Raw genomic sequence first — 57,671 nt, 5'->3', positions numbered from 1 at the left:
GTATCGTAAAGTCCCATGGCGTAGCCTCATTTGAGTGAGGGGCGCGCGCCGGCGCGCATCGCCCGCTTAAGTTATTGTAGGGCTTGGTACTGGGCTGAAACCGTGCAAGCAGCAGGTTGAGTCAGCAATGCTCATACCCGGACCATGCAGTGTAGGGAGAACAAGGTGGACCCACTGGAAACTGAAGAGCAGCCGGGCTATGTCGAACGGCGCGTGAGAAGACATCGCGGCGGAGAAAGCGCCGTCGCAAACGATAACGTCGGACAGGAATGGCCCGTCGCGCTGGTCTATAACGGCATCTCGCACGCGGTGATGATGTGTACGCCGCGCGATCTCGAAGCGTTCGCCGTGGGCTTCTCGTTGACCGAAGGCATTGTCGAGCGTGGCAGCGATATTCACGACATCGAAGTCTATTACCGCGACGACGGTCACGCGCTGCCGCATGCCGAAGTGCATCTGCAAGTCGTGCAGCAGGCATTCGCGTCGCTGAAGGACAAGCGCCGCGCGCTCGCGGGGCGCACGGGCTGCGGCGTGTGCGGCATCGAGAGCATCGACTTGCTGGATCTTCAGCCGGAGCGCGTGCCGGATACCGGCTTTCTGGCGCGCGTCGCGCCCGATGCCATCGAGCGCGCGGCTCGCGAACTGCCGGCGCATCAGCGCTTGACGAAGCTCACCGGCGGACTGCATGCCGCCGCCTGGTGCGATGAGACCGGCGCCGTGCGGTATGCGTTCGAAGACGTCGGCCGTCATAACGCGCTGGACAAGCTCATCGGAGAACTCGTGCTGCGACGCGAGAACACGACGCAGGGCTTCGTGTTTCTGTCGAGCCGCGCGAGCTATGAACTCGTGCGCAAGTCGGCGCGCGTCGGCGTGCCGATGGTCGCGACTATCTCCGCGCCGACGTCGCTCGCTATTGCCATCGCGAAGCAGGCGGGGTTGCGGCTCGTGAGTTTTGCGCGGGAGGCGGGGTTCGTGGAGTATGAGGTGGAGTGAGACGTGGAGTGAAGGCGGCGCTCACTGACCGCCGCACGACACGTCGCCTTCCTTGCAGTGCAACTGCGCGGCGAGATGCGCGGTTTGCTCTCGCGTCAGCTTTTCGACGCACATCGCGTTTTCCATCGAATTGATGCTGCCGCCGCGCGTGCCCATGGTGTCGAACGTGCATTGCGCATCGCGCCATGCGAGCCACGCGCGCTGCGCCTTGCGTAATTGCTCCGCGCCGTCTTTGCTCACCTTCGTCAGCAGCGTGCGGTACGTGTCGTTGAGCTTTTGATCGGCGGCTTTGAATTCGCGGCCCACGCACTCGTCCATCGCCATTTGCGTACTCGCGTTGTTCATGCACGCCGACGAGTCCGCCCACGCGGGCACGGGCGCACAGACAAGGGTTGCGAGAAGAAACGGTACGAGTCGCATGAAACGTGTCTCCGCGTGAACGGCATTGGCTGCGTGCCGCTTCTTCAGCGGCACGGCATTACTGAAACCGGCTGAAATCCGCCTTCCGCTTCTCCAGAAACGCCGCAAACGCCTCGCGCGCCTCCGGCCCTTCGAGCATCCGCGAAAAATGCGCCGCCTCTTCTTCCATGCGCGCGGCCACTTCGTTGCGTTGCTCGTTCTTCATCAGCGCCTTCGTCGTTTTGAGCGATGACGCCGGCAGCGCCGCCAACCGTCTCGCTCGCTCGAAAGCAAACGCATCGAGTTCCGCGGCATCGATCGCGCCGTTGACGAAGCCCATGCTGATCGCTTCGTTCACGTCGAACGCCTCGCCGAGCAGCAGCTTTTCCGCCGCCCGCTGATAACCCGCGATGCGCGGCAAGAGCAGACTCGACGCCGCCTCCGGACACAGCCCGAGCTGCACGAACGGCAGCGAGAACTTGGCGTTCTTCGCGGCGTAGACGATATCGCAGTGCAAAAGCATCGTCGTGCCGATGCCGACCGCCACGCCCGATACCGCCGCGACCACCGGCTTAGGCATGCCGCTCAGGCGTCGCAGGAACTGGAACACGGGCGCATCGAGATTCTTCGGCGGATCGTTCAGGAAGTCTTCCAGATCGTTGCCCGCGCTGAACGCGCCGCCGTTGCCGCGCAGCAGCACCGCGCGCACCGTCGGGTCGTTTTCCGCTTCGTACAGGCCGTCGGCCATTTCCTGATACATGGCCGCCGTGATGGCGTTCTTCTTCTCGGCGCGATTCAAGACGATGCTCAACACGCCTTGCGCACGTTCGATGACGATATCCATGCGGCGTCTCCTCTTGTTGTTGGCCCGCGAGCGAAGCCGCCCGCGGGCCGCCCGATTACATCCGCTCTAAAATGCCCGCTGCGCCCATGCCGGTGCCGACGCACATCGTCACCATGCCGTACTTCAGATTGCGGCGGCGCAGGCCGTGGATCACCGTCGCGGAACGGATCGCGCCCGTCGCGCCGAGCGGATGCCCGAGCGCGATCGCGCCGCCGAGCGGGTTCAGCTTCGACGTGTCGAGGCCGAGGTCGTTGATCACCGCGAGCGATTGCGCCGCGAACGCTTCGTTCAGTTCGATCCAGTCGAGGTCGTCCTGCGTCAGACCCGCGTTCTTCAGCGCAGCCGGAATCGCCTCCTTCGGCCCGATGCCCATGATTTCCGGCGGCACGCCGCGCACCGCGAAGCTCACGAAGCGCGCGAGCGGCGTCAGATTGAACTGCTTCAGTATTTTTTCCGACACCACGATCAGCGCGCCCGCGCCGTCCGACGTCTGCGAGCTATTGCCCGCCGTCACCGATCCGTTGTTGGCGAACACGGGGCGCAGTTTCGCGAGCGTGTCGAGCGACGTGTCCGCGCGCGGGCCTTCGTCGAACGCGATCTCGCGCGCATTCACGCGCACTTCGCCGGATGCGAGGTCCGGGAAACGTTCGTCGAGCGTGTAGGCTGTGATCTCATCGGCGAATTCGCCCGACTGCTGCGCGGCCAGCGCCTTGCGATGCGACTCCACCGCGAACGCGTCCTGCGCCTCGCGGCTCACCTTCCAGCGTTCCGCGACGCGCTCGGCCGTCAGACCCATGCCGTACGCGATGCCGATGTCCTCGCTGCGCTCGAAGATATGCGGCGACAGCGACGGCTTGTTGCCCATCATCGGCACCATGCTCATCGACTCGCAGCCGCCCGCGAGAATCGCATCGGCCTCGCCGACGCGAATGCGGTCCGCCGCCATCGCGAGCGCGGTGAGACCCGACGCGCAGAAGCGGTTCACGGTGACGCCGCCGACCGTCTGCGGCAGCCCGGCGAGCAGCGCGCCCATGCGCGCGACGTTCAGGCCCTGCTCGGCTTCGGGAATCGCGCAGCCGACGATGGCGTCTTCGATCACGCCGGTATCCAGCCCCGGCACCTGCGCGACCGCAGATTTGATCGCGTGGACGAGCAGCTCATCCGGGCGCGTGTTCCTGAACACGCCGCGCGGCGCCTTGCCGATCGGCGTGCGGCTCGCGGCAACGATATATGCTTCCTGCAATTGTTTGCTCATAACCAGCTCCGATAGTCCGCGCGCTCAGTTGCGAACCGGCTTGCCGGTCTGCAACATGCCCATGATCCGTTCCTGCGTCTTCTGCGTGCCGAGCAGTTCGATGAACGCGCGGCGCTCCAGCCCAAGCAGCCATTCCTCGTCGACGAGACTGCCGCCTTCCACGTCGCCGCCGCACACCACTTCCGCGATACGGCTCGCAATCAGGAAGTCGTGATCACTGATGAAGCGGCCGTCGCGCATGTTGACCAGCGACGCCTTGATGGTCGACAGCGCCGAGCGGCCCGCGACCGGAATCTGCTTCGCGCGCAGCGGCGCGCGGTAGCCGGAATCCGCAAGCGCGCGCGCTTCCTTCTTCGCGATGTCGAGCAGCTCGTGCACGTTGAAGACGATGGTGTCCGACGGCTTCAGATAGCCCATCGCGCGTGCTTCGAGCGCCGAGCCGGAGACCTTCGCCATCGCCGCGTTTTCGAACGGCTTCTGCAGGAACTTGAGCAGATCGCTCGTCGCATTGACGGCGCTCGCGGCTTCGGCCGCGCGCAACGCGGCTTCCTTCAGCCCGCCGCCCGCCGGCACGAGACCCACGCCCACTTCCACGAGTCCGATATAGCTTTCGACATGCGCGACGCGCTTGGCCGAATGCAGCATCAGTTCGCAGCCGCCGCCGAGCGCAATGCCGGACACGGCGCAGACCACCGGCACGTTCGCGTACTTCACGCGCATCATGCTGTCCTGAAACTTCTTGACGAACGGCTCGATGCCCTTCGCGCCGCCCATCATGAACGCGGGCATGGCCTCTTCGAGATTCGCGCCCGCCGAGAACGGACCGCCCGGCGCGCCGAGCGTAAGCGAAGTGGGCTGCCAGATCACCACGCCGCGATACTCCTTCTCCGCGAGTTCGATGGCTTGCGTGAGGCCGTCGAGCACGCCGGGACCGATGGTGTTCATCTTCGTCTTGAACGAGACGATGACCACATCGCCATTAGCGCCGTCGTCGCGATCGAGCCAGGCGCGCACGCTGTCGGTTTCGAAGAGCGTCTTGCCGAAGGTCTTCGGGTCGGCGCCGCTTTCACCGACGAGCGGCGCGCGGAACACTTGCTTCTGGTAGACCGGCAGCGTCGAACGCGCGACGAAACGGCGAGCCTGCGGCGACCACGAGCCTTCGTTCGTGTGCACGCCGCCCTTCTCGGCGACGGCGCCGTCGAGCACCCAGGCGGGCAGCGGCGCTTTGGAGAGCGCCTTGCCCGCGTCGATGTCTTCCTGCACCCATTGCGCGACTTGCTGCCAGCCCGCCGCCTGCCAGCTTTCGAACGGGCCCTGGTTCCAGCCGAAGCCCCAGCGGATCGCGAGATCGACATCGCGCGCGTTATCCGCGATGGATTCCAGATGCACCGCGATGTAATGGAACACGTCGCGGAAAATCGCCCAGAGGAATTGCGCCTGCTTGTTGTCGGTTTCGCGCAGGAGCTTGAGGCGCTCGGCGGGCGGGCGCTTCAGAATGCGGCCGACGAGTTCGTCCGCCTTCGCGCCCGCCTCGACGTATTGCGCCGTCTGCGGGTCGAGCACCTTGATCGCCTTGCCTTCCTTGCGATAGAAGCCCGCGCCCGTTTTCTGCCCGAGCGCGCCGTTCTTCACCAGTTCGGCAAGCACGGGCGGCGTCGCGTAGACCGGGAAGAACGGATCGTCCGGCAAGTTGTCCTGCATCGTCTTGATGACGTGCGCCATCGTGTCGAGACCGACGACATCCGCCGTGCGGAACGTCGCGGACTTCGCGCGGCCGAGGCGAGCGCCGGTCAGGTCGTCGACTTCGTCGAAACGCAGGCCGAACTTCTGGCTCTCGGCGATCACCGCGAGAATCGAGAACACGCCCACGCGATTCGCGATGAAGTTCGGCGTGTCCTTCGCGCGCACGACGCCCTTGCCGATGGCGCTCGTCAGGAAGGTTTCGAGCTGGTCGAGAATCTCCGGCTTCGTCGATTCCGTCGGAATCAGTTCGACCAGATGCATGTAACGCGGCGGGTTGAAGAAGTGCACGCCGCAGAAACGCGCCTTGAGTTCATCGGAGAAACCGTGCGACAACTCGGTGATCGACAAGCCCGAGGTATTGCTCGCGAAGATGGCGTGCGGCGCGATGTGCGGCGAGACCTTCTTGTACAGGTCGTGCTTCCAGTCCATGCGCTCGGCGATGGCTTCGATCACGAGATCGCATTCCGCAAGGCGGGCGATGTCGTCTTCGTAGTTCGCGGGCTCGATGTACTGCGCGTCGTCCTTCATGCCGAGCGGCGCGGGCGAGAGCTTCTTCAGATTCTCGATGGCCTTGAGCGCGATGCCGTTCTTCGGGCCTTCCTTCGCGGGAAGGTCGAAGAGCAGCACGGGCACGCGCGCGTTGATGAGGTGCGCGGCGATCTGCGCGCCCATCACGCCTGCGCCGAGCACGGCGACTTTGCGGATGTTCAGGGTGCTCACGGGAAAGCCTCCGTATGAGTGGTGCTTGTCTGCCCGCAGCGCAGTCGAAGTCGATTGCGCCGCGAGCCGTTTGATCGGGATGTCGCGGTTCGAAGAGCCGAACCGTCGCGTTGCGCTCGTGTTCAGAACAAGGCTTCGTCGTAGTCCATCATCGGCTTCGCGCCCGCGCGCGCGGCGCGGATGGTCGAAGCCGTTTCCGGCAGGAGCTTCGCGAAGTAGAAGCGCGCGGTCGCGAGCTTCGCCTTGTAGAACGCATCGCCTGATGCGGCGTTGTCGAGCGCCACGCGCGCCATGCGCGCCCAGAAGTACGAGAACACCAGATGCCCGACCGTGCGCAGATACGGCACGGCTGCGGCGCCGACTTCGTCCGGGTTCTGCATCGCCTTCATGCCGATTTCCATCGTGAGCTTCTGCACCTTCTCGCCGATATCCGCGAGCGGGTTGATGAACTCCTGCATCTCCGGCTTCACGCCTTCTTCTTCGACGAAATCCGTCACGAGCTTGCCGAAGCGCTTCAGCTTCGCGCCCATGTCGCCGAGAATCTTGCGGCCGAGCAGGTCGAGCGCCTGTATGGAGTTCGTGCCTTCGTAGATCATGTTGATGCGCGCGTCACGCACGTACTGCTCCATGCCCCACTCGGAGATGAAGCCGTGGCCGCCGTAAATCTGCATGGCGAGGTTCGTGCCTTCGAACGCGTTGTCGGTCAGGAACGCCTTGATGACCGGCGTGAGCAGCGCGACGAAATCGGCGGCTTCGCGGCGCGCGGCTTCGTCTTCGTGCGAGAGTTCCTTGTCGATGTTGAGCGCGGCCCAGTACGTGAACGCGCGGCCCGCCTCGGCGTACGCCTTCTGCGTGAGCAGCATGCGGCGCACATCCGGATGCACGATGATCGGATCAGCGGGCTTCTCGGGCGCTTTCGGGCCGGTGAGCGAGCGCATTTGCAGGCGCTCTTTCGCGTAGACGAGCGAGTTCTGATACGCGACTTCCGTGAGTCCCAGGCCCTGCATGCCGACGCCCAGACGCGCCGCGTTCATCATCACGAACATGGCGTTCAAGCCCTTGTTCGCTTCGCCGACGAGCCAGCCCTTCGCGCCGTCCAGATTCATCACGCAGGTGGCGTTGCCGTGAATGCCCATCTTGTGCTCGATCGAGCCGCACTTGATGCCGTTGCGTTCGCCCGGCGCGCCGCTCGCGTCCGGGATGAACTTCGGCACGATGAAGAGCGAAATGCCCTTCGTGCCGGCCGGTGCGCCGGGCAGCCGCGCGAGCACCAGATGGACGATGTTCTCGGCCATGTCGTGTTCGCCGCTCGAAATGAAAATCTTCGTGCCGGTCAGCGCGTACGAACCGTCGGCATTCGGCTCGGCCTTCGTGCGCAGAATGCCGAGGTCGGTGCCGCAATGCGGCTCGGTCAGGCACATGGTGCCGGTCCATTCGCCGGAGACGAGCTTCGCGAGATACGTCGCTTTCTGCTCCGGCGTGCCGTGCGCGTGGAGGCATTCGTACGCGCCGTGCGAGAGGCCCGGATACATGGTCCACGCCTGATTCGCCGAGTTGAGCATTTCGTAGAGCGCGTTATTGACGAACGCGGGCAGCCCCTGGCCGCCATATTCGGGATCGCAGCCGAGGGCGGGCCAGCCCGCCTCAACGTACTGTCGGTACGCCTCCTTGAAGCCCGACGGTGTCCTAACGACGCCGTCGCCCTCGTAGGTGCAACCTTCGCGGTCGCCGCTCTGGTTGAGCGGAAACACGACTTCGGAGCAGAACTTGCCGGCCTCTTCGAGCACCTGGTTGATGGTGTCCGCGTCCAGGTCGGCATGCTTCGGCATGCGCTTCAGTTCGGCTTCGACGTTCAGCAGTTCGTGCAGCACGAACTGCATGTCGCGCAAGGGGGCGGCGTACTGTCCCATGAGTCTCTCCAGTTTCTAGAAGCTTGCGTCGTGCGCCGCCGAACCCTTGGGACGATTCGATCGGCGCCGCTAACGGCTGTCCGTTTGATGCGAAGTTAGATTCGTCGCCGCGCTCGTGGCTGCGTGGGCGGCCGGCTCGCTGGTTTCGCGGCCGCCGCCATCGGCAGACGAGTGCGACGTCTGATATGAAACGATCGTCTTTTCCAGCGCGTCCCGCGTCAGTTGCACCGCTTCCGGCAGATGCAGGAAACGCGCGTCGTGATGCAGGCCGAGCGTGAAGCTGTACAACTCGAAGAGCATCAGCTTCGGGTCCGTCTCCGGCTTCAGATGCCCTTCTTCCTTCGACTGGCGAATGGCCCGCAACAGCGCCTCGCGCCACGTCGTCACACTGTGGACGAGCTGCTCGCGCACCGCGCTCGCCGCGCGATCGTCGTATTCCACCGCGCCGCTGATATAGATGCAGCCGGTGGTGACCTCCTCGATGCGCTTTTCCATCCAGCGGCTCATCATCGCGCGCAGTCGCGGCAAGCCGCGCGGTTCACGCAAGCTCGGGAAAAACACTTCGTCTTCGAACCGGCGGTGGTACTCGCGCACCACTTCCACCTGCAGATCCTCGCGCGAACCGAAGTGCGCGAACACTCCGCTCTTGCTCATCTGCATCCGCTCGGCCAAAAGACCGATGGTGAGTCCCTCCAGTCCGTCCCTGCTCGCCAGATCCAACGCTGCGTCGAGAATCGCGGCCCGCGTCTGTTCGCCTTTTCGCATGATCCCACCGTCCTCTCGTGACCCCATTGAAAACGAACGGCCGTTCTATTATTGTGGCCGATCGCTGCTGAAACAAGCAAAATTTTAGAAAGCGGTTTCTAACTGCCGCATCAATCAATAGGATAAGTCCTATTTTTGCCCGCCCTATTGTCCTTTTTTGTGTGCGGACTGCCTCTAAGTGACTGCCCGACTTCCCATTTGCTGGGAGCATGTTGCCGGTTGGCAGCTACATTGTCGAATCAGCAGTAATTGGGCCGTCAATCGTACTGCCCGATGGTGATGAGTTTCATCGTCATGCGGTAGGTGTTGTACGCGAGCCAGCTCAGCATTCGCTCGCCCACCGGGCGCGAAGCGTAGTGTTTTTCGTCGATGCGGCTGCCTTCGTCGAACGCCTGGAGGATGGCGTCGTGCAGGCCCGCGATCTCCGCGTGGTTGACGAGCACCATGTTGGCTTCGTTGTTCAGCACGAGCGAGAGCGCGTCGAGATTGGACGAGCCGATGGTCGCCCAGTCGGCGTCCACGACCGCGACCTTCCCGTGCAGGATCGTCTTCTCGTATTCGGCGATGCGCACGCCATTCTTCAGCAGATTGCCGTAGAGGAACGGCGTGGCGTAGTCGAGCGCGACGAACTCCTTGCGACCGATCACGAGGGACACGCGCACCCCGCGCCGCGCCGCGAGCACGAGCGCGCGCCGCAGCTTGCGGCCCGGCATGAAGTACGGATTGGCAAGCAGAACTTCGCGCTCCGCATGGGCGATCGCGCGCAGATACGCCTTCTCGATGGCCCGGCGATTCAGCAGATTGTCGCGCGCCACGAACGCGACGCACGGTTGATCGACCGCATGGATTTCGCCGAGTTGCGCGCGGCGCCGGGCGCGCAGCGCGCGCCGCGCGTTGCGGCGGTTGTGCTCCGGCTGCGGTTCGCAGGCGGGCGCACGCGGCTCGCGCGGCTTGACGCCGAGGCGGATGCGTTCCCACTGAAGGTCGAACGCGTTGCGCACGTCGGTGACCACCGGCCCTTGCGCTTCCATCGCGAAATCCCAGCGCGGCTCCGGCAAACGCGTGCCGTTCTGGTCGTAGTCATCCACGATATTGATGCCGCCGCAAAACGCGTACGTGTTGTCGATCAGCGCGAGCTTGCGGTGCGTGCGCGAAAAGCCGAGCGGCCCGAACAGCAGATGCGGATTGTAGATTCGATGCTCGACCCCGCCCGCCTTCCACTGCTCGAACATCGGCAGCTTGCCGTCGGTGCCGATGCCGTCCGTGATCACGCGCACCGTGACGCCGCGGGCGGCGGCCCGCAAGAGCGCGTCGGAGACGGCGCGGCCGGCGTCGTCGTTCGCGAAGATGTAGGTTTCGAGCGAGACCGTGTTCTGCGCGCCGTCGATCCGCTCGATCAGCGCGGGAAAGAACTGCGCGCCGCTTTTGAAGATGCGAACGTGGTTGCCTGCGGTGAAGCAGAAACGCGGCGGACGTCGCCCGGAGAAGAGCGCCTGGCGCAGTCGCTTGAAGCTGCGCCGCGGCCGCACACCGATCATCGGCTATGCGCCGCGAGGCGCTCGGGCAATTGAAGAATGGCTTCGCGGTTGGACCACGAGAAGCAGCGGTCGGCGGCTTCGCGCAAGGGCAGCCACAAATGCGACGTGTGTTCGCGCGGCGCGAGCGTCACTTCCAGACAATGCGGCACGCAGAGACTGAACTGGTGTTCGGTGTTGCGCGTGATGCCTTCGGCGTAACGGTGCCGCCACTGCGGATAGATGTCGTACTGAATGCTGTGATGCCAGTTCAGCAGCGCATTCTGCGGCACGAGCGGACTGCCGACGATGATCCCCGTTTCCTCCTGCACTTCGCGCGCAGCGGTTTCTTCGAGCGGCTCGTCGATGCGGTCTTTCGAGCCCGTCACCGATTGCCAGAAGCCCGGATGATCCGCCCGCTCGATGATGAGCACGTCGAGCTCGGGCGTATGAATCACGACCAGCACGGATTCGGGGATTTTCGGTGGCTTCTGCATGACCATGTGAACGTGCGCGTTGTCTCTTATCCGGCAAAGACTGTAGCGCAAAAAACGAAAAAGGCGCACTCGGCGCCTTTTCGTCACAACATTAACAACGCTTATTGCGTCTTTTGTTCGGGTTGCCGCAGACGGATGTGCAACTCGCGCAACTGGCGCTCGTCCACTTCGCTCGGCGCTTGCGTGAGCAGGTCCTGCGCGCGCTGCGTTTTCGGGAACGCGATCACGTCGCGGATCGAATCGGCGCCGGACATCAGCGTCACGATGCGGTCTAGACCGAACGCGATACCGCCGTGCGGCGGCGCGCCGTATTGCAGCGCGTCGAGCAGGAAGCCGAACTTCAGACGCGCTTCTTCCGCGCCGATTTTCAGCGCGCGGAACACCTTGCTCTGTACGTCTTCCTGGAAGATACGCACCGAACCGCCGCCGATTTCCCAGCCGTTCAGCACCATGTCGTACGCCTTCGCGAGGCAGCGGCCCGGATCGGTTTCGAGGTATTCGAGGTGCTCGTCCTTCGGGCTCGTGAACGGATGGTGCGCGGCCACGTAGCGGTTTTCTTCCTCGTCGTATTCGAACATCGGGAAGTCGATCACCCACAGCGGCTTCCAGCCGGATTCGAGCAGGCCGTTCGCCTTGCCGAATTCCGAATGGCCGATCTTCAGGCGCAGCGCACCCAGGCTGTCGTTCACGACCTTCGTGCGATCCGCCGCGAAGAAGATGATGTCGCCGTCTTCCGCGCCCGTGCGCTCCATGATGGCGGCGAGCGCCGCGTCATGCAGATTCTTGACGATCGGGCTTTGCAGACCGTCGCGGCCCTTGGTCTTGTCGTTGACCTTGATCCACGCGAGGCCCTTCGCGCCGTAAATGCGCACGAATTCCGTGTAACCGTCGATATCGCCGCGCGACAGCTCGCCGCCCTTCGGCACGCGCAACGCAGCGACGCGGCCGTCCTTCGAATTGGCCGGCATGCTGAACACCTTGAAGTCGACGTCCCTGACCGCGTCGGTCAGATCGGCGAATTCGAGCTTCACGCGCAGGTCGGGCTTGTCCGAGCCGAAACGGCGCATCGCTTCCGAATACAGCATGACCGGAAATTTCTCCGGCAGCGCGACGTCCATCGTCTCCTTGAAGACGTGGCGGATCATGTTTTCGAACAGATCGCGGATTTCCTGCTCGTTCAGGAACGACGTTTCGCAGTCGATCTGCGTGAATTCCGGCTGACGGTCCGCGCGCAGGTCTTCGTCGCGGAAGCACTTGGTGATCTGGTAGTAGCGGTCGAAGTTCGCGACCATCAGCAATTGCTTGAACAATTGCGGCGATTGCGGCAGCGCGAAAAATTGTCCCGCGTTCACGCGCGACGGCACGAGATAGTCGCGGGCGCCTTCCGGCGTGCTCTTGGTCAGCATCGGCGTTTCGATGTCGATGAAGCCTTGCGCGTCCAGATACTTGCGCACTTCGATCGCCACGCGATAGCGCAGGCGCAGGTTCTTCTGCATCTGCGGACGGCGCAGGTCCAGCACGCGATGCGTGAGACGCGTGGTCTCCGACAGGTTGTCGTCGTCGAGCTGGAACGGCGGCGTCACCGACGCGTTCAGCACGTTCAGTTCATGACACAGCACTTCGATCTTGCCGCTCGTCAGATTCGCGTTGACCGTGCCTTCCGGACGGTTGCGCACGACGCCCTTCACCTGCACGCAGAACTCGTTGCGCACGCCTTCGGCCACCTTGAACATCTCGGCGCGATCCGGATCGCACACGACCTGGACGAGCCCTTCGCGATCGCGCAAGTCGATGAAGATAACGCCCCCGTGGTCGCGGCGGCGATGCACCCAGCCGCACAGCGAGACGGTTTGGCCCAGCAGGGCTTCGGTCACCAGACCGCAGTATTCAGATCGCATCGACATGATGTTGTGTCTTTCGTTGTTCGTTGATGAACGGCTCGCGTGCGGATCGCGCTCTTCGTCGGCTCGATTCGCGGCACGCGCGCCGGCATTACATCGGCGGCTCGGTGGGGCGGCGGGCGGGCGCGACCGACAGCGGCGCGCTCGGCGCGGGGGCGACCACGCCCATCGAGACGATGTACTTCAGTGCGGCGTCGACGGTCATATCCAGTTCGACGACCTCGCTTTTCGGCATCATCAGGAAGAAGCCGGACGTGGGGTTCGGCGTGGTCGGCACGTAGACGCTCACGTGATCTTCCTTCAGATGATTGAGCACGTCGCCGCCGGGAATGCCGGTCAAAAACCCGATGGTGTACGAGCCCTTGCGCGGATATTCGACCAGCAGCGCCTTGCGAAATGCATTGCCGCTCGACGAAAGCAGCGTGTCCGAAACCTGCTTCACGCTCGTGTAGAGCGGGCCGACGACCGGAATGTGGCGAAGAATGGCGTCCCACCAGCCGACGAGTTTCTGCCCGACGAAGTTCTGCGTAAAGAGGCCGACGACGAAGATGAACGCGAGCGTGAGCAGCGCGCCGAGTCCCGGCAGATGGAACCCGAAGACACGCTCCGGCTGCCACGCGGCCGGCAAAAGGAGCAGCGTCTGATCCATGGTCCCGATCACGAGGCCGAGCACCCACAGCGTGATGGCGAGCGGCACCAGCACCAGGAGGCCGGTGAGGAACACGGTTTTCAGCGTAGTCTTTTTCGTGGTCACGTTGTTGTCGCTAGGGTGACGGGCGTCGGGTTGGCCGCGATCCGCGCGCGCTCAGGGCGCGCGCTCTGACAGGCGGTACGGGACGGAATGCGCAGCCGGCGCGAAGCTCGCGCCGTGCGTGACGTGTGCGCTTTTACGCTGCGCCCGAAGGCGTCGCGGGCGCTGCGGGCGTCGAACCGCTTGCAGCGGGCGCTGCGCTCGCAGGCGGCGATGCATCCGACGTTGACGCACTGCCCGCTTTCGCGCTGTCGCCGGAATTCGAATTGCCCGCGCTGTCGCCGGACTTCGGCGCGGCAGAACCGTTGCTGCCGCCGCGGAAATCGGTGACATACCAGCCGGAGCCCTTCAACTGGAACCCTGCCGCGGTCACTTGCTTGGAAAACGCGTCCTTTCCGCAGGCGGGACATTGCGTGAGCGGTGCGTCGCTCAACTTCTGAAGCACGTCTTTTTCGTGGCCGCAGGATGCGCAGCGGTATGCGTAAATCGGCATGGCACTCTTCCTACAATGATCTGTCGACGCTTGCAAAGCCTTGAATTATAGCCGCAAACCCGCTTCGGGCCGCCATTTTCGGCTGGCCCGGCGCCATGCGGCTTCCTCGCCAGATAGGGGCGAAGACGAATAATTCAAGCGCGCCGCCACGTCAGCCAGCGTTCACGGCCGGCAAAGACCGGTATCGAGCCGCTGACTTCATGATCGTCGATCAATTCGAAGTGGGGAGCGAGAAGCGCGTCGAGTTCATTGCGCTCGATGCCGAACGGCGGTCCCTTCGGCGTCGCGCCGATGAAAAAGAAGCCCGCGAGCAGCGCGCCGGGGCGCGCGAGCGCCGCCATGCGCTTTGCGTAATCGGTCCAGCGGTCTTTCGGCAGCGCGCACAGGAAGGCGCGCTCGTAGATCCAGTCGGGCGCGAACGCAGGCTGATACGCGAAGAAATCGGCCTCTTCGACGACGTCCGCGTGCGCGCCCAACTGAGCGCGCGCCGCCGCGACCGCGCTCGGCGAGAAATCGATGGCGCGCACGGTCATGCCTCGCTCGGCGAGATACGCGGCCTCGTAAGCGTTGCCGCAGCCGGGAATCAGCACGCGCGTGGCTTCAGGCGCGGCCAACGCGGACACGAACGTGCGGAACGCATCGGGCACGCCAGCCTGATCCCACGGCATGAAGCGGCGATCGAACCGTTCGTCCCAGAAACCGGGAGAATTCGGGTCGCGGTTCTCGAAGGACGGAACGTCCGCGCTGCTCGAATTGCTCATCGAATCTCCTCGCGCCGGCTCGCCGTAATCAAGGATGGCCCATCCAGAATTGCGCGATGACCACGCCCGCGCCGGCAATGACGCCCAGCCCGACGACGAGCAGCGTCGTCAGCAGCCGGTTCGTGCGCTTTTGCTCCGCGAGCAATTGGCGCATGGTTTCGTCGTTATTCCCGCGCGGCGCGTCGTGCCGTTCCGCGAGCAGGTGATGAATCAGCCGCGGCAGTTGCGGAATGGTCTTGCTCCACTGCGGCGCTTCCATTTGCAGACGTTCGTACCAACCGCGCCAGCCGATCTGCTCGTTCATCCAGCGTTCGAGGTACGGCTTCGCGGTCTTCCACAAGTCGAGTTCCGGATCGAGCGATCGACCCAGCCCTTCCACGTTCAGCATCGTCTTTTGCAGCAGCACGAGTTGCGGCTGAATCTCGACGTTGAAGCGGCGCGAGGTCGAAAACAGCCGCATCAGGACCTGTCCGAGCGAAATGTCCTTGAGCGCGCGGTCGAAATACGGCTCGCACACGGCGCGAATCGCGCTCTCCAGTTCCTCGACGCGCGTGCTCGGCGGCACCCAGCCGGATTCGAGATGCAGCGTCGCCACGCGGTGGTAATCGCGCTTGAAGAACGCGAGGAAGTTCTGCGCAAGATAGTTCTTATCGAAGTCCGAGAGCGCCCCGACGATCCCGAAGTCGAGCGCGATATAGCGGCCGAAGGTCGCCGGATCGAGGCTCACCTGAATGTTGCCGGGGTGCATGTCCGCGTGAAAGAAGCCGTCGCGGAACACCTGCGTGAAGAAAATTTCGACGCCTTCGCGCGCGAGCTTCGGAATATCGACACCGGCCGCCCGCAGCGTTTCGACTTGCGAGATCGGCACGCCGACCATGCGCTCCATCACGAGCACCGTGGGCGCGGACAGGTCCCAGTACATCTCCGGTACGAGCAGCAGATCAAGGCCCTGGAAATTGCGGCGCAACTGGCTGCCGTTGGCGGCCTCGCGCATGAGGTCGAGTTCGTCGTGCAGATATTTGTCGAATTCAGCGACGACTTCACGCGGCTTCAGCCGCCTGCCGTCCGGCCACAGACGCTCGGCCCAGATCGCGATATCGCGCAGAAGCGCGAGGTCCGAATCGATCACGGGCAACATGCCCGGCCGCAGCACCTTCACGGCGACGGGTTTGCCCGCGTGCTCGCCGTGGCGGATCTTCGCGAAATGCACCTGCGCGATGGACGCGCTCGCCACGGGCACGCGCTCGAAGTCGTCGAAGAGTGCGTCGATCGGCGCGCCGAGGGCTTTCTCGATGATCGAAACCGCGACGTTCGAATCGAACGGCGGCACGCGATCCTGCAGCTTCGCGAGTTCGTTGGCGATATCGACCGGCAACAGATCGCGCCGTGTCGACAACACTTGACCGAACTTGACGAAGATTGGTCCGAGGCTTTCCAGCGCGAGGCGCAAGCGGATGCCGCGCTCGACATCGAAGCGGCGGCCGAACGTCGTCACGCGCATGAGGTAGCGCACGCGGCGGTCGTTGATGCCGCTCATGACCAGTTCGTCCAGGCCGAAGCGGACAATCGTGAAGAAAATCTTGAGGAAACGCAGAAAACGCATAGTCGGTGTTCGCTTCAGCTCGTTATTTGCGCGAGTCGCGCCCGGACGCGCCGCCGGTCCGCGCTGAAGCGCCGCGCGCCGACTCTCGTTGTTCGATCCGCTCGATGCGCTTTTCCACGCGCGCGAGCGCATCGCGCGCCTGCGACAACTCGGCGTTGAACGCATCCAGCGCGCTCTTGCGCACCAGTTGCGGGCGCTCATCCAGCAAATACTCGGCCACGGAGTCGAGAAGATTGCGACCCGTGCGCTGCGCCTGTGTCTGCATCGTCCGCGCAATCATGCCGATGCGATGCGCGGGCGCATCGCCGATCACGCGCGACAAGTCTTCCTCCGGGTCCCAGCGCAGGTGCTCCGCGAGTTTGGCGAGCGTCTGCGCGAACTCGGCATCGCCTTCTATGCGCACGTGCTTCATCACCGCCGCCTGACCGCCTTGCAGGAACGCGGGAAGCGCATCGAACGGAACGGCAATGCTGACGTCGAAATGGCCGGCTTGTGCCTCGCTCGTCGCGACGAAAAGCCCGTCCGCCTGCGCGACGAGCGCGATCACGAACGGCGCGCACGAAAGCCGGACAGACTTGCCGGCGTACGGCTGGAGGCGCTCGCGCGCCCACGGCTCGCGGGCGAGAAGATGATTCACGACAGCGGCGAACGCACCGGACGCGGTCTTGACGGCAGGATCTACAACGGAGCGGGAAGGTTCGTGTGCGTTCGTCATCGGCTCTGAGATGAAAAAACCCGCGCAAGCGGTCGCTCGCGCGGGTTCTATTCTACGGTCTAGGCAAACTCCGCGAACGCGGAGCCGCTTCTCGACGCGCGCCCCGCTGCCGACGTGCGGCGCCATGCCGCCGCGCCGGCGTGCGGGGACGCGCTCAACTGACCTGCTGAATGCCGGCCAGCAGCCAGCCTTCGTTGCCGGACTTCTGCTTCGACAGATTCCAGATTTCGACGAACGGCTCGGCCGCCGCCCCTTCCGATTCGCGGATCAGGCCGTGGAAGCGCACGCTCGCCAGATACTCGGACGCGCGATCTTCCACGCCGAGCACGTCCGCGTTGAGCTGAACCACGTCCGTGCGATTCGGCGCGCCGCCGCGTGCATCGATGTCGAGCTTCACTTCGGCGAACATCTCCGGCGTGGTGAACTCGCGGATGTCGTTGACGTTGCCGCGGTCCCACGCGTCCTGCAGGCGCACGAAGTACACCTTCGCGTTACGCAGGAACGCTTCGGTGTCGAAGCCTGCCGGAACGTTGACCGGCGCGGCCTGCGTCGCGGGCGAATCGATATAGTCCGCGCCGAAGCCCGCAGGCTGCGACATGCGCGGCGGCTCCTGATTCAGGCCGCTGCGCGCCGACGCGCCATAGGGCGACGCGCCCGCGCCGGCATACGCCGGCGTCGATGCGCCCTGCCGTTTGCGCATGAAGAAGCGGAACAGCATGACGGCCGCGAGCACGATCAGCGCGATCATGATCATGTTGGCCATGGCGCCGGCGAACGCGCCGCCGAGCCCGAAATGCGACAGCAGCGCGGCGATGCCGAGACCGGCGGCCAAGCCGGCGATCGGCCCGAGCCAGCGGTTACGCGCCGGTTGCGCGGCGGGCGGCGCGGCGGGCGCGGGCTGCGCGCGCTGCGGTTGCGCGGACTGGCTCGGCTGCATGGACTGCGACGGCGGCGTTGCCTGATGCTGCTGCGTGGCCGTGGCCGACTGGCGGCCCATGCTCCGGCCACTGCCCATGCGGCGCGCCTCGGCGTCGTCCGCGAAGATTGCGCCAGCCGTAATAACGCCAGCGAGCGCCAAGATTCCGGCCTTCCTGAACATCGAGCTCAGAAAACCCCGGGATTGGGGTGTGCGCGAATCGGACATATCGAATCCTTTAGAGAGTGGAACATCAAAATTTTGTCCCGACGTGTAACGCTACCACGCCACCTGACAAATTGTAATATTCGACTCGATCCAGTCCTGCTTGTTCCATCATCGTCTTCAATGTTTCCTGGTCCGGGTGCATGCGGATGGACTCGGCCAGATAGCGATAGCTGTCCGCGTCCTTTGCCACCTTCTCGCCGAGCCAGGGCAGAATCTTGAAGCTGTAAATGTCGTACGGCTTCTTGAGCGGTTCCCACACTTTCGAGAATTCCAGCACGAGCAGACGGCCGCCCGGCTTCAGCACGCGGTACATCTCGGCCAGCGCGCGCTCCTTGTGCGTCATGTTGCGCAGCCCGAAAGCCACCGTCACCACGTCGAAATAGTTGTCGGGAAACGGAATTTTCTCTGCGTCGCACAGGAGCGTCGGCGTGATGACGCCCTTGTCCAGCAGACGATCGCGCCCCACGCGCAGCATCGATTCGTTGATGTCCGTGTGCCAGACTTCGCCCGTTGCGCCGGCCTGCTTGGCGAACGCCATCGCGAGATCGCCGGTGCCGCCCGCGATGTCCAGCACCTTGTAGCCCGCGCGCACCTTCGCCTGCCCAATCGTGAAATGCTTCCAGATGCGATGCAGCCCGCCGGACATCAGGTCGTTCATCAGGTCGTAATTGCTCGCGACGGAGTGGAACACGCCCGCCACCTTGCTCGCCTTCTCCTGCTCGTCGACCGTTTCGTATCCGAAGTGGGTCTTGCTCATTGCGCTCTTTCCTCGCATGTTGTTCGTATCTGCCTGCGCAATCGTCGCGCCGGCCCGCGGCGTTATGCCGCGCATGGTTCGTTCAGTGACAGTGCCCGCCCGCAGGCTTCGCGGGCATCGGCGCATCGCGGTCGATGCCGGCGGCCTGCAGCTTCGTCAGATAGTCGCGCCAGCGTTCGTCCTGTTTCGTCGCGAGATCGTAAAGGATGTCCCACGAATAAATGCCGGTATTGTGCCCGTCCGAAAAATTCAACTGGAGCGCGTAATGTCCGACCGGCTCGATTCCGGTGACGGCGACCTCGCGCTTGCCCGTCTGCAGCGTTTCCTGCCCCGGCCCGTGGCCTTGCACTTCGGCGGATGGCGAATAGACGCGCAACAGTTCGAACGGCACGCGATACGACTCCTTCTCGCCGTATTGCAACTCCAGCACGCGGGATTTCGAATGCAGAACGACGCCGGTGGGAATCGGCGTCGTCGATGTCAGTCCGCTCATGGTGAGCCTTATCTCTTAAGTTAGTGTTGGCCGAACGCCTGATTCAGCTCGCGGCGAACGGCTTCGCGCAGAAGCGTCGCCTGCGCGCGGCGCTTGGCGAGTTGCGCCTCGGACACCGTGCGCTGGCGCGGCGCCCAGACGGGCAACGGAAAACGGGAATCGTTGGAAAAACGTGGAATGACGTGCCAATGCAGATGCGGCACCTGATTGCCGAGGCTCGCCAGATTGATTTTCTCGGGCACGAGCACGCGACGCATCGCGCGTTCGACGCCGTTGACGGCGGTCATCACGCGCGCGCGGTCGGCGTCGGCCAAATCGGACATTTCGGCGACATGCGCGCCCCAGATCACGCGACAGAAACCGGGCCAGTCCGGCTCGTCGGCGAGGACGACGCGCAACGCGTCGTCCGACCACAGCACTTCGCCGCCGTCTTCGCGGCAAAACACACAGTCCATCTCAAACCTCTAGCGAATCAAACCTCGATTTCGCTATTACACCAGCACGCGCTCGATACCGCCATTGTTCGCGCGTTCGACGTACTGCTCCATCCAGTTTTCGCCGAGCACCTTGCGAGCCATTTCGACGACGATATAGTCCGCCTCGACGTTGGCGTCCTCGTTGTAGCGCGAGAGGCCTTGCAGGCACGACGGGCAGCTCGTGAGAATCTTCACGTCGGTGCCTTCGGTCTGCGCGCCGTCGCCCGCCGAGAGCACGGAGCCGGGCGCGGCGCCCGCCGTTCCTGCCGATGCGTTCATCGGATTGATCGCGTTCGAGCCGGCAACCGACGTCAGCGGAATGCCGCGCAGATTGGCCGCGCCCTTGCGCACTTCCTCTTCCTTGCGGAAGCGCACCTGCGTCGCGATGTCCGGGCGCGTGACCGCGAACGTGCCGGACTCGCCGCAGCAGCGATCGTTCTTCTGAATCTTGTAGCCGTCGTTCTGCGAACCCATCAGATCGTTGACGAGCTTCACCGGATCCACCGTCTTGATCGGCGAGTGGCAAGGATCGTGATACATGTAGCGCGTGCCCTTCACGCCATCCAGCCGAATGTTCTTCTCCAGCAAGAACTCGTGAATGTCGATGATGCGGCAGCCGGGGAAGATCTTCTCGAATTCATAGCCCGCGAGCTGGTCGTAGCAGGTGCCGCACGACACCACGACGGTCTTGATATCGAGATAGTTCAGCGTATTCGCCACGCGATGGAACAACACGCGGTTGTCCGTGACGATCTTCTCCGCCTTGTCGAACTGGCCCGCGCCGCGCTGCGGGTAGCCGCAGCACAGATAGCCCGGCGGCAGCACCGTCTGCACGCCCGCTTCCCATAGCATCGCCTGCGTGGCGAGACCGACCTGCGAGAACAGACGCTCAGAACCGCAGCCGGGGAAATAGAACACCGCTTCGGAATCGACGGTCGTCGTCTTCGGATTGCGGATGATCGGGACGATCTTGTTGTCCTCGATGTCGAGCAGCGCGCGCGCCGTCTTCTTCGGCAGATTGCCCGGCATCTTCTTGTTGACGAAGTGGATCACTTGCTGCACGACGGGCGGCTTGCCGGTCGTCGAAGGCGGATGCGCGGTCTGCTTCTTGACGATCTTCTTCAGCACGTCGGTGCCGAGGCGCTGCGCCTTGTAGCCGACGCCCATCATCGCGGTGCGCGCGATGTTGATGGTCTGCGGATTCGTCGCGTTGAGGAAGAACATGCCCGCCGCGTTGCCCGCGTTGAACTTCTTCTTGCCCATCTTGCGCAAGAGGTTGCGCATGTTCATCGACACGTCGCCGAAGTCGATCTTCACCGGGCACGGCGTCGCGCACTTGTGGCAGACGGTGCAGTGATCGGCGACGTCGTTGAATTCGTCCCAATGCTTGATCGACACGCCACGGCGCGTCTGCTCTTCGTACAGGAACGCTTCGACGAGCAGCGAAGTCGCGAGAATCTTGTTGCGCGGGCTGTAGAGCAGGTTCGCGCGCGGCACGTGCGTCGCGCAGACCGGCTTGCACTTGCCGCAGCGCAGGCAGTCCTTGATCGAATCGGAGATCGCGCCGATATCCGACTGCTGCATGATGAGCGATTCATAGCCCATCAGTCCGAACGACGGCGTGTACGCGTTGCGCAAGTCCGCGCCTTCGAGCAGCTTGCCCGCGTTGAAGCGCCCTTGCGGGTCCACGCGCTTCTTGTACGCGCGGAAATCGCCGATTTCCTCGTCCGTCAGGAATTCGAGCTTCGTAATGCCGATGCCGTGCTCGCCGGAGATCACGCCATCCAGCGAACGCGCGAGCTTCATGATGCGCGCGACCGCGTGATGCGCGTCCTGCAGCATCTCGTAGTTGTCGGAGTTGACCGGAATGTTCGTGTGGACGTTGCCGTCGCCCGCATGCATGTGCAGCGCGACGAACACGCGGCCGCGCAGCACGTGCTTGTGGATGGCCTGCGCTTCGTCGAGGATCGGCTTGAATTCGCCGCCGTTGAAGATCTGGCGCAGTTCCGCGCGAATCTCCTGCTTCCACGAAATGCGCAGCGTGCGATCCTGCGCGAGATGGAACACGGTGGCGTCCGGCTGCACGTCCACGCGATCCGCGAACTTCTCGGCGAACGCCTCGTAGCCGAGCGTCACCAGATAGTGCTGCGCCTCGCGCAGCGGCAAGTCCAGCTTCTCGCCGACGAACGTCCAGCGTTCGCGCACGCGCTTGAGCAGATCGAGCGCCTGCTGCACGCGGTCTTCGAGCAGTTCGGCGCTCGGGATTTCGTTCGCGTCGTCGCTCTTGCCGAGCGGCAGCTTGCCATTGCGGAAGAACGCTTCGAGCGCATCCAGCAATTGCAGCTTGTTCTTGATCGACAGTTCGATGTTGATGCGCTCGATGCCGTCCGTGTACTCGCCCATGCGGTTGAGCGGAATCACGACGTCTTCGTTGATCTTGAACGCGTTCGTGTGCTTGGCGATCGCGGCCGTGCGCGAGCGGTCGAGCCAGAAACGCTTGCGCGCCTCCGCGTTCACCGCGACGAAGCCCTCGCCGCTCTTGCCGTTCGCCATGCGCACGACTTCGGACGTGGCCTGCGCGACGGCATCGGCGTCATTGCCGACGATATCGCCGATCAGCACCATCTTCGGAAACGCGTTGCGCTTGCTCTTGGTCGCATAGCCGACCGCGCGCAGATAACGCTCGTCGAGGTGTTCGAGGCCCGCGAGAATCGCGCCGCCCTGCTTCGACGTTTCGAAGAGATAGTCCTTGATCTCGACGATGCTCGGAATGGCGTCGCGCGCCTGCCCGAAGAATTCGAGGCAGACGGTGCGCGTGTGCGCGGGCATCTTGTGCAGAATCCAGCGCGCGGATGTGATGAGTCCGTCGCAGCCTTCCTTCTGCACGCCCGGCAGCCCGGACAGGAACTTGTCGGTCACGTCCTTGCCGAGCCCTTCCTTGCGGAACGTGCGGCCGGCAATGTCGAGGTTTTCGCTGCGGATCAGCTTTTCGCCGGGCGCGCGATTGCCGTCGAACCAGTCGAGCCGAAAGCGCGCCACTTCGACGTCGTGAATCTTCCCGCAGTTGTGATCCAGACGCGTGACTTCGAGCCAGTTGCCTTCCGGATCGACCATGCGCCACCAGGCGAGGTTGTCCAGCGCCGTGCCCCACAGCACCGCTTTCTTGCCGCCCGCGTTCATCGCGACATTGCCGCCGACGCACGACGCATCGAGCGATGTCGGATCGACCGCGAACACGAAGCCTGCCTGCTCGGCCGCTTCGGTGACGCGCCGCGTGACGACGCCCGCGCCGGAGAAAATCGTCGCGACTTTATGATCGACGCCCGGCAGGTCGGTCATCTCGACCGGCCCGAGCTGTTCGAGCTTTTCCGTGTTGATGACCGCCGAGAACGGCGTGAGCGGAATGGCGCCGCCGGTGTAGCCGGTGCCGCCGCCGCGCGGAATCACGGTCAGGCCGAGTTCGAAGCACGCCTTGATGAGACCCGCGATCTCGGCTTCCGTATCCGGCGTCAGCACGACGAACGGATACTCGACGCGCCAGTCGGTCGCGTCCGTGACGTGCGAAACGCGCGCGAGGCCGTCGAAGCGAATGTTGTCCTTCTGCGTCTGCTTGCCGAGCACGCGCGACGCGCGGCGGCGCAGATCGGCCATGCGGCCGAATTCGGAGGCGAAGTCGTCCACGGCGCGGCGCGCGGCGGCAATCAGCAGCTGCACACGTTCAGCGCGTTCGCGGCTGCCCGCTTCTTCGCTGTGCTCGGACAAGTCCGCGCTGCGGCGCTTCTCGATTTCGGTCAGGCGATGGTTCAGCGCCTCGACCAGCATCGCGCGACGCTTCGGGTTGTCGAGCAGGTCGTCTTGCAGATACGGATTGCGGCGCACGGCCCAGATGTCGCCCAGCACTTCGTACAGCATGCGCGCGGAGCGGCCGGTGCGGCGCTCGGCGCGCAGTTCGTCCAGCGCGGCCCAGGCTTCGTCGCCCAGGAGCCGCATGACGATTTCGCGGTCCGAAAACGACGTGTAGTTATAGGGAATTTCGCGAAGACGCGGCTCGATATCGAGCGCCAAGGCGGCATGGGCGCCGTTCGGATCGAAGGCTTGAGGTGCGTTCATGTTCGACGGTTCGGTGGTTCGACGAGTGCGCTTGGCAAAGCGCGGACGCCGACGGTGCGCGTGGGGGCGCAGATTTTCGAATGAGACTTTTGTTTGCGAAGGCGGGCGATTCGCCCGAAAGCGCCGGCTTGCGCGGATGCCGCGAGCCTCACGGCGCCGCCTTCGATGTGCCCGAGATCAACGCCACGATCGCGCATGGCGCGCATGCCGCTCGGCCGCTGCGTGATGCGCGCGGGGAACATGCGCCAGAAATTCGATCCGAAGCTGCAAGTGCATCTGCCGGTCCTGATTGCTGATTTGCAAAAAGAAATTCTAACCCATCGCGAAAATCGCCGTTGGCGGCCGCTAGCACGACGAAGGGGCTTTTGCGCGCCCATTTTCGCCGCGGTTTGGCGTTTTTGCGCGCTTTTAGGCGTCCGGCCGGTCGGTCAAAGCCGCAGGGAGCCGGAAACCTAGTCCTTTGCGGCTATCATTGATGTTTTCGCCCTGAAAAAGCGCAGCCGGCCTGCCTGACGAGTCCTCCGCATGAACCATCCTGATTACCTGAAGAAAGTGCTGACGGCGCGCGTCTACGACGTCGCACGCGAAAGCGAGCTGGAACCCGCGCGCAACCTGTCGGCGCGCCTGCGCAACTCCGTGTACTTGAAGCGCGAAGACAATCAGCCGGTCTTCTCGTTCAAGATTCGCGGCGCGTACAACAAGATGGCGAACCTGCCGGCGGATGTGCTCTCGCGCGGCGTCATCACGGCGTCGGCGGGCAATCATGCGCAGGGCGTGGCGCTCTCGGCGGCGCGGCTCGGCTGCCGCGCGGTGATCGCGGTGCCGACCACGACGCCGCAAGTCAAGATCGACGCCATTCGCACGCACGGCGGGCCGACGGTCGAGATCGTGCTGGCGGGCGAATCGTACAGCGACGCCTACGCGCGCGCCGTCGAGCTTCAGGAAGAGCGCGGCCTCACCTTCGTGCATCCGTTCGACGATCCGGACGTCATCGCCGGGCAAGGCACCGTCGCGATGGAAATTCTGCGCCAGCATCAGGGCCCGATTCACGCGATCTTCGTGCCGATCGGCGGCGGCGGACTGGCGGCGGGCGTCGCGGCGTACGTGAAAGCGGTGCGGCCGGAGATCAAGGTAATCGGCGTGCAGACCGAGGATTCGTGCGCAATGGCGCGCTCGATCGCGGCGGGCGAGCGCGTGACGCTCGGCGAAGTCGGCCTGTTCTCGGACGGCACGGCGGTAAAGCTCGTCGGCGAGGAAACGTTCCGGCTGTGCCGCGAACTGCTCGACGAAGTGCTCACCGTCGATACCGACGCGCTCTGCGCCGCCATCAAGGACGTGTTTCAGGACACGCGCAGCGTGCTCGAACCGGCGGGCTCGCTCGCCGTCGCGGGCGCGAAGCTGTATGCGGAACGCGAGGGCGTCGAAGGCAAGACGCTCGTGGCCGTCACGTCCGGCGCGAACATGAACTTCGACCGCATGCGATTCGTCGCGGAACGCGCGGAAGTGGGCGAGGCGCGCGAGGCGGTGTTCGCGGTGACGATTCCCGAGGAGCGCGGCAGCTTCCGGCGCTTCTGCGAACTCGTCGGCACCCGCAGCGTCACTGAATTCAACTACCGCATCGCGGATGCGCGCGCCGCGCATATTTTCGTCGGCGTGCAGATCAAGTCGCGCAAGGAGACGGCGCAGATGATGTCGTCGTTCATCGAACACGGCTTCGCCACCGTCGACCTGTCGCACGACGAGCTTTCCAAGCAGCACATTCGCTACATGGTGGGCGGCCATTCGCCGCTCGCGCAGGACGAGCGCCTGTTGCGCTTCGAATTCCCCGAACGGCCGGGCGCGCTGATGAAGTTCCTGTCGTCGATGGCGCCGAACTGGAACATCAGCCTCTTCCACTATCGCAATCAGGGCGCGGACTACAGCTCGATTTTGGTCGGCATTCAGGTGCCGCAGTCGGATAACGCCGAGTTCGAGCGTTTCCTCGCGACGCTCGGCTATCCGTGGTGGGACGAGCAGGCGAATCCGGTCTACAAGCTGTTCCTCGCTTAAAGCCCGGGCAGCCGATGGCCTTCACGCTCGAAGACAAGCTCGTCGTCGCGATTTCGTCGCGCGCGCTTTTCGACTTCGAAGAGGAAAACCGCGTCTACGAAACCGGCGATCTTGCCCGCTACGAGGCGCTGCAACGCTCGCGGCTCGACACGCCCGCGAAGCCGGGCGTCGCGTTCGGGCTGATTCGCAAACTGCTGGCGTTGAACGCGCATGAGCAGCGCGTCGAAGTGGTGATTCTGTCGCGCAGCGACCCGATCAGCGGCCTGCGCGCGTTCCATTCGTGCCGCGAACACGGACTCGCGATCGAGCGCGGCGTGTTCACGCGCGGGCGCTCGCCGTTCGCGTACTTGAAACCGCTGCGCGCGTCGCTATTTCTGTCGGCGAACCCGGACGACGTGCGCGCCGCGCTGGCCGCGGGCTTCCCCGCCGCCCGCGTGCTGCCGGAAACGCCGCGCGCCGCGAGCCGGTATGCTGATGAAATCCGCATCGCGTTCGACGGCGATGCCGTGCTGTTCTCCGACGAAGCCGAACGCGTTTTTCAGACCGAGGGTTTGGGCGCGTTCGTCGGCCACGAGACGCAGAAGAAGGATTCGCCGCTTCCGGGCGGCCCGCTGAAGCCGCTTCTGGCGGCGTTGAACAAGCTGCAACGCATTGCCGACGACAACGAAAGCCAGTCGCCAATGCACATTCGCACCGCGCTCGTCACGGCGCGCTCCGCTCCCGCGCACGAACGCGCGATCCGGACGCTGATGGCGTGGAACATCGAAATCGACGAAGCGATGTTCTTAGGCGGCCTCGACAAGGGCGAATTTCTGCGCGAATTCGAACCCGACTTTTTCTTCGACGACCAAATCCGCCACTGCGAATCGGCCCGCGTCGTGACCGCGACGGGGCACGTTCTCAGCGGCATAGCGAACGCACCATGACACCCGACCAATCTCCGCTCGGCAAAGCCGTCAACTACACCGAACAGTACGATCCCTCGCTGCTCTTTCCGATCGACCGCAAGCGCGCCCGCGACGAAATCGGCGTGCCGGCGCGCCTGCCGTTCTTCGGCACCGACGTCTGGAATGCATACGAGCTTTCGTGGCTGAACAGGCGCGGCAAGCCGCAGATCGCGGTCGCGACGTTCTTCGTGCCGGCGGAATCGCCGAACATCGTCGAATCAAAGTCGTTCAAGCTGTACCTCGGATCGTTCGCGCAGACGCAGTTCGATTCGATCGACGACGTGCGCGCCGCCATCAAGCGCGATGTGTCGGCGACGTGCGGCGCAACGGTGTCGTTGCAGCTTGTCGCGCCCGCCGATTTCGGCAAGCTCACGATGGAGGAATTCGACGGCTTGTCGCTGGACCGGCTGGACCTCGATTGCGAGATTTATGCGCCGGACCCGTCGCTGCTGACGGCAACGCATGACGAAGCGCCTGTCGACGAGACGCTGTTTTCGAACTTGCTGAAGTCGAATTGTCCCGTGACGGGGCAGCCGGACTGGGGCAGCGTGCAGATCCGCTATTACGGCGGGCAGATCGACCACGCGGGTTTGCTGCGGTATATCGTTTCTTATCGCGAACACACCGGGTTCCACGAGCAATGCGTCGAACGCATCTTCATGGACATCATGCGCGAGTGCAAACCGGAACGCCTCGCGGTGTATGCGCGGTACACGCGGCGCGGCGGGCTGGATATCAATCCATTCCGCACCAACTTCAATTTGCCGATGCCGGATAATGCGCGGTTGGCGAGGCAGTAAGCATCGGACGGCGGCACGCGGCAAGCGCGCCGCCGCTTGCGCCGTCAAGCGGAAGGCTTCTTATAAGCCACGCAATCCACCTCGACCTTGCAGTCGATCACCATCGACGACACCACGCACGCCCGCGCAGGCGGGTTCGCGCCGAAGTACTCCTTGAACACCTTGTTGAACGAAGCGAAGTCGCGCGGATCGTCCAGCCACACGCCGCAGCGCACCACATGCTCGGTGCCGTAGCCCGCTTCTTCAAGAATGGCGATCACGTTCTGAATCGCCTTGTGCGATTGCTCGACGATACCGCCGTTGATCACCTCGCCGTCCTGCATCGGCGTCTGGCCCGACACGTAGAGCCAGCCATCGGCCTCGACCGCGCGTGCGAACGGCATATGCGCGCCGCCTTGTCCCTTGCCGCCTTCCACGCCATAACGCTTCATCTTTGCACTCCTTTTGGTACGCAATAAGTCTTAAAACGCGCCCGCCGCATCCAGCTTGGATGCCGCGCCGCGCGCCACGAAACGTCCCGCGCGCTCGCCGGTAAGCGCCGCCTCGCGATACGTCAAAACGCCATTCACCCAGACCGCGTCGATGCCATCGGCCGCCTGCTCCGGCTTCGCGAACGTCGCGGCATCGCGCACGCGCTCGGGATCGAACACCACGAGATCGGCGTGATAACCCACCTTGACCTCGCCGCGCTCCGTGAGCCCGAAGCGCCGTGCCGAGAGACTCGTCATCTTGCGCACGGCCTCTTCCAGCGCGATCAGCGCCGTGTCGCGCGCATAGTGGCCGAGCACGCGCGGAAACGCGCCCCACAAGCGCGGATGCGGCAGCGGATCGTTCGGCAGGCCATCGGAGCCAACCATCGTCGCGGGATGCGACAGGATGCGCCGCACGTCGTCCTCCGACATGTTGTGATACACCGCGCCCGCCGGTTGCAGGCGCTTCGCGGCTTCCTGCTGGCTCACGTTCCATTCGGCCGCAACCTCGCGGATCAGCTTGCCCGCCATTTCCGGATGCGGCGTCGACCATGTGATCGTGATCTCGATATCGCCCGTCACCTGCTTCAGATCCAGCGTCGATGAACTGCGGTTGTACGGGTAGCAGTCGCAGCCGACCGGCTGTCCTTCGCGCACCGTTTCGATCGACTTCAGCACTTCCACGCTGCGCCCCCAGTTCGACGGCCCCGCGCATTTCAGATGCGAGATCACAACCGGCACGCGCGCATGACGGCCGACGCGATACGCCTCTTCCATCGCGTCGAGAATGGCGTCGAACTCGGTGCGCATGTGCGTCGTGTAGAGCGCGCCCGCTTTCGCGAGCGGTTCGGCCAGCGCCTGCACTTCCTCGGGCGGCGCGTTGAACGCCGATCCATACGCGAGTCCGCTCGACAAACCCAGCGCGCCGTTGTCCAGCGCCTCTTCGAGCTGCGCGCGCATGCCGGCGATTTCATCGGCGGTCGCGGCGCGGTCGAGCCGGTCCATGTGGTTGTTGCGCAGCGCCGTATGGCCGATCAGCGCGCCGACGTTCACAGCCGGACGCGCATCGTTCACGGCATCGACATACGCCGCGAAGGTCGGATAGCGGAACGCGGCGGCATCGCCGAGCAGGTTCATCGGATCGGGCGGGTCGCCCTTCAGCGTGACCGGCGACGCGCTGATCCCGCAATTGCCGACGATCACCGTCGTCACGCCCTGCGTGATCTTCGGCATCATCTGCGGCGAGCGGATCACGTGCGTGTCGTCGTGCGTGTGGACGTCGATGAAACCGGGCGCGAGCACTTTGCCGTGCGCGTCGAACACGTCGCCTGCGCTCCAGTGCGACAAGCCGCCCGGCGCCTCCATTGCGACGATGCGGCCGTCGCGCACCGCGACATCGCGCTCGACGGCGGGCGCGCCGGTGCCGTCGATCACGCGCGCGCCGACGATCAGCGTGTCGCACTTTTCCATGATCAATCTCCCAAAGGTTGGCGCTCGCCGCCGCCGCGATGCGCGTCGAGCGCGTGCTTCATGCGGCGCAGCAGTTCGCGGCTGCGGTCGGCCTGCTTCACGGCAAGTTCGGTGACGAGCAGGTCGAGCGCCATCATCATCGCGTAGCGCGACGACGACGGCTTGTAGATGAAATCCGTTTCAATCGCGATGACCGGAATGAGCCAGTCGGCGAGCGCGCCGAGCGGCGACGCGGGCGCGGTCAGCGCGATGACGCGCGCGCCGTACTCGCGAGCGAGCCGGCAGCTTTCCACCATCTCGGGCGTCTGCCCCGTCACCGAAAGCGCGACGACGACATGCTCCTTCGACAACGTCGACGCGACCATGCGCTGCAACAGCCCGTCCTGATAAGACGCGACGGGCCGCCCGAGGCGAACCAGCCGAAAACGCATTTCGTCGGCGAGCGCGGTCGAACCGCCGCCCATGCCGAACACGTAGATCATCGACGCGGCGGCAAGCGCATCGGCGGCTTCGGCGACCGGCGCGGCGCGCAGCGCGCCCTGATTCTGCGCGAGCGTGGTCTGCACTTCCTCGAAGATGCGCGCGGCGAGCGAATCCGGCAACGCGTCCGGCTCGCGCTTCAAGAACCGCTGGCCGACCGCCGCCGCTTGAGCGAGCCGCAGCTTCAGCTCGCGCACGTCTTCGCAGCCGACGGCCTTCGCGAAGCGCGTGACCGTGGCGATGCTCACATCCGCCTGCTCCGCGAGCGCGCCGATGCTCGCCCGCGACGCGCCCGTGAGATCGTCGAGAATGAGCGCGGCGACCTTGCGCTCCGCACTGCGCAGCAGTGGCGCGCGCTCGACGATGCGCGCGACGATATCGAAGCTCTGCGGATCGGCGGGGCCGTTCATGGTGTCGGGTTTACTCGGAGCGCGTGTTACTAAATAACAATTCAACGCCGATCCTACTTTGGGTACCATAGTGCCGTCAACCGTGAAGGCTTTCAAGCGCGTACACAAACGCATCTATTCGGACGATGGAGCAGCAGCACATGAAAGTTACAAACTATCAGAGCGCGACGATCGACCCGTTCGGCAAGGGTCTCGGCATGGTGCCCGGCACGAGCATCCCGTTGGGGGAAGCCGGCCGTCTGCAATGGAATCTGCTCGAAGAAGACGTGAGCCTGCCCGCCGCCGTGCTGTACGCCGAGCGCATCGAGCACAACCTGAAGTGGATGCAGGCGTTCGTCGAGGAATACGGCGTGAAGCTCGCGCCGCACGGCAAGACCACGATGGCGCCGCAACTGTTTCGCCGTCAGCTCGATACGGGCGCGTGGGGCATCACGCTGGCGACCGCGCATCAGGTGCGCGCGGCGTATCGCGGCGGCGTGCATCGCGTGTTGATGGCGAATCAACTCGTCGGCAAGCGCAACATGGGCATGATCGCCGAGTTGCTGACTGATCCGAGCTTCGAGTTCTTCTGCCTCGTGGATTCAGCCGATGGCGTCGATCAACTCGGCGCGTTCTTCACGGACGTGCGCAAGAAGCTGAACGTGCTGATCGAAATGGGCGTGCCGGGCGGCCGCACCGGCGTGCGCGACGACGCGCAGCGCGAAGCCGTGCTCGCCGCGATTGCGCGCTGGCCGGGGGTGATCGAACTGGCGGGCGTCGAACTTTACGAAGGCGTGTTGCAGGACGAATCGAAGGTGCGCGAATTCCTGAAGAGCGCCGTCGATGTCACGCGCAAGCTGATCGACGAGGGAAAGATCGCGCGCAAGCCGGCGATTCTGTCCGGCGCGGGATCGGCGTGGTATGACGTCGTCGCGGACGAATTCGCGAAAGCGAACAGCGACGCTATCGAAGTCGTGCTGCGCCCCGGCTGCTATCTGACGCACGACGTGGGCATCTACAAGAAAGCGCAGAACGAGATTTTCGCGCGCAATCCCATCGCGAAGAGCATGGGTCAGGGGCTGAAACCCGCGCTTCAGTTATGGGCCTACGTGCAGTCGATTCCTGAGCCGGACCGCGCGATCATCGGGCTCGGCAAGCGCGATTCCGCGTTCGATGCCGGCATGCCGGAGCCGGCGAAGCATTATCGGCCGGGCGCGGAGGCGCCGCGCGACGTGTCGGCGGAGGAAGGCTGGGAGATCTTCGGCCTGATGGATCAGCACGCGTACATGCGGATCAAGCCCGGCGACGACGTGAAGGTCGGCGACATGATCGCGTTCGACATCTCGCACCCGTGCCTGACGTTCGACAAATGGCGGCAAGTGCTCGTCGTCGACCGGAAGTATCGCGTGACCGAAGTCATCGAAACGTTCTTCTAAGCCTTGTCGTCGGCGGTGGCCGCCGCGCTCGCCGCGGCCACTTCCTGAATGCGCGATTCCAGCATCTGGAGCGCCCCCGACAATGCCTCGATTGCGTCGTCGGGCATCGCGGCCATGGTGTCGTGCAGGAATGCGTTGCGGCGCGGCAGTCCCTCTTCCGTGGCGGCGCGGCCCTGCGCCGTCAACGCGACATTCGATACGCGATTGTCGCGTGCATCGACGCTGCGCACGATCCAGCCGAGTGATTCCAGCGTCTTCAACTGCCGCGTGAGCGCGCCCGGATCGACGCGCAACCGCTCCACCAGCGCCTTCTGCGACAGCACGCCCGCATGTTCGTGCAGCGCGAGCAGAATGCGCCAGCGCGGCATCGGCTGGCCGACCGCCAGCTCGAACGCCGACATGAACGCGCGATAAGTGCGCCCGAACTGTTGCACCACGGCGATCCGATCCTGTTCGTCCATGCTTGTGCTTCCCTCAATCGTCATTCGGCGAGGATGACCGGTTCAGCCTGGCGTTTCAAGCGCACGAGCGGCACGCGGCGCGATTGCCATACCGACACCACCGCGACCACCGCCGCGACAGCGAGACCGATGTGAATCGCCGCGACCAGCGCCTCGCGCGCCGCTTCGAGCAGCATCGCGCCGTTGTGGCCTGCCGCCGAGAGTTGGGCGAGCAGCGTCTGCTGTCCTTCGCGGTTGATGAGAATCTGCGGGTCGGAGAGGTCGGCGAACCAACGCATCGCGTGATCCCGCTCCAGCGCGAGGCTCACCCCGCTCGCGTACAAATGGCTCACGAGCGTGCCGGTCAGCGCGGTGCCGATCATCCCGCCGATCATGCGCAGCGATTGCAACAGCGCAGTCGCGATGCCGAGATGCTGGCGGCCCGCCGTCTGTTGCGCGAACACGGTCAGGTTCGGCATCACGAAGCCGAGGCCGAGACCGCCGAGCAGCATGAAGACGAGCAGCAGCGCGCGCGGCATCGTGTGCGTCGCGACGACCACGCCGAGGCACGACACGGCGAGGCATCCGAAGCCGATATACAGCATGCGGTTCGGGTTCGACAGTCGCGTGACGATGCGCCCGTTCAGAATGCTGCCGATGGTGATGAACACCACGAGCGGCGTAATCATCATGCCCGCGCCCTGCGGCGACATCCCGAAGCCGCCCTGAAACAGGAGCGGCGCGTAAAAGAGCAGCGAGAACATCGTGAAGCCGCCGAGAATCGCAAGCGTAAAGAGCGCCGCGAGACTCTGGTTGCGGAACATGTCGATGGGAAGGATCGCGTAATCGCAGCGCATTTCCCACTTCCAGAGCGCGAAGCCCGCCGCCGCGCTCGCCACGAGCAGCGACGCCGTCTCCAGGCTCACGCCATGCTTGGGCAACATTTCGACGAACAATTGCAGCGCGCCGAGCGCAACGGCAATGAGCACCGCGCCGGGCCAGTCGAGCCGCATCTTGCCTTCGTGGGCGACATGCCGAAGATGCGGCAGAAAGCGCCACACGAAGAACAGCGAGAGCACGCCGACCGGCAGATTCACATAGAACACGGAGCGCCAGCCGTAGTACTGCGTAAGGAACCCGCCGAGCGACGGACCGACCGCGTTCGCGATGCCGAACGCCGACGACATCAGCACTTGCCAGCGCAGGCGCACGACGTTGTCGGGAAAAAGATCCGCGATGCACGCGAAGGCCGTCCCGACCAGCATGCCGCCGCCGATGCCCTGCAAGCCGCGCGCGAGCACAAGGAACATCATGCTGTTGGCGAGACCGCACAGCACGGACGCGACCGTGAACACGACGATCGACGCGATCACGAACGGCTTGCGGCCATAGTAGTCGCCGAGCCGCCCGAAAATCGGCACCGTGATGACGGACGTCAGAAGATAGGAAGTCGCGACCCACGCGTAGAGGTCGAAGCCCCTAAGCTCCGCGACGATGGTCGGCAGCGCGGTGCCGACGACCGTCTGGTCGAGCGCGACGAGCATCGTCACGAAGGAGATGCCCAGCATCGCCATGAGGGATTCGCGAAACGGGAGGACCTGCCCGCTGGAATGATGCGCGGCTGTATGAACGGCCATTTTTTGTAAGAGCAATGATTGACTAGTCAACTTAAATGGAATCATAGCACGGTGCCGCGCTCTAAGCTGCGTGGTCAATCACCCTTTTCGGATCAAGAAACGACGCATGGAACCGACGCCCATCATCACCTCGCCGCTCACGCCGGAGGACTTCGCCGCCCTCTCCCGCGCCAAGGAAGCGCTCGAAAGTCCGTCGCTCACGATGAAGCTGGCGAGCGTGATCGGCGCGCCCATCGAGAAGCTGATGGGCCGCCTGCCCGCCGCCGCGCAGGAAAAAGTCGACGAAGCGACGCAGCTCGCGCTGAAGAAATGCCTGCAACTCGCGCTGCGAACGCTCGGCAAGAGCGCGCCCGCCGGCTCGCTGCTCGCGCCGCCGCCCGACAAGCCGAACAACCTGCTCCACAAGCTCGCGGTCGCGACGACCGGCGCGGCGGGCGGCGCATTCGGCCTCTTCGCGCTGCCGGTCGAGTTGCCGGTCACGACCACGCTGATGTTCCGCTCGATTTGCGATATCGCGCGGAGCGAAGGCGAGGACGTGCATCGCGTGGAAACGCAGTTGCAATGCATGATGGTGCTTGGCATGGGCGGCACGCGTAAGGACGACGACAACGCCGATCTCGGCTATTTCATCGTGCGCGGCGCGCTGGCGCAGTCCGTCTCGCGGGCGACGAGCGAGATCACCGCGAAGGGGTTGAGCGGCCACGGATCGACGGCGCTGCTCAAATTTTTGCAGACCATCGCCTCGCGGTTCTCCGTGCAGGTCAGCGAGCAGGTGGCGGCGAAGTCGATTCCGGCGATCGGCGCAGTGCTCGGCGCGATGGTCAACACCGTCTTCATCGATCACTTTCAGCAGATGGCGCACGGCCACTTCACCGTGCGGCGGCTCGAGCGGCAATATGGCACCGCGGCGGTCGAACGCGCGTATCAGACGATCGAGGTCATGGGGAGCCGGTGAGGCGGCGTGGGCGCGCCGGTGACGTCGTCGATGAAACGGGCGGCGTGCGCGAGCGCCTGCCGCGCTTCGGGCATGAACGGCGCCCAGATCGGGAAGATATGCGGCACGTTGCGCCAGATCTCCAGATCGACGCGAACGCCCGCCGCGCGTGCCTTCTTCGCGACGCGCGTGGAATCGTCGAGCAGGAGTTCAGTGTCGGCGGCCTGAATCAGCAAGGGCGGCAAGCCGTCGTAATCGCCGAAAAGCGGTGACGCATAGGGATGTGCGGCGTCCGCATCGCCCAGATATTGCGCGGCGACCTTCGGGAAGACGGCGGCGTGGAACATCGGATCGCGGCCCTCGTTGCTCGTCATCGACGCGCCGCTGGCCGTCAAGTCCGTCCACGGCGAAAAGAGCACGGCGCCTGCCGGAAGCGCGTCGCCGGCATCGCGCAAGGCGAGCAGCGTCGCGAGCGCGAGACCGCCGCCGGCTGAATCGCCGGCGATGACGATTGTTTGCGGCGCGGCAACGGCGAGCAACGCGCGATAGGCCGCGACGGCGTCATCCACTGCGGCCGGAAAGCGGTGCTCGGGCGCGAGCCGGTAATCCAGCGAGAACACATTGGCCTGCGTTCGGACAGCGAGCGCGAAACTGATCGCGCGATGACTGCGCGGTGAGCAGAAGTAATAGCCGCCGCCGTGCAGATACAGAATCGTTCTGCGCGATGCCGCTGAACGAAGCCATTCACCGTCCGCGCCGACTTCGAGTTGCCAGCCCTTCGGCACCGGCGGCGACCATAGCCGGCGCGACGTGTACGCGCGGGCGCGCTCGACATCGAGCACGGGCTTCGCGGTCTCCGGACGCATCCGGCGCCGCAAGACCCAGCACGCGAATGCGCTTTGCCAACTCATCGCGCGCGCTCCTGTCTTTAGATTTGGCGGTTCACGTCAGTTCGACGGCATGACCTGACCGCGAATTTCGCCGGTCGGAGTCTCTTGCGTGTGAACGTTGAAGTACCACTGCCCGGCCATGAGATCGGAAACCTGCTGTTCCGTGAGCGTGGTCTTTCCTGTCATTGGACTGGCAAGGGCGCCCTTATCGACGGGAACCTGCACTTTCGCGTTCTGCCCGACCGGCGCGGGCCCGTGGAAGTGCGCCATCGTGACGGGGCCGGAGAGGTCGGCGTATGTCGCGGTCCAGGCGAGTTGCCTGGTATTCGTGTCGAAAGTGGCGTCGAGCGTGCCGTGGCCTTTGCTCACGCGCGGCGGCACTTCGCTCGACGGCTGAAGATTCGCCTTCAGCGCGACGGTGTCGGCATGGGCGATCGAAGATGCGAGCATCGCGGCGACGATGGCTGCGCAGTAGAGCACATGCGGCTTGCGTGTCGAGATCATTTCCCGGTTCTCCGTTTTCATGGCGACGCGTCGGCCGCGTCTTATGGTAGTGCATTCGGAGTCGGGACGCAGTTGGCATCAGACGAACCACCCGCAGATGCGAAAAGGGCGCCTCGCGGCGCCCTTCTCTGCTAGCTAGCTACAGCTCGATACTGGCGAGACTGCTTAGAAGCGGTGACGAATACCCGTCGTCACGAGAACCTGACGGCTGCTCGACGATGCACCGCCCGGCGCGCCGTTGATGCCTGCGAAAGGCATCACGCCTTCCGGCAGACCGCTCGCGATCTGGAACACGCCTTCAGCATAGATGTCGGTACGCTTCGACAGAGCGTAGTCCGTCTGGAGGCCGAACTGGTGGAAGCGGACGCGCGTCGAATCGCCGTTGTGCAGGGCGTCGTCGAACTTCGCGTTCGTGAACGTGTAGGCAGCGCCCAGCGACAGCGCCGGCGTCAGCGCGTAACGGCCGTTCACTTCGTAGTTGTTGATGATGTTCGAACCGACGTTGAACGTGTTGCTGTCCTGACGCGTCTGCGTCCACAGTGCGCCGAACGTCAGCGCGCCGATGGAATAGCTACCGCCTGCGCCGAACGTACGATGGCGATCGATACCAGCGAAGCTGATTTCGCTGCGGTCGAGGTTCGGAACGTCGACGGTCGCGCCCGTGATTGCACCCGTGCCCGAACCGCCGTTCTGGAAGTTCGCTTGCATGTATGCCGCGCCGAGCTTCAGGCCGGCGTTGGCATAGCCCGCACCCAGGCTGTACGCACGGTTCGCTGCGAAGCTGCCGGCAGCGTTCGAGAACGCGTACAGGCCGCTGAACGTCAGGCCAGCGTAGTTTGCGCTCTGGAACTTGACCGAGTTGTTCTCACGGAACAGGTCGCCGTTCAGGTTGTCCAGGTTGCCCGGATGTGCGAAGTACGTACCGCCCCACGTGCCGCTCGCGCTGAGCGGGCCGAGGTAGTCGGTCACGGAGTCGGTCTGGTGGCCGAGCGTCACGGTGCCTGCGTTCGTCGACAGACCGACGTAAGCCTGGCGATTGAAGCCACCGGGGCTTTGACCGCTAGCGACGTCGAAACCATTTTCCAACGTGAAGATCGCCTTCATGCCGCCGCCCAGATCCTCGGCACCGCGCAGGCCCCAACGGCTCATCTGGACGTTGCCGCTTTGCATGCTCCACGAGTTGGTCTTGTAGTTGTCGGCGCTTCGCGGTGCTTGCACGTTGTTCACGAACGTCAGGCCTGCATCGACCAGGCCGTACAGCGTAACGCTGCTCTGCGCGCTCGCGGCAGTTGCGAACGATGCGGCGACGGCCGCAACAATCAGAGTCTTCTTCATTGTGTGTTCCTTAGAAAGAGTCGTACGACTCGATAGGGTTGCTCGCGGCGTCTCGACATCTCGGGAGTTATCCCGCCGTATGCCTTTCACCGATATTCGGCAGCCCAAAGTGTATGGCTCGCCTTTGCGGCGACCAGCCCAAGGACACACAAAAATCTTTTCGAACAATTCAAAAAATGGAATTTCAATATGAGTAAACGCTTAGGCGTCTTGCACTTACCACCGCACTGAAATCTTGCCGCGTGCGCCGGTCCGTGCGTTCAGTTGCGGACATGCGACAGTGGCCCGAACACCACAGGGATAAACAGTCGGACTCCTCTGATTACCCTCAATCTTGTGCCCCATTAACATCGCGCACGCGAGAGCGGCGCATCTTTCCGCTCGTGATCATTAGGGAAAGAGCGTCCCGCATCGCTCGGCAAGCCGTCTCACCATGAATCAACTGCAAGCGATGCGCGTCTTCCTCAAAGTCGCCGAAACAGAGTCGTTCGGGCGCGCGGCGGCGGCGCTCGATCTTTCCAATGCGGTCGTCACGCGCTACGTCTCGCTGCTGGAGGCGCATCTGAACACGCGCCTCCTGAACCGCACGACGCGCAGCGTGTCGCTGACCGAGGCCGGCAAGAGCTACGCCGACGGCTGTCGCGCGGTGATCGAACAAGTGGAGACAATCGAGGCATCGGTTGCGAACAGTTCTGTCGATCCGTCGGGGACGTTAAAGCTCGTCGCGTCTGCCTCGTTCTCGTTGCTCGAACTGACGCCGATGCTGCGCGCCTTTCGGGACCGCTATCCGAGCGTCAAGCTGCGTCTGACGCTGCTGCACCGCCCGGTGGACCTCGTCGATGAAGGGTTCGACGCCGGCATTGTCGTGCCGCATCTCGTCAACAGCGGCACGCTCATCAGCCGACCGCTCTTCAAGGTCGCGGCGGCGGTCGTCGCCTCGCCGGAATATCTGGAGCGCCGCGGCACGCCCGCGCGGCCGGCATCGCTTGCCAAGCACGACTTCCTTGCTCCGTCAGCGGACATACACGGCTCGACGTGGGCCTTCACCGGTCCTTCCGGCGTATCGGAAGAGGTCTCGCTAGACCCGGCGTACACGGTGAACAGCTCGCCGATGTTGCGTCAGGCTGCAATGTCCGGCATGGGCATCGCCGTGCTGCCCGAAAGCTACGTCGAGCGCGATATCCAGGCCGGCGCGCTTGTGCGGCTCTTCGCCGGCTACCGGCTCAGGGATGCGGACAAGGAAGTATCCATCGTCTATCCGGGCCGCAGGCATGTCTCGGCGAAGACGCGTTCATTCGTAGACTTCGCCTTGTCGTATTTCCGGGACCGCGCGCCTGTCGAAGCAGGCCTCGTCCCGGCGTCGGGTTAAGCGTGCTTACGCGAGTGCGGCGCATTGCGCCTCGATGCGCCCGAGCAGTTCGGTGCATCGATCGATCAGCGCGAGCCCTTCGCGCCGCCTGACCTCACGGCTCTTGCTCGGCAGATCGCGCCGGAATTCTTCGAGCGCATCCAGCAACGGCCTGTATTGCAGCACGCTCGCCGCGCCCAGCACACGGTGATGCCATTCGCGCAGATGCTCGGTGGTGCCGCGCTCCAGCAACGGCTCGAGTGCTTCGAGGTCGTCGCGGAACGAGGTGACGAAGGCATCGAGCAATGCCTTCACGGTGGCCTCGCTGCCCCAGAGCTGCGCCATGCCGCTCAAGTCGAGTTCGGCATCGCGGTCCAGCCTTCTGTCCGCCGCGCGATGCAAGTGCGCTTCGTGTCTGCGCTCGGGACGCCCCGACGCCTTCCAGCGGTTCAGATGCTCGCGCAATGTGGCGAGCCGCGTCGGTTTTACGAGGAAATCGTCCATGCCGGCTTCGCGGCATCGCGTCGCCTCGGTTGAACATGTGCTCGCCGTAATGGCGAGGATCGGCAAGTGACGCGCCGTGCCCTGTTCTTTCGCCCGCACGCGCCGCGCCAACTCATAGCCGGTCATGTTCGGCATATGGCAATCGGTAATCAGGAAACCGTAACGTGTGGTCTCGAGAGCGGCCAGCGCTTCTGCTCCGTCCTGCACGACATCGCACGCAAAGCCGAGCAGCGAAAGCTGATGCCGGATCAGTTCCTGATTCACGGGATGATCTTCCGCGACGAGCACGAGCTTGCCTTCGTGCAGCGCATCTTCGCGGCCCGGCGCTTCCATGCGCGTCTCGTGGCCGAGCGTGCCGTGCGCCGCAACTTGCGGCATGCCCGTGAGCGCCGCCACGCACGCCGCGCCGAGGCCGCGCCACGATAGCGGATTTACGCTGACGCGAATGTCGTCTTCGAGAATGCGATAGCCCGTGGGCTTCGGCTTCTCGGTGACATGGATCACGCGCGAGCCGAGCCGCAGCGCTTCTTTGCGCGTATCGCTGAAAAAGACGAGATCGACGCCATCGAACGTCGCGAGCCGGCGCAAGCGCGGATCATCGGGTTCCATCCGCTCCAGTTCGAGTCCGAGCGCCTGGCCGTACCCGAGCAGCGCCGCCGCGACGCGCGAGTCGTCGATCGCGACGATGCCGCGCCTCCCGCGCAAGCCTTCCATTTGATATTGCTGAGTCTCGACCGGCACCTTGAGCCGGACCGTCATCGACGTGCCGGCGCCCACTTCGCTTTGCAGCGTGAGCGTGCCGCCCATGAGGTCGACGAGCCGGTGGCAGATGGTCAGTCCGAGCCCTGTGCCGCCGAAGCGGCGCGTGGTGGAGGTTTCGGCCTGCACGAAAGGTTCGAAGAGCCGCGCCTGCGCTGTGGGATCAATGCCGATGCCCGTATCGCTCACGCACAGCTCGATGACTTGTTCGGATGCGGACTGTTCGACCGCTCTGACGTGCAGCGAAACTTCGCCCTTGATCGTGAACTTGATCGCGTTGCTCATCAGATTGAACAGAATCTGACGCAGGCGCACGCTGTCGCTGCGAACGCACGCCGCCACATCCGGCGCGACGTCCACGCGCACCCTCAAGCCCTTCTCGTGCGCCCGCCCGGCGAGCAAGCCGACGGCACTGTCGACGAGTTCACGCAAGTCGATCGGCGTGGATTCGATGTCCAGCCGCCCCGCCTCGATCTTCGTGTAGTCGAGCAGGTCGTCGAGAATTTGCAGCAGCGCGCTCGCCGAATCCTGAATCATGCCGAGCATTTGCGACTGGTCGGGATTGAGCGGCGTGTTTTCGATGACTTCGACGAGTCCCAGCACGCCGTTCATCGGCGTGCGGATCTCGTGGCTCATCATCGCGAGGAAGTCGTCTTTCGCGCGCGAGGCGGCTTCGGCCGCATCTCTCGCACGGGCAAGCTCCTCGGCACGCGCGTGCTCGACGCTGGCATCCGCCCAATAGCCGCTCCAGACCACCGAGTCGTCCTCTTCGCGATGCGCGACCAGATCGGCGCGTATCCAGCGCGTGACGCCTTTCACGGTGGAACGGAATTCGGTATGCACGGGGTCCAGCGTGCGCGACGACGCTTCGATCTCGCGGAAGAGCCGCCCGCTGTCTTGTGCGTCGACGTGTTGCAGAATCGTGGTCGGATCGGCGGCGAGCGCCGCGAGATCGAGGCCGAGCAGTTGCCGCGTGTCACCGTCGATGTACGGGAGGCTGTATTGGCCGCCGCTGGTGCGGCGCAACTGGAAAACGACCGCCGGCAGGGATCGCGTCACGTCATGAAGGCGCTGCTCGGTCTGGCGCGCGTGCATTTCGGCATCGCGAATATCGGTGATGTCGATCATCGTCCCGACGACGCCCATGCGCTCACCGTTGGACGCCGAAAAAGCGCCCGTCCAGAAGAGTCCGTAACGCGAGCGGCCGCGATTATCGACGAATTCCGCCTCGACCTCCTGCCCCTGGCCTGACTGGAGCGTAGCGGCGGATATCTCGTTCACGATCCGGCTGTGTTTCTCGCCCCACGCCCCCGCTTCGATGCTCGTGCGCCCGATGACGTCCTCGCGCCGCACGCCGAGCGCCGCTTCGAACGCGCGGTTCACCGCGATGTATCGGTTCTCCATATTCTTCGCGACGAGCGGATACGGGACCACTTCCATCATCGTCTGCTGAAAGCTCAACTGAGTCGCGAGACGCTGTTCCGTCTCGATGCGACGGTTCATCTCACGCTGAAGAAGGATGAACGCCCTGAGCGTGACGGCCAGAACGGCCGCGACGCCGATCAACACCGGCAGCAAACGAAGGGCGCTGATGTCCCAGACCACCTCAAGCGGCGCGCTTGCAGGCCGCGACTGCGCCGCACCGGACGCGAAGCATAGCGGCGAGACAAGAAAGCTGACGACGAACCAACAGCGTGCGAGCAACGACCTCAATTCGACTCTCCGAAAATGCGCGTTCCGATGCGCTGCCATGGCGCAGACTGCACCGAGCAATCTCGACGACCAACTTATGAGTCTGATCGTGCGAGCCACAGAGGAAAATCAGAGGTGTCCGAATTACTTCTTATGCCGCTCCGAAAAATGCGGAATCTCGCTCATACGAGCCCGACTTGACGCAAGTATTCGACGAGTTCGGTCTCCGACTCGAGGCCGAGCTTGCGCATGCCACTGCGCTTCTGCGTAGCGATGGTCTTGCTGCTTCGGCCGAAGCGCTTGGCGATTTCATGCACGAGCAGGCCGCTCGCGTACAGCCGGAAGACTTCCCACTCGCGCTTGCTCAGGACGCCGGCCAGCGCCGGCACCGTACCCGGTAGTCGAGCGACCGCTTCGTCCACCGAAGGCGAGAGGAAGCAGCGACCTTCCCGCGTGACGGATATGGCTTCGAAAAGGCATTCGAGGGAGTCGCGCTTGTCGACGATGCCGTTGATCCCCAATTGAATCAAGCCGGCCAACATGCGGTTATGCGACATCATGGTGACGACGATCACGCGGGGCCGAGTTTTCTGCCAGAGGAAACGCTTAAGAAAAGCGATCGAATTGCTTTCTCCGTCGATACCTCTCATGCCAATATCAGCAAAGACGTAATCGCAAGGCACGGAGCCGACCGCCTCGGCCAATTGCGACGAATCTTGCGCAGTCGCGACCACTCGAATTGCACCGTCCCGCTCCAGAAACGTCGTGATTCCCTTAACGACTGCGGGATGATCGTCCGCAACAATAGCCCTCAGCGGCGAATTTTTTCTCATTTGCGTCTTATTGGTCTCATAGCGAGTAGCCGGCCATTGGACGGCGGTGCGCTCCCCGCACTCGCTTTTATTCTTGGCGATTACTGCTTGCTCTCAGAGCAGATCGCTGTCGGCAATGAATCGGTAAAGATCGGCGTCTGTCGACAAATCGAGTTTGCGCATGGCCGCGCATTTCTGAGCGCTGATGGTCTTCACGCTGCGGTCGAGTTCTTTCGCGATTTCCGTCACGTTCGCGCCTCGCGCATAACGCTCGATGACTTCGAGTTCCCGCGTGGTCAGGCGCTGCCGGATGAAGCGGGCGCGGCTCTCGACACTGGCTACCGCCATGGTTCGGCGGACCGCCGGACCAAGGTACGTTTCGTTCGCGATGGCCGACACGATGGCGACGTACACCAGATCGAGCCGGTCTTCCTTGCTCAGGAACGCGTGCGCACCGGCGTCGAGTGCCTGCCTGACCAGTGCCGCATTATCATTGCGCGACAGAACGATGATGCGGACGTCCGGATAACAATGCGCGATGTGCTGAATGAGTTGAATGCCGTCTCCGTACCGGCCGCCCGGCATATAAAAATCGACGAGAGCGACATCGCAATCGCCGCGTGACAGAAAATCATCCAACTGCGTGGAATTGGCGCTTCGGCTGACGACTTCCACGTTGGGAAAGTTCGCCGCAAGCCGCTCAATTGCCAGAATGACGAGCGGGTGGTCGTCCGCTATCGCCAACCTTATCCGCCTTGCACGCGAGAAGACCTCGCTACCATTCCCGAATTCCATCGACACAAACCCTTAGTTATGAAGTCCGACACGCAGACCTGATCCCGAATATAAGCATCGGGCACCAACCCCCTAAAAGACATAAGATGCATCTGAATTGGAAATGCGGTCCTACGCAAATCAGCATAGTCCGCGTGCTCGCACGAACGCGAAGAGACCGGGATCGTTCTTCACGCCGAGCTTGTTCATTGCATCGCGTTTTTGTCGGCTGATGGTGCGCACGTCGCGCTGCAACTCTCTCGCGATCTCGGTGATGGAGCGGCCTTTCGCGAATAGTTTGACCACTTCGATTTCCCTCGGCGAGAGGCGCGGCGCATCGGGCGAGGAAGGCGTTTCGGCGCCGGCCTCAGCGAGGGCCGCGCGAAACGATGCGCTCACGTAGCGACGGCCAACGCTCGCTTGCTTCACGGCGGTCGGGACAAGCTCAATGGGTTCGGCCTTGTCGACGAGGCCCATTGCGCCGGCATTCAGAATCGAGCGAAGAATGGCGACATTGCTGACGCTGGTCAGCACGACAATGCTTATGCCCGGCCAATCCTGCCTGACCTTGCGGATCAGGCAGAGCCCGTCCTGGGCGTCGCAGCCCGGCTCGGGCATGGCGAAATCGGTGACGAGCACGTCGCACGGCGTCTTCCGTAGCTCGGTAAGCAAACTACTCGCGTTTCTCGCTTCGCCAATCACGCACAACCCTTCGTCCCCATTGATAAGCGCCTTCATTCCAAGGACTACGAAAGGATGGTCGTCGGCCAACACTACACGAAGCATGAATAGGCCCCCGGTTATCTCTATGTTTTAGTGGCGCCTTTCGACGCGCGAGACATCGAAGCGCCGCCGATGTGCGCGCGAATCAGCGCAATGACGCGCTCGGAAAACCAAACGCCTGCCCGAGCGGCGCTATTCGAATCGACGTGCTTTCAGACTTGCGTTTCCGCAATAAGATGACTAAACGCAAACATAGCTCTCTCAGTATTACAGAATATTTTTCATCAAAATAAGATGTGCGCTAATTCCAAACCATCGGACTACTCCGATTACGCCCGATTTGAATATATGCCGAATGACAGCGATTTACCCGGCGACGTTCTAATCGCCGCCAGTAAATAGCAAATGCCCGTCGGAATTTGCCAAAAAACACTGAGAGAAATAAAAAACGGGTCTCCTGCCAGAAGCAGGAGACCCGTTTTCTCGATGCGTCGCGCGCCGGAGCACTTATCAGAACGGAATGTCGTCGTCCATGTCGTCGAAGCCGCCGCCGGCAGGCGCGCTCGGACGGCTCGCGCCGCCACCGGAGCCGCCCGAGCGTCCGCCGCCCGAGCCGGAAGGCGCCCGGCCTCCGCCGCCGCCGGAGCGCTCCATCGGCGCGCTGCGGCTGTAGCCGCCATCGTCGCCGCCGCCCGCACCGCCGCGACCGCCCAGCATTTGCATCTGGTCAGCGACGATTTCGGTCGAGTAACGCTCTTGTCCCGATTGATCGGTCCATTTGCGCGTGCGGATGCGGCCCTCGATGTACACCGACGAGCCTTTCTTCAGGTATTCGTTGACGATTTCAGCGAGCCGCCCGAAGAACGCGACACGGTGCCACTCGGTGAGTTCTTTCATCTCGCCGGACGCCTTGTCCTTGTAGCGGTCGGTCGTCGCGAGACGAATGTTGGCCACGGCGTCGCCGCTCGGAAGGTAGCGCGTTTCCGGGTCCGCGCCCAGATTGCCTACGAGAATGACCTTGTTGACAGATGCCATGATTTCTCCGGTTGATTCTTTGCCTACTGTCAGCCGTGCGGCGCTGTTCGCGCAGGCGTCGCTCTCATGCGAAGCCGTACAGCACGTCTGATTCGATTCAAATGATTAAACGTCTCTCTCAAGCCGCGCGCCCGGCTTTGCGCGGCGGCGGCTTCATCCACATTGCAACGACAAGCCACGCCAGCACGAGCGCCGAGCACGAGAAGAAGACCGCGCTCGGTCCGTCCAGCTTCAGGAGCCAGCCGCCGACCACCCCGCCCAAGGCGAGGCCGATGGACTGCGTCGTGTTGTACACGCCCGCTGCCGCGCCCTTTCGCGTGCCCGGCGCGAGCTTGGACACGAGCGACGGCTGCGATGCCTCCAGCACGTTGAAGCCCAAAAAGTACACGAACAGAATCGCGGCCACGGACCATAGCGTATGGGGAGCCACGCCCAATAACAACTGTCCGAACAGGATAAGCCCGATTGCACTGAGCATGACGGCCTTCATCTTGCCGCGCTTCTCGGCCGCGATGATCGCCGGCACCATCATGACGAAAGCGAGCCCCATGACCGGCAGGTAGATCTTCCAGTGCGACGCCACGGGCAGCCCGCCCGCTTCCAGAATGCGCGGGACGACGAGGAAGAGCGCCGTCTGCGTCGCGTGCAGGACGAGCACGCCGAAGTTCAGGCGCAGCAGTTCGACGTTATGCAGCACTTCGCTGAAGGGCGCCTTGACGTGCACCGGGCGCGCCGGCGGGTCGGGGACGATCCACAGCACCACGCCGACCGCCACAATAGATAGCGCGCCGATCACCGTGAAAAGCCCGCTCATGCCGATCCAGTGGAAGAGAATCGGCGCGCCCACGATCGCCACCGCGAACGACACGCCGATGCTGCCGCCCACCATCGCCATGGCCTTCGTGCGGTTTTCCTCGTGCGTCAGATCCGCGATGAACGCGATCACCGCCGACGACACCGCGCCCATGCCCTGAATCACGCGTCCGGCGATGATCCACGCCATGGAATGCCCGACGGCCGCGACGAAGCTGCCGATTGCGAACACCAGCAGCCCGAACGCGATGACCGGCTTGCGCCCGAGCTTGTCGGAGATCCAGCCGTAGAAGATATAGAGCATCGACTGCGTGACGCCGTAAGCGCCCAGCGCAATGCCGACGAGCAGGACGTTGTCGCCGCCCGGAATCGTTTTCGCGTAGATGGAAAACACCGGCATGATCATGAAGAGACCGAGCATGCGCAGCGCGAAGATGGCAGCGAGCGACACGGTCGCGCGCAATTCCGGCGCGGAGAGACGTGCGGACGTGGCAGACGGATTGGACATCAGAGACGGGAAATGAATGAGGGTCGCGTCTGGCCCGGCCTGTTGCGACGTCAGGCGCGGCCGCCTTGTTCTTGCTCGAAACGGCACCATATGCAGCGGACGACCCGGCGCGCATGGCCGCTGCCCGCTGCGCCGGCAAGACCGCCGCAAGGCCCGCGGCAGGCGGCCTGGGGCCGGCCCGCGGCACGGGGTGCGCGGGCGCCGCGCCCTGCAAAAGTCGTTATAGTAGCAGGTTTGGCCCCCCTCATTCCCCGCTCGTCGCCGGAACAAACTCGTGGAAGAAATTCGTATTCGTGGGGCTCGCACCCACAATCTGAAGAACGTCAGTCTCGACTTGCCGCGTCACAAGCTGATCGTGATTACGGGGTTGTCCGGGTCGGGCAAGTCGTCGCTCGCGTTCGATACGCTTTACGCCGAAGGCCAGCGCCGTTATGTCGAGAGTCTGTCGGCCTACGCGCGGCAATTTCTACAGCTGATGGAAAAGCCGGACGTCGATCTGATCGAAGGTTTGTCGCCGGCCATTTCCATCGAACAAAAAGCCACGTCGCATAATCCGCGTTCGACGGTCGGCACCGTCACCGAGATTCACGATTACCTGCGTCTTCTCTATGCGCGCGTCGGCACGCCGTATTGTCCCGATCATCTGATTCCGCTCGAAGCGCAAAGCGTCTCGCAAATGGTGGACGCCGCGCTCGCGCTGCCCGAAGAAACCAAGCTGATGATTCTCGCGCCGGTGGTCGCCGACCGCAAAGGCGAGCACGTCGAACTGTTCGAGGAAATGCAGGCGCAGGGCTTCATCCGCTTTCGGATTCGCTCGGGCGGCGGCACGGCGAACGAAGGCGTCGCGAAAATCTATGAAGTCGATTCGCTGCCGAAGCTCAAGAAGAACGACAAGCACACGATCGACGTGGTGATCGACCGCCTGAAAGTGCGCCCCGACATGAAGCAACGTCTCGCGGAATCCTTCGAGACGGCGCTGCGCCTCGCCGACGGCCGCGCGATCGCGCTCGAAATGGACACGGACCACGAGAAGCTCTTCAGCTCGAAGTTCGCGTGTCCGATTTGTTCGTATTCGCTGCAGGAACTGGAGCCGCGCCTTTTCTCGTTCAATAACCCGATGGGCGCGTGCCCCCAATGCGATGGACTCGGCCAGATCACGTTTTTCGATCCGAAGCGCGTGGTCGCGCATCCGTCGCTGTCGCTGGCGGCGGGCGCGGTGAAGGGCTGGGATCGGCGCAACCAGTTCTATTTCCAGATGCTGCAAAGCCTCGCCGCGTTCTACGAATTCGACATCGACGCGCCGTTCGAGGAACTGCCGGAGAAGGTGCGCAAGACGCTGCTCTACGGCTCGGGCAAGCAGGCCATCCCGTTTTCGTACATCAACGAGCGTGGCCGCGCTTCAGTGCGCGAGCATGCGTTCGAAGGCATCATCCCGAATCTGGAGCGGCGCTACCGCGAAACGGATTCGACCGCCGTGCGCGAAGAACTAGCGAAATACCAGAACAATCAGCCCTGTCCGACATGCGATGGCACGCGCCTGCGGCGCGAGGCGCGCTTTGTCAAAGTGGGCTCGGGCGATCAGGCTCGCGGCATCTACGAAGTGAGCGGCTGGCCGCTGCGCGACACGCTCGGCTATTTTCAGACGCTGCGTTTGGACGGCGCGAAGGGCGAAATCGCCGACAAGGTCATCAAGGAAATCGTCGCGCGGCTGTCGTTCCTGAATAACGTCGGGCTGGATTACCTGTCGCTCGAGCGCAGCGCGGAGACGCTCTCCGGCGGCGAGGCGCAGCGCATCCGGCTCGCGTCGCAAATCGGCTCGGGGCTGACGGGCGTGATGTACGTGCTGGACGAGCCGTCCATCGGCCTGCATCAGCGCGACAACGACCGTCTGATCGACACGCTCAAGCATTTGCGCGATATCGGCAACTCGGTGATCGTCGTCGAGCACGACGAAGACATGATCCGCATGGCCGATTACGTGGTCGACATGGGACCGGGCGCGGGCGAGCACGGCGGCGTGATCGTCGCGGAAGGCACGCCGCTTCAGGTGCAGAAAGACCCGAACTCCATCACGGGGCAATATCTGTCCGGCAAGCGCACGATCAGCTATCCGGAAAAGCGCAATGCGCCGGACGAGCGGCGGCTGCGCATCGTCGAGGCGCACGGCAATAATCTGAAGCATGTCACGCTCGATCTTCCGGTCGGCCTGCTGACATGCGTGACGGGCGTCTCCGGCTCCGGCAAGTCGACGCTCATCAACGACACGCTTCAGCACGCGGTCGCCCAGCATTTGTATGGTTCGTCGACGGAGCCGGCGCCGTACGAATCCATCGAAGGTCTGGAGCACTTCGACAAGGTGATCGCCGTCGATCAATCGCCGATCGGCCGCACGCCCCGCTCGAATCCGGCCACTTACACCGGCCTGTTCACGCCCATTCGCGAACTGTTCGCGGGCGTGCCGGCGGCGAAGGAGCGCGGCTACGAAGCGGGCCGCTTCTCGTTCAACGTCAAGGGCGGACGCTGCGAAGCCTGTCAGGGCGACGGCGTGCTGAAGGTGGAAATGCACTTTCTGCCGGACGTTTATGTGCCTTGCGACGTGTGTCACGGCAAGCGTTACAACCGCGAGACGCTCGACATCCAGTACAAAGGCAAGAACATCAGCGAAGTGCTCGACCTCACGGTGGAAGCCGCGCACGAGTTCTTCAAGGCGGTGCCGGTCGTCGCGCGCAAGTTGAGGACGCTGCTCGACGTGGGCCTCGGCTACATCCGCCTCGGCCAGTCGGCGACGACGCTTTCGGGCGGCGAAGCGCAGCGCGTCAAGCTTTCGCTGGAACTGAGCAAGCGCGATACCGGTCGGACGCTATATATCCTCGACGAACCGACGACCGGCCTGCACTTTCACGACATCGCGCTCTTGCTCGAAGTGATTCACCGGCTGCGAGATCAGGGCAACACGGTCGTCATCATCGAGCATAATCTGGACGTGATCAAAACCGCCGACTGGGTAATCGACCTCGGTCCGGAAGGCGGCGCGGGCGGCGGGCAGATCATCGCGCAGGGGACGCCGGAGCAGGTCGCGAAGTCGAAGGCGAGCTTCACGGGCCGCTACCTCGCGCCGCTGCTTCAGCGTCCGAAGTCGGCCGCCTGACAACCGCCGCAGCCCGGCGGCAAGAACAACCGTGGTAGGCAGCAGCGAAAAGGGAACGCAGTCATGGGGAAGCGCAACGAAGCGGCCAACGAGGAGCGACGCGTACGGGACATGCCGGCGCGCCCCGTCAGGCTGACGAGCGACATGAGCCTGCCCAAGCTCCCCGCCGTGGAGATCGGCAGTTACATCGCGGCGTTCCTCGCCATGTTCCTCGTGCTGCATCTCAAGCTCTTGGGCGCGCTGCTCGCCGGCATGCTCGTGTTCCAGCTGGTGCACATGATCGCGCCCGTCATCGAGCGGCACGTGATGAGCAAGGGCGCGCGGCTGATCGCGGTCGTGCTGATCTCGGCCATCATCATCGGCGGGCTGACCGGCCTCACCATTGCGACCATCGAACATTTCGAGCACGACGTCCCGAGCCTGCAGCGGCTGCTGGACCAATTGGTGAGCGTCACGTCGCATGCGCGGCTGCGCGTGCCGGACTGGATCGCGAATTATCTGCCGGTCGACGCCGGCCAGATGAAGGAGCGCGCCGCCGAACTCATGCACAAGCACGCCGAGCAGTTGCAGGAAGGCGGCCGGGACATGGCGCGCGGCTTCGGGCATATTCTGATCGGCATGATCATCGGCGCGATCATCGCGGTGGGCGCGCCGAAGCAGACGCATCGGCTGCCGCTATCGACGGCGCTCGTCACGCGCGTCTCGCGTTTTGCCGACGCCTTCCGCCGCATCGTGTTCGCGCAGATCAAGATTTCGGCGATCAACGCCGCGTTCACCGCGCTCTATCTTCTCGTCGCGCTGCCGCTCTTCCACGAACGCCTGCCGCTCTCCAAGACGCTCGTGTTGATCACGTTCATCCTCGGCCTCTTGCCCGTCGTCGGCAATCTGATCTCGAATACGATCATCGTCGCGATCTCGTTTTCGGTGTCGTTCGGCACGGCGGTCGCGTCGCTCGCGTTTCTCGTCGTCATTCACAAGCTCGAATACTTCCTGAACGCGCGGATCATCGGCGGGCAGATCGAGGCGCGCGCGTGGGAACTGCTGCTTGCGATGCTCGCGATGGAAGCCGCGTTCGGTCTGCCGGGCGTCATCGCCGCGCCCATTTTCTATGCGTACATCAAGCGCGAGCTGATCTATCTGCGGCTCGTCTGACCGCCGCCGCCCAGAAGCAAAGAAGCCCGCTCGATCCGAAGATCAGCGGGCTTTCTTACTTATGGCGCCTAGCAGCGTCTAGCGGAACACGACCGTCTTGCTTCCGTTGAGCACGATCCGATGCTCCACGTGCCATTTCACCGCACGCGCGAGCGTCACGCACTCGACGTCGCGGCCGATCGCCGTCAATTGATCCGGCGTCATGCTATGGTCCACGCGCTCCACTTCCTGCTCGATGATCGGGCCTTCGTCCAGATCCGTCGTCACATAGTGCGCGGTCGCGCCGATCAGCTTCACGCCGCGGTCGAACGCCTGATAGTACGGCTTCGCGCCCTTGAAGCTCGGCAGAAACGAATGGTGAATGTTGATCGCGCGGCCGGCGAGCTTGTCGCACATGTCCGGCGACAGGATCTGCATGTAGCGCGCGAGCACGACGAGATCGGTATCGTGCTGCTCGATGATCTCCATCACGCGCGCTTCCTGCGCGGCCTTCGCCTGCGCTGTGCCGCCGTTGAGCGGCAAGTGATGAAACGGTATGTCGTAGCTCGCGGCGAGCTGATAAAAATCCTTGTGGTTCGAAACGATCGCCGGAATCTCGATCTGCAACTGCCCCGTGCGATAGCGGAACAGCAGATCGTTCAGGCAATGGCCGATCTTCGACACCATGATGACGACGCGCGGCTTCGCCAGCGCATCGTGCAATTCCCAGCGCATGCCGAACTCATCGGCGAGCGTGGCGAACGACTTGCGCAGCGCGTCGAGGCCGGGATCGCCGCCCACTTCCTGAAAATGCACCCGCATGAAGAATTCACCGGTGCGGCTGTCGCCGAATTGCGCCGAATCCAGAATGTTCGCGCCGAGATCGAACAGAAAACCGGAGACGGCATGCACGATTCCCGGCCGGTCCGGGCACGACAACTTCAGGATAAAACTATGTTCGGTCGACATGAACCGGTTACTCCTTCCTCAATGCGTTGATGCTCGATGTTCAAACGGGCGGCGGCGCGTAAAGCGCCTCGATGCCCTGGCAGGCGTCTTCGTCGATCCAGCGATGGCGCAGCAGGCAGTCGAGCGTCGCGAGGCTCGCATCGACGGTCATCTCGCCTTCTTCGATCCAGCGCGCGACTTCGGCGATGCTCGCCTCGCGATGCTCGGCGACTTCGCCATCCTGATTGCGCGGCGTGAAGTCCGGCGGCAACGCGATGTCGTACACGAAGATCTGTTCCGCCTGCGTGCCTTCGGGCGCCGATTGCAGGACGTGGAACGTGCCGCCGGGCGTCGCGGTCATGGCCAGTTCCTCCGGCATGCCCGCTTCTTCCCAGCATTCTTTGGCGAGCGTCGGCATGAGCCCGTAACCCCAGCCGACGCCGCCCGCCACCACGTTGTCCAGCATGCCGGGATCGGTCGACTTGGTGTGGCTGCGCCGCGCGATCCAGAGCCGCGGCGCGCTATCCCGATATTTTACGATGCCGTTCACATGCACCGCGTAAGTGATCGTGCCGAAGAAGCGCGAGGCCGCGCGCTCGATGAACGCGAGCGGCGCGGCGTCGAAATGATTGCGGATCGCGTAGGTTTCGTCGCGCCAGCCGGGGATATTGCCCTCGGCGTGCAGCGCGGCGATGACGGTGGCGAGGGCCGCGCTGCGCGCGTCGATACCGCCAAGCGACGGATTCAGGCGCACGGCGGCGTCGCCGACTACGAACGTTTCCGGCCAGCGCACAAGCAACGGCACATCCGTCTTGCGAATCCAGCCGACGCGTTCATCGCCGATGAAGAACGGCACGTGCGCGGCGGCGTCGAAACGGCGGGCGGCGACAAGGCAAGGCAAAGTCACGAAGGCTCCGGCGAGACCGTGGCAAAGAAAGACCGACGCGTGCGCGCCGTGCGAAAAGCGAAATCAGTCGCGCAGCGCCACGCGAATGCCTAGCACGATAAACGTCATGCCCGCGAGCCGGTCGAGCCAGACGCCCACGCGCGGACGGCGCTTGAGCCACGCGCCGATCATCCCCGCGCCGATGCCGAAGAGCGAAAACGCGGCGACCGTCTGCAACATGAACACGCCGCCCAGCTCGAACATCTGCAGCATCACGCTTTGCGCGCCATGCGGATCGACGAACTGCGGCAGGAACACGATAAAGAACAGCGTGACCTTCGGATTGAGCATGTTGCCGAGCACGCTCTGCCGAAACACGGTCGACAGCGGCTGACTCGGGCGCGCGTGCGCCGTCGCGAGGCCGTGGCTGCGCAGCGCCTTGATGCCGATCCACACGAGATACGCCGCGCCCGCGAGCTTCACCGCCTGGAACGCGAGCGGCGACGAGCGCAAGAGCGCGGCGACGCCCAAAGCGGCGAGCGTCGTATGAAATATCACGCCGCACGCGAAACCCAGCGCCGCGACGACGCCCGCGAGCCGGCCTTGCGAGATGCCGCGGGCGAGCACTTGCAGATTGTCGGGCCCCGGCGCGATGGTGATTGCGACCGACGTCGCGAGAAACAAAAGTATGTTCGGCATCAATGGCCTCCGAACTCGCAGACCGTGTAAAGCGGCAAGCCGCCGTCGCGCAGCAGCTTGGAGCCGCCGAGATCGGGCAAGTCGATGATCGCCGCCGCTTCGACGACCTTCGCGCCGAGCCGCTCCAGCAGAATCTTGCCGGCCATCATCGTGCCGCCGGTCGCCACGAGATCGTCGACGATCACGACGCGGTCGCCGGGCTGGCACGCGTCTTCGTGAATCTCGACCGTCGCGCTGCCGTATTCCAGCTCGTACGACTGCGAGAGCGTCTTGTACGGCAGCTTGCCCTTCTTGCGAATGGGCACGAAACCGAGACTCAGCTCGTACGCGAGAATCGGCCCGATGATGAACCCGCGCGCATCCATGCCCGCGATGACGCTCAGGTTCGCGTCGATATAACGCTGCACGAACAGGTCGATGAGCGTGCGCAGCGCGCGGCGGTCCTGCAGAACGGGCGTGATATCGCGAAACTGGACGCCGGCCTGCGGCCAGTCTTCGACCGTGCGCACGCGCTCCTTGATGAACCGCGCCGCATCTGACGATGCAGACGAAGCGCTCGATGAAATGGTGGACATGACTTCTCCGAAATCGGCGCTGTGAGGCCGCTTGCCTGATAAAGAGAACTTAGGCTGCCCGGCGATTGCGCGAAAGCCGTTCCTCGGCCTGCGCGAGCACTTCGGGCAGGCCGCGCAACACGACGATGTCGTTCGCGCGGAGCCTGGTTTCGGGGTCCGGCTGGACGCCCCGGATGCCGTGACGGCGAATGGCGGTCACTTCGACACCGTTGCCGACGAGACCGAGATCGTCGAGCGAATGCCCGACCGCCTCCGAATGTTCGTCGATCGGTACGGATTGTAGCCGCACCTGCTCGTGGCCATCGTCGTCGTCGAGATCGTCGGCGCCGTGGAAATAGCCGCGCAACAGGCTGTAGCGCGCATCGCGCATTTCTTCCACGCGACGCACGACGCGGCGCATCGGCACGCCCATCAGCACGAGCGTATGCGAGGCGAGCATCAGACTGCCTTCGACGATCTCCGGAATCACTTCGGTCGCGCCCGCGGCGGTCAGCTTTTCGAGATCCGCGTCGTCGACCGTGCGCACGATCACCGGCAGCGTCGGCGCGAGTTCGTGGATGTTGTGCAGCACGCGCATGGCGGACGGCGTGTTCGCGTACGTGATCGCGACCGTCGCCGCGCGGTTCAGCCCCGCTGCGACCAGCGATTCACGCCGCCCGGCATCGCCGAACACGACCGATTCGCCGGCCGCCGCGGCCGCCGCCACGCGATCCGGGTCGAGATCGAGCGCCACGTACGAAATGCCTTCCTGTTCCAGCATGCGCGCGAGGTTCTGCCCGGCGCGACCGTAGCCGCAAATAATGACGTGGCCGCTCTGCTTGAGACTTTGCGTCGCGATCTTCGTCATTTGCAGCGATTGCAGCATCCATTCCGTCGACGACAGCCGCAGCACGATCCGGTCCGCGTTCTGGATGACGAACGGCGCGGCGAGCATGGAGAGCAGCATCGCGGAAAGGAGCGCCTGAAGAATGGTGGCGTCGACCAGATGCGAGTCCCGAATGAGGTTCAGGAGCACGAAGCCGAATTCGCCCGCCTGCGCGAGCCCGAGCCCGGTGCGCATGGCGACGCCGGGCGGCGAGCCGAACAGGCGCGCGAGGCCGGTGATCATCACGGCTTTCAGCAAAATGGGCACGACGAAGAACGCGAGCACGAGAAGCGGGTGCTCCCAGATCACGCGCGGATTCAGCAGCATGCCCGTTGTCACGAAGAACACGCCGAGCAGCACGTCGCGAAACGGCTTGATGTCTTCTTCCACCTGATGCCGGTACGGCGTTTCCGCGATCAACATGCCCGCGATGAACGCGCCGAGCGCGAGCGACAGCCCGAACTTGTCCGTGATGAACGCCGCGCCGAGCGTCACCAGCAGCAGGTTCAGCATGAACAGCTCTTGCGAGCGCCGCCGCGCGACGAGATCGAACCAGCGCGTCATGAACTTCTGGCCGAGGAACAGCAAAACCGTCAGCGCGACCACGATCTTTACCGCCGCGATGCCGAGCCACATCACGAGTTGCGACGAGTTGCCGTTGGCGAAGGCCGCGATGATGATGAGGAGCGGCACGACCGCGAGATCCTGAAACAACAGCACGCCGAAGATATTGCGGCCGTGCTCCGATTCCAGTTCGAGCCGCTCCGCGAGCAGCTTGCTCACGATCGCGGTGGAGGACATGGAAAGCGCGCCGCCGAGCGCGAAGCTCGCCTGCCACGACATGGTGGTCCAGAACTGCGCGATCCACCCGACGACGAGCGCGAACACGATCGTCGCGCCGACCTGGCTCGCGCCGAGCCCGAACACGATGCGCCGCATCGAGCGCAGCTTCGCAAGCGAGAATTCGAGGCCGATGGAGAACATCAGAAACACGACGCCGAATTCGGCGAGGTGCTGCGCGCGCTCGGTATCCGGTGCGATACCGGCCGCGTGCGGACCGACGATAATGCCGACGGCCAGATAACCGAGCATCGGCGGCAGATTGAAGAAACGAAATACGACGACGCCCGCCACCGAACACAGCAGCAACAACAGCGTCATTTCGAGCGGAGAAGTCATCCGTCCAGCGTCCTCGTCGTCAGCGTGCCGATACGTGTCCGGCGCGGCGTTTCGGTGTCGTGGGAAGCCCCTTTTGCCAGGGCTCGCGGGGGCGGATAAGCGGCGGCGCGCCGCGCACCGTAAGGCGCGGCGAAGAAACGCCTTTGCTATACTCCGCGAATGATAGCGAAAATCAATGGCGACCGGGCACTGGCGCTGGCTCGCAGCGTAATCCAGATCGAAGCGGACGCAGTTCGCGGTCTCTCGGACCTTCTCGACGACAACTTCACCAACGCAGTCGAAGCCCTGCTCGGCTGTCGCGGCCGCGTGGTCGTGTCGGGTATCGGCAAGTCGGGACACGTCGCGCGCAAGTTCGCCGCCACCCTTGCGTCCACCGGCACGCCGGCGTTTTTCGTGCATCCGGCCGAAGCGAGCCACGGCGATCTCGGCATGGTCACCGCCGACGACATCTTCATCGCGCTATCGAACTCCGGCGAGACCGAAGAACTCGTCGCCATTCTCCCGCTCATCAAGCGCCTCGGCGCGAAACTCATCGCCATTACCGGCCGTCCGGAGTCGAGCCTCGCGCAACTCGCGGACATGCACCTGAACGCACGCGTCGAAAAAGAAGCCTGCCCGATGAACCTCGCGCCGACCGCCAGCACGACCGCCGCGTTGGCGCTCGGCGACGCGCTCGCCGTCGCGGTCCTCGACGCACGCGGCTTCGGCCCCGACGACTTCGCGCGTTCGCATCCCGGCGGCGCGCTCGGCCGGCGTTTGCTGACCTACGTGCGCGACGTCATGCGCGTGGGCGACGAGGTTCCCGTCGTGCCGCTCGACGCGACCGTTTCAGACGCCCTCTTTCAGATCACCGCGAAGCGCATGGGCATGACGGCCGTCATCAACGGCAATCGTCACGTCGAAGGCATCTTCACGGACGGCGACCTGCGCCGCATTCTCCAGCGCGACGGCGATTTCCGCTCGCTCAAGCTCGCGGACGTGATGACGCGCAATCCGCGCACCATCGGTCCGGACCATCTCGCGGTGGAAGCCGTGGAACTGATGGAGCGCCATCGCATCAATCAGATGCTGGTCGTCGACGCCGACGCGACGCTGATCGGCGCACTGAACATGCACGACCTCTTCTCCAAGAAGGTAATCTGATGGCGCAGAAGCCTTTCCCCGCCGAGCGCGCGAGCCGCATCAAGCTCATGGTGTTCGATGTCGACGGCGTTTTCACCGACGGCAGCCTGTACTTCAGCGCCGAAGGCGACACCATGAAGTCGTTCAATTCGCTCGACGGCCACGGCGTGAAGCTGCTGGAACGTATCGGCGTGCAAACGGCGATCATCACCGGGCGGCAGTCGGGAATCGTCGCGGCGCGCGCGAAAGAACTGGGCATCACGCATCTTTATCAAGGCGTCGCCGACAAGACGGTGGCGCTCGCGCAATTGCTCGACGCGACCGGCCTCTCCGCCGCCGACTGCGGCTACATGGGCGACGACTGGCCCGATCTCGCCGTCATGCGCCGCTGCGGATTCGCCGCCGCGCCGGCCAACGCGCATGCGGAAGTGAAGGAGCGCGTGCATTGGGTAACCGAAGCGCGCGGCGGCCACGGCGCCGTGCGCGAAGTATGCGATGCAATCCTGCGCGCGCAAAATCGCTATG

Annotated in this window: 51 protein-coding genes (2 of these 51 only partly in view); 12 read left to right on the top strand and 39 right to left on the bottom strand. The window is 63.9% G+C overall.

Annotation, left to right across the window (positions count from 1 at the left end):
- Positions 1–17: the start of a nitrate reductase associated protein gene (locus tag NCR35_RS02985; RefSeq protein WP_250532978.1), read on the bottom strand. The gene continues 463 nt to the left of window position 1, outside the view; only the first 17 of its 480 coding nucleotides appear in the window; its start codon is at positions 15–17; its stop codon lies off the left edge, out of view.
- A 148-nt stretch (positions 18–165) separates the two neighbouring features.
- Between NCR35_RS02985 and fdhD the strand changes: the two genes are divergently transcribed.
- Entirely contained in the window at positions 166–993 is an 828-nt protein-coding gene (gene fdhD, locus NCR35_RS02980; protein WP_244847865.1) for a formate dehydrogenase accessory sulfurtransferase FdhD, read from the top strand.
- 21 nt (positions 994–1,014) lie between these two features.
- On the opposite strand, the gene NCR35_RS02975 is transcribed toward fdhD, so the two are convergent.
- The 19 genes from NCR35_RS02975 to NCR35_RS02885 form a co-directional block, all read right to left on the bottom strand.
- The gene (locus NCR35_RS02975) at positions 1,015–1,413 is read right to left on the bottom strand and encodes a lysozyme inhibitor LprI family protein (RefSeq protein ID WP_250532977.1); all 399 of its coding nucleotides are present in this window, start codon (positions 1,411–1,413) and stop codon (positions 1,015–1,017) included.
- 58 nt (positions 1,414–1,471) lie between these two features.
- Entirely contained in the window at positions 1,472–2,236 is a 765-nt protein-coding gene (locus NCR35_RS02970) for an enoyl-CoA hydratase (RefSeq protein WP_250532976.1), read from the bottom strand.
- A 55-nt stretch (positions 2,237–2,291) separates the two neighbouring features.
- On the bottom strand, positions 2,292–3,491 hold the full coding sequence (locus tag NCR35_RS02965) for an acetyl-CoA C-acyltransferase (RefSeq protein WP_250532975.1): 1,200 nt from the start codon (positions 3,489–3,491) through the stop codon (positions 2,292–2,294).
- A gap of 24 nt (positions 3,492–3,515) precedes the next feature.
- On the bottom strand, positions 3,516–5,954 hold the full coding sequence (locus tag NCR35_RS02960) for a 3-hydroxyacyl-CoA dehydrogenase/enoyl-CoA hydratase family protein (RefSeq protein ID WP_250532974.1): 2,439 nt from the start codon (positions 5,952–5,954) through the stop codon (positions 3,516–3,518).
- A 122-nt stretch (positions 5,955–6,076) separates the two neighbouring features.
- Positions 6,077–7,864 (bottom strand): acyl-CoA dehydrogenase C-terminal domain-containing protein, encoded by a 1,788-nt coding sequence (locus NCR35_RS02955; RefSeq protein ID WP_250532973.1) that lies wholly within the window; start codon positions 7,862–7,864, stop codon positions 6,077–6,079.
- A 69-nt stretch (positions 7,865–7,933) separates the two neighbouring features.
- On the bottom strand, positions 7,934–8,629 hold the full coding sequence (locus tag NCR35_RS02950; RefSeq protein WP_206467484.1) for a TetR/AcrR family transcriptional regulator: 696 nt from the start codon (positions 8,627–8,629) through the stop codon (positions 7,934–7,936).
- Between the two features lie 257 nt (positions 8,630–8,886).
- Entirely contained in the window at positions 8,887–10,164 is a 1,278-nt protein-coding gene (locus NCR35_RS02945) for a phospholipase D-like domain-containing protein (RefSeq protein WP_502801636.1), read from the bottom strand.
- Positions 10,164–10,640 (bottom strand): dihydroneopterin triphosphate diphosphatase, encoded by a 477-nt coding sequence (gene nudB / locus NCR35_RS02940; RefSeq protein WP_250532971.1) that lies wholly within the window; start codon positions 10,638–10,640, stop codon positions 10,164–10,166. The genes NCR35_RS02945 and nudB overlap by 1 nt, the downstream gene beginning before the upstream one ends.
- Before the next feature lie 101 nt (positions 10,641–10,741).
- Positions 10,742–12,544: an aspartate--tRNA ligase gene (aspS, locus tag NCR35_RS02935; protein WP_206467482.1), complete on the bottom strand. Its 1,803-nt coding sequence runs from the start codon at positions 12,542–12,544 to the stop codon at positions 10,742–10,744.
- 88 nt (positions 12,545–12,632) lie between these two features.
- Positions 12,633–13,295, bottom strand: a complete 663-nt coding sequence (locus tag NCR35_RS02930) for a DUF502 domain-containing protein (RefSeq protein WP_175939420.1) — start codon at positions 13,293–13,295, stop codon at positions 12,633–12,635.
- Positions 13,296–13,428: 133 nt separating this feature from the next.
- The gene (locus NCR35_RS02925) at positions 13,429–13,785 is read right to left on the bottom strand and encodes an FmdB family zinc ribbon protein (protein ID WP_250532970.1); all 357 of its coding nucleotides are present in this window, start codon (positions 13,783–13,785) and stop codon (positions 13,429–13,431) included.
- Between the two features lie 134 nt (positions 13,786–13,919).
- On the bottom strand, positions 13,920–14,546 hold the full coding sequence (locus NCR35_RS02920; protein ID WP_250532969.1) for a methyltransferase: 627 nt from the start codon (positions 14,544–14,546) through the stop codon (positions 13,920–13,922).
- 28 nt (positions 14,547–14,574) lie between these two features.
- A complete protein-coding gene (gene ubiB, locus NCR35_RS02915) occupies positions 14,575–16,149 on the bottom strand; it encodes a ubiquinone biosynthesis regulatory protein kinase UbiB (RefSeq protein WP_206467479.1) in 1,575 nt (524 codons plus the stop codon).
- A gap of 22 nt (positions 16,150–16,171) precedes the next feature.
- Positions 16,172–16,864 carry a ubiquinone biosynthesis accessory factor UbiJ gene (locus NCR35_RS02910; protein ID WP_250532968.1) on the bottom strand — a complete coding sequence of 231 codons (693 nt, stop codon included), beginning with the start codon at positions 16,862–16,864 and terminating at the stop codon, positions 16,172–16,174.
- Positions 16,865–17,018: 154 nt separating this feature from the next.
- On the bottom strand, positions 17,019–18,008 hold the full coding sequence (locus NCR35_RS02905) for a Tim44 domain-containing protein (RefSeq protein ID WP_250532967.1): 990 nt from the start codon (positions 18,006–18,008) through the stop codon (positions 17,019–17,021).
- A 25-nt stretch (positions 18,009–18,033) separates the two neighbouring features.
- Positions 18,034–18,765, bottom strand: a complete 732-nt coding sequence (gene ubiE / locus NCR35_RS02900) for a bifunctional demethylmenaquinone methyltransferase/2-methoxy-6-polyprenyl-1,4-benzoquinol methylase UbiE (protein WP_175939405.1) — start codon at positions 18,763–18,765, stop codon at positions 18,034–18,036.
- 82 nt (positions 18,766–18,847) lie between these two features.
- Complete coding sequence (locus NCR35_RS02895; RefSeq protein WP_250532966.1) at positions 18,848–19,258, bottom strand: gamma-butyrobetaine hydroxylase family protein; 411 nt, start codon at positions 19,256–19,258, stop codon at positions 18,848–18,850.
- A 20-nt stretch (positions 19,259–19,278) separates the two neighbouring features.
- Entirely contained in the window at positions 19,279–19,713 is a 435-nt protein-coding gene (locus NCR35_RS02890; RefSeq protein ID WP_250532965.1) for an HIT family protein, read from the bottom strand.
- A 36-nt stretch (positions 19,714–19,749) separates the two neighbouring features.
- Entirely contained in the window at positions 19,750–23,844 is a 4,095-nt protein-coding gene (locus NCR35_RS02885; protein ID WP_250532964.1) for a DUF3683 domain-containing protein, read from the bottom strand.
- 195 nt (positions 23,845–24,039) lie between these two features.
- Here NCR35_RS02885 and NCR35_RS02880 point away from each other — a divergent pair, with 195 nt between their 5' ends.
- The 4 genes from NCR35_RS02880 to queF all read left to right on the top strand — a co-directional run bounded on the left by NCR35_RS02880 (position 24,040) and on the right by queF (position 27,640).
- Positions 24,040–24,300 carry a hypothetical protein gene (locus tag NCR35_RS02880; RefSeq protein WP_250532963.1) on the top strand — a complete coding sequence of 87 codons (261 nt, stop codon included), beginning with the start codon at positions 24,040–24,042 and terminating at the stop codon, positions 24,298–24,300.
- Between the two features lie 69 nt (positions 24,301–24,369).
- Complete coding sequence (ilvA, locus tag NCR35_RS02875; protein ID WP_250532962.1) at positions 24,370–25,893, top strand: threonine ammonia-lyase, biosynthetic; 1,524 nt, start codon at positions 24,370–24,372, stop codon at positions 25,891–25,893.
- A 14-nt stretch (positions 25,894–25,907) separates the two neighbouring features.
- Entirely contained in the window at positions 25,908–26,819 is a 912-nt protein-coding gene (locus NCR35_RS02870) for a 5'-nucleotidase (RefSeq protein WP_244847846.1), read from the top strand.
- The gene (gene queF / locus NCR35_RS02865; protein ID WP_250532961.1) at positions 26,816–27,640 is read left to right on the top strand and encodes an NADPH-dependent 7-cyano-7-deazaguanine reductase QueF; all 825 of its coding nucleotides are present in this window, start codon (positions 26,816–26,818) and stop codon (positions 27,638–27,640) included. Before NCR35_RS02870 ends, queF begins: the two co-directional genes overlap by 4 nt.
- 44 nt (positions 27,641–27,684) lie before the next feature.
- Here the strand turns inward: queF and NCR35_RS02860 are convergent, their stop codons facing one another.
- Genes NCR35_RS02860 through NCR35_RS02850 form a run of 3 tightly spaced genes read right to left on the bottom strand, consistent with a single transcriptional unit; the run spans position 27,685 to position 30,470 of the window.
- Positions 27,685–28,071, bottom strand: a complete 387-nt coding sequence (locus NCR35_RS02860; RefSeq protein WP_250532960.1) for a RidA family protein — start codon at positions 28,069–28,071, stop codon at positions 27,685–27,687.
- A gap of 30 nt (positions 28,072–28,101) precedes the next feature.
- Complete coding sequence (locus NCR35_RS02855) at positions 28,102–29,580, bottom strand: N-acyl-D-amino-acid deacylase family protein (RefSeq protein ID WP_250532959.1); 1,479 nt, start codon at positions 29,578–29,580, stop codon at positions 28,102–28,104.
- A 2-nt stretch (positions 29,581–29,582) separates the two neighbouring features.
- Positions 29,583–30,470, bottom strand: coding sequence for a MurR/RpiR family transcriptional regulator (locus NCR35_RS02850; RefSeq protein WP_250532958.1), 888 nt, complete (start codon positions 30,468–30,470; stop codon positions 29,583–29,585).
- Positions 30,471–30,610: 140 nt separating this feature from the next.
- Here NCR35_RS02850 and NCR35_RS02845 point away from each other — a divergent pair, with 140 nt between their 5' ends.
- Complete coding sequence (locus tag NCR35_RS02845; RefSeq protein WP_250532957.1) at positions 30,611–31,885, top strand: amino acid deaminase; 1,275 nt, start codon at positions 30,611–30,613, stop codon at positions 31,883–31,885.
- On the opposite strand, the gene NCR35_RS02840 is transcribed toward NCR35_RS02845, so the two are convergent.
- Together NCR35_RS02840 and NCR35_RS02835 are read right to left on the bottom strand one after the other, a co-directional pair.
- Positions 31,882–32,346, bottom strand: coding sequence for a MarR family winged helix-turn-helix transcriptional regulator (locus NCR35_RS02840; protein WP_248321109.1), 465 nt, complete (start codon positions 32,344–32,346; stop codon positions 31,882–31,884). The genes NCR35_RS02845 and NCR35_RS02840 overlap by 4 nt on opposite strands.
- A 20-nt stretch (positions 32,347–32,366) precedes the next feature.
- Positions 32,367–33,962 carry an MFS transporter gene (locus NCR35_RS02835; protein WP_250532956.1) on the bottom strand — a complete coding sequence of 532 codons (1,596 nt, stop codon included), beginning with the start codon at positions 33,960–33,962 and terminating at the stop codon, positions 32,367–32,369.
- A 106-nt stretch (positions 33,963–34,068) separates the two neighbouring features.
- Between NCR35_RS02835 and NCR35_RS02830 the strand changes: the two genes are divergently transcribed.
- Positions 34,069–34,917 carry an EcsC family protein gene (locus NCR35_RS02830; protein ID WP_250532955.1) on the top strand — a complete coding sequence of 283 codons (849 nt, stop codon included), beginning with the start codon at positions 34,069–34,071 and terminating at the stop codon, positions 34,915–34,917.
- Here the strand turns inward: NCR35_RS02830 and NCR35_RS02825 are convergent.
- From NCR35_RS02825 to NCR35_RS02815, 3 genes are all read right to left on the bottom strand, one after another.
- Complete coding sequence (locus tag NCR35_RS02825; protein ID WP_250532954.1) at positions 34,887–35,807, bottom strand: alpha/beta hydrolase; 921 nt, start codon at positions 35,805–35,807, stop codon at positions 34,887–34,889. The two genes, NCR35_RS02830 and NCR35_RS02825, sit on opposite strands and share 31 nt — an antisense overlap.
- A gap of 36 nt (positions 35,808–35,843) precedes the next feature.
- Positions 35,844–36,290: a CHRD domain-containing protein gene (locus tag NCR35_RS02820; RefSeq protein ID WP_250532953.1), complete on the bottom strand. Its 447-nt coding sequence runs from the start codon at positions 36,288–36,290 to the stop codon at positions 35,844–35,846.
- 165 nt (positions 36,291–36,455) lie between these two features.
- Positions 36,456–37,625, bottom strand: coding sequence for a porin (locus NCR35_RS02815; RefSeq protein ID WP_250532952.1), 1,170 nt, complete (start codon positions 37,623–37,625; stop codon positions 36,456–36,458).
- 433 nt (positions 37,626–38,058) lie between these two features.
- Between NCR35_RS02815 and NCR35_RS02810 the strand changes: the two genes are divergently transcribed.
- Positions 38,059–38,994, top strand: coding sequence for a LysR family transcriptional regulator (locus NCR35_RS02810; protein WP_250532951.1), 936 nt, complete (start codon positions 38,059–38,061; stop codon positions 38,992–38,994).
- A gap of 6 nt (positions 38,995–39,000) precedes the next feature.
- On the opposite strand, the gene NCR35_RS02805 is transcribed toward NCR35_RS02810, so the two are convergent.
- The 6 genes from NCR35_RS02805 to NCR35_RS02780 all read right to left on the bottom strand — a co-directional run bounded on the left by NCR35_RS02805 (position 39,001) and on the right by NCR35_RS02780 (position 46,593).
- On the bottom strand, positions 39,001–41,949 hold the full coding sequence (locus NCR35_RS02805) for an ATP-binding protein (protein WP_502801631.1): 2,949 nt from the start codon (positions 41,947–41,949) through the stop codon (positions 39,001–39,003).
- Positions 41,950–42,110: 161 nt separating this feature from the next.
- The gene (locus tag NCR35_RS02800; protein ID WP_250532949.1) at positions 42,111–42,761 is read right to left on the bottom strand and encodes a response regulator; all 651 of its coding nucleotides are present in this window, start codon (positions 42,759–42,761) and stop codon (positions 42,111–42,113) included.
- 93 nt (positions 42,762–42,854) lie between these two features.
- Positions 42,855–43,535, bottom strand: coding sequence for a response regulator (locus NCR35_RS02795; RefSeq protein ID WP_250532948.1), 681 nt, complete (start codon positions 43,533–43,535; stop codon positions 42,855–42,857).
- Positions 43,536–43,655: 120 nt separating this feature from the next.
- Positions 43,656–44,300, bottom strand: a complete 645-nt coding sequence (locus tag NCR35_RS02790) for a response regulator (RefSeq protein ID WP_284502813.1) — start codon at positions 44,298–44,300, stop codon at positions 43,656–43,658.
- A 447-nt stretch (positions 44,301–44,747) separates the two neighbouring features.
- Complete coding sequence (locus NCR35_RS02785; RefSeq protein WP_250532946.1) at positions 44,748–45,272, bottom strand: single-stranded DNA-binding protein; 525 nt, start codon at positions 45,270–45,272, stop codon at positions 44,748–44,750.
- A 118-nt stretch (positions 45,273–45,390) separates the two neighbouring features.
- Entirely contained in the window at positions 45,391–46,593 is a 1,203-nt protein-coding gene (locus NCR35_RS02780; protein WP_250532945.1) for an MFS transporter, read from the bottom strand.
- A 274-nt stretch (positions 46,594–46,867) separates the two neighbouring features.
- Here NCR35_RS02780 and uvrA point away from each other — a divergent pair, with 274 nt between their 5' ends.
- Positions 46,868–49,741, top strand: a complete 2,874-nt coding sequence (uvrA, locus tag NCR35_RS02775) for an excinuclease ABC subunit UvrA (RefSeq protein WP_250532944.1) — start codon at positions 46,868–46,870, stop codon at positions 49,739–49,741.
- 63 nt (positions 49,742–49,804) lie between these two features.
- Positions 49,805–50,893, top strand: a complete 1,089-nt coding sequence (locus NCR35_RS02770) for an AI-2E family transporter (RefSeq protein ID WP_250532943.1) — start codon at positions 49,805–49,807, stop codon at positions 50,891–50,893.
- Between the two features lie 78 nt (positions 50,894–50,971).
- On the opposite strand, the gene purU is transcribed toward NCR35_RS02770, so the two are convergent.
- The 5 genes from purU to NCR35_RS02745 form a co-directional block, all read right to left on the bottom strand.
- Positions 50,972–51,841, bottom strand: a complete 870-nt coding sequence (purU, locus tag NCR35_RS02765) for a formyltetrahydrofolate deformylase (protein ID WP_175939348.1) — start codon at positions 51,839–51,841, stop codon at positions 50,972–50,974.
- A 40-nt stretch (positions 51,842–51,881) separates the two neighbouring features.
- Positions 51,882–52,727, bottom strand: coding sequence for an NUDIX hydrolase (locus NCR35_RS02760; RefSeq protein ID WP_250532942.1), 846 nt, complete (start codon positions 52,725–52,727; stop codon positions 51,882–51,884).
- Positions 52,728–52,790: 63 nt separating this feature from the next.
- Entirely contained in the window at positions 52,791–53,405 is a 615-nt protein-coding gene (locus tag NCR35_RS02755; RefSeq protein ID WP_250532941.1) for a LysE family translocator, read from the bottom strand.
- Positions 53,405–53,980 (bottom strand): adenine phosphoribosyltransferase, encoded by a 576-nt coding sequence (locus tag NCR35_RS02750; protein WP_284502812.1) that lies wholly within the window; start codon positions 53,978–53,980, stop codon positions 53,405–53,407. Before NCR35_RS02750 ends, NCR35_RS02755 begins: the two co-directional genes overlap by 1 nt.
- Positions 53,981–54,029: 49 nt before the next feature.
- Entirely contained in the window at positions 54,030–56,024 is a 1,995-nt protein-coding gene (locus tag NCR35_RS02745; protein WP_250532940.1) for a monovalent cation:proton antiporter family protein, read from the bottom strand.
- Positions 56,025–56,183: 159 nt separating this feature from the next.
- On the opposite strand from NCR35_RS02745, the gene kdsD reads away from it, so the two are divergent.
- Together kdsD and NCR35_RS02735 are read left to right on the top strand one after the other, a co-directional pair.
- Entirely contained in the window at positions 56,184–57,167 is a 984-nt protein-coding gene (kdsD, locus tag NCR35_RS02740) for an arabinose 5-phosphate isomerase KdsD (protein WP_175939340.1), read from the top strand.
- A protein-coding gene (locus NCR35_RS02735) for a KdsC family phosphatase (RefSeq protein ID WP_250532939.1) crosses the window boundary here: on the top strand, positions 57,167–57,671 show its 5' portion. 32 nt of this gene lie beyond the right edge of the window; only the first 505 of its 537 coding nucleotides appear in the window; its start codon is at positions 57,167–57,169; the stop codon falls past the right edge of the window. The genes kdsD and NCR35_RS02735 overlap by 1 nt, the downstream gene beginning before the upstream one ends.

It is taken from the genome of Caballeronia sp. AZ10_KS36 (assembly GCF_023631105.1).
GTDB lineage: Bacteria > Pseudomonadota > Gammaproteobacteria > Burkholderiales > Burkholderiaceae > Caballeronia.
This window is presented reverse-complemented; position numbering and strand designations above follow the sequence as displayed.

Excerpts from the sequence above, each read along its gene's own strand:
- NCR35_RS02975 (WP_250532977.1), bottom strand. The coding sequence starts at position 1,413 with ATGCGACTCGTACCGTTTCTTCTCGCAACCCTTGTCTGTGCGCCCGTG.
- NCR35_RS02970 (WP_250532976.1), bottom strand. The coding sequence starts at position 2,236 with ATGGATATCGTCATCGAACGTGCGCAAGGCGTGTTGAGCATCGTCTTG.
- NCR35_RS02965 (WP_250532975.1), bottom strand. The coding sequence starts at position 3,491 with ATGAGCAAACAATTGCAGGAAGCATATATCGTTGCCGCGAGCCGCACG.
- NCR35_RS02955 (WP_250532973.1), bottom strand. The coding sequence starts at position 7,864 with ATGGGACAGTACGCCGCCCCCTTGCGCGACATGCAGTTCGTGCTGCAC.
- NCR35_RS02950 (WP_206467484.1), bottom strand. The coding sequence starts at position 8,629 with ATGCGAAAAGGCGAACAGACGCGGGCCGCGATTCTCGACGCAGCGTTG.
- nudB (WP_250532971.1), bottom strand. The coding sequence starts at position 10,640 with ATGCAGAAGCCACCGAAAATCCCCGAATCCGTGCTGGTCGTGATTCAT.
- aspS (WP_206467482.1), bottom strand. The coding sequence starts at position 12,544 with ATGTCGATGCGATCTGAATACTGCGGTCTGGTGACCGAAGCCCTGCTG.
- NCR35_RS02925 (WP_250532970.1), bottom strand. The coding sequence starts at position 13,785 with ATGCCGATTTACGCATACCGCTGCGCATCCTGCGGCCACGAAAAAGAC.
- NCR35_RS02920 (WP_250532969.1), bottom strand. The coding sequence starts at position 14,546 with ATGAGCAATTCGAGCAGCGCGGACGTTCCGTCCTTCGAGAACCGCGAC.
- ubiB (WP_206467479.1), bottom strand. The coding sequence starts at position 16,149 with ATGCGTTTTCTGCGTTTCCTCAAGATTTTCTTCACGATTGTCCGCTTC.
- NCR35_RS02910 (WP_250532968.1), bottom strand. The coding sequence starts at position 16,864 with ATGACGAACGCACACGAACCTTCCCGCTCCGTTGTAGATCCTGCCGTC.
- NCR35_RS02905 (WP_250532967.1), bottom strand. The coding sequence starts at position 18,008 with ATGTCCGATTCGCGCACACCCCAATCCCGGGGTTTTCTGAGCTCGATG.
- ubiE (WP_175939405.1), bottom strand. The coding sequence starts at position 18,765 with ATGAGCAAGACCCACTTCGGATACGAAACGGTCGACGAGCAGGAGAAG.
- NCR35_RS02895 (WP_250532966.1), bottom strand. The coding sequence starts at position 19,258 with ATGAGCGGACTGACATCGACGACGCCGATTCCCACCGGCGTCGTTCTG.
- NCR35_RS02890 (WP_250532965.1), bottom strand. The coding sequence starts at position 19,713 with ATGGACTGTGTGTTTTGCCGCGAAGACGGCGGCGAAGTGCTGTGGTCG.
- NCR35_RS02885 (WP_250532964.1), bottom strand. The coding sequence starts at position 23,844 with ATGAACGCACCTCAAGCCTTCGATCCGAACGGCGCCCATGCCGCCTTG.
- NCR35_RS02880 (WP_250532963.1), top strand. The coding sequence starts at position 24,040 with ATGGCGCGCATGCCGCTCGGCCGCTGCGTGATGCGCGCGGGGAACATG.
- ilvA (WP_250532962.1), top strand. The coding sequence starts at position 24,370 with ATGAACCATCCTGATTACCTGAAGAAAGTGCTGACGGCGCGCGTCTAC.
- NCR35_RS02870 (WP_244847846.1), top strand. The coding sequence starts at position 25,908 with ATGGCCTTCACGCTCGAAGACAAGCTCGTCGTCGCGATTTCGTCGCGC.
- queF (WP_250532961.1), top strand. The coding sequence starts at position 26,816 with ATGACACCCGACCAATCTCCGCTCGGCAAAGCCGTCAACTACACCGAA.
- NCR35_RS02860 (WP_250532960.1), bottom strand. The coding sequence starts at position 28,071 with ATGAAGCGTTATGGCGTGGAAGGCGGCAAGGGACAAGGCGGCGCGCAT.
- NCR35_RS02855 (WP_250532959.1), bottom strand. The coding sequence starts at position 29,580 with ATGGAAAAGTGCGACACGCTGATCGTCGGCGCGCGCGTGATCGACGGC.
- NCR35_RS02850 (WP_250532958.1), bottom strand. The coding sequence starts at position 30,470 with ATGAACGGCCCCGCCGATCCGCAGAGCTTCGATATCGTCGCGCGCATC.
- NCR35_RS02845 (WP_250532957.1), top strand. The coding sequence starts at position 30,611 with ATGAAAGTTACAAACTATCAGAGCGCGACGATCGACCCGTTCGGCAAG.
- NCR35_RS02840 (WP_248321109.1), bottom strand. The coding sequence starts at position 32,346 with ATGGACGAACAGGATCGGATCGCCGTGGTGCAACAGTTCGGGCGCACT.
- NCR35_RS02835 (WP_250532956.1), bottom strand. The coding sequence starts at position 33,962 with ATGGCCGTTCATACAGCCGCGCATCATTCCAGCGGGCAGGTCCTCCCG.
- NCR35_RS02830 (WP_250532955.1), top strand. The coding sequence starts at position 34,069 with ATGGAACCGACGCCCATCATCACCTCGCCGCTCACGCCGGAGGACTTC.
- NCR35_RS02825 (WP_250532954.1), bottom strand. The coding sequence starts at position 35,807 with ATGAGTTGGCAAAGCGCATTCGCGTGCTGGGTCTTGCGGCGCCGGATG.
- NCR35_RS02820 (WP_250532953.1), bottom strand. The coding sequence starts at position 36,290 with ATGATCTCGACACGCAAGCCGCATGTGCTCTACTGCGCAGCCATCGTC.
- NCR35_RS02815 (WP_250532952.1), bottom strand. The coding sequence starts at position 37,625 with ATGAAGAAGACTCTGATTGTTGCGGCCGTCGCCGCATCGTTCGCAACT.
- NCR35_RS02810 (WP_250532951.1), top strand. The coding sequence starts at position 38,059 with ATGAATCAACTGCAAGCGATGCGCGTCTTCCTCAAAGTCGCCGAAACA.
- NCR35_RS02800 (WP_250532949.1), bottom strand. The coding sequence starts at position 42,761 with ATGAGAAAAAATTCGCCGCTGAGGGCTATTGTTGCGGACGATCATCCC.
- NCR35_RS02795 (WP_250532948.1), bottom strand. The coding sequence starts at position 43,535 with ATGGAATTCGGGAATGGTAGCGAGGTCTTCTCGCGTGCAAGGCGGATA.
- NCR35_RS02790 (WP_284502813.1), bottom strand. The coding sequence starts at position 44,300 with ATGCTTCGTGTAGTGTTGGCCGACGACCATCCTTTCGTAGTCCTTGGA.
- NCR35_RS02785 (WP_250532946.1), bottom strand. The coding sequence starts at position 45,272 with ATGGCATCTGTCAACAAGGTCATTCTCGTAGGCAATCTGGGCGCGGAC.
- NCR35_RS02780 (WP_250532945.1), bottom strand. The coding sequence starts at position 46,593 with ATGTCCAATCCGTCTGCCACGTCCGCACGTCTCTCCGCGCCGGAATTG.
- NCR35_RS02770 (WP_250532943.1), top strand. The coding sequence starts at position 49,805 with ATGGGGAAGCGCAACGAAGCGGCCAACGAGGAGCGACGCGTACGGGAC.
- purU (WP_175939348.1), bottom strand. The coding sequence starts at position 51,841 with ATGTCGACCGAACATAGTTTTATCCTGAAGTTGTCGTGCCCGGACCGG.
- NCR35_RS02755 (WP_250532941.1), bottom strand. The coding sequence starts at position 53,405 with ATGCCGAACATACTTTTGTTTCTCGCGACGTCGGTCGCAATCACCATC.
- NCR35_RS02750 (WP_284502812.1), bottom strand. The coding sequence starts at position 53,980 with ATGTCCACCATTTCATCGAGCGCTTCGTCTGCATCGTCAGATGCGGCG.
- NCR35_RS02745 (WP_250532940.1), bottom strand. The coding sequence starts at position 56,024 with ATGACTTCTCCGCTCGAAATGACGCTGTTGTTGCTGCTGTGTTCGGTG.
- kdsD (WP_175939340.1), top strand. The coding sequence starts at position 56,184 with ATGATAGCGAAAATCAATGGCGACCGGGCACTGGCGCTGGCTCGCAGC.